The sequence below is a fragment of the Vibrio sp. RW genome (genome assembly GCF_027587105.1).
In the GTDB taxonomy this organism is placed as follows: Bacteria; Pseudomonadota; Gammaproteobacteria; order Enterobacterales; family Vibrionaceae; genus Vibrio; species Vibrio toranzoniae.
In genome coordinates this window covers 57672-112868 of the sequence record NZ_JAPPTM010000014.1, presented here as the reverse complement: position 1 = coordinate 112868, position 55197 = coordinate 57672, and the positions used below count along the sequence as shown (strand labels likewise).

At 44.5% G+C, this 55197-nt stretch carries 50 protein-coding genes and 1 tRNA gene (1 of these 51 cut by a window edge); 34 read left to right on the top strand and 17 right to left on the bottom strand.

Going from position 1 to position 55197, the window contains the following annotated elements; translation table 11 throughout:
* A partial coding sequence (locus OCT63_RS13925) for a hypothetical protein (protein WP_269983903.1) occupies positions 1-443 on the bottom strand: 443 nt, incomplete at its 3' end.
* A 327-nt stretch (positions 444-770) separates the two neighbouring features.
* On the opposite strand from OCT63_RS13925, the gene OCT63_RS13920 reads away from it, so the two are divergent.
* The 6 genes from OCT63_RS13920 (at position 771) to aroC (ending at position 4711) form a co-directional block, all read left to right on the top strand.
* A complete protein-coding gene (locus OCT63_RS13920; RefSeq protein WP_269983902.1) occupies positions 771-1913 on the top strand; it encodes a hypothetical protein in 1143 nt (380 codons plus the stop codon).
* 9 nt (positions 1914-1922) lie between these two features.
* Positions 1923-2126 (top strand): hypothetical protein, encoded by a 204-nt coding sequence (locus OCT63_RS13915; RefSeq protein ID WP_269983901.1) that lies wholly within the window; start codon positions 1923-1925, stop codon positions 2124-2126.
* A 10-nt stretch (positions 2127-2136) separates the two neighbouring features.
* Entirely contained in the window at positions 2137-2511 is a 375-nt protein-coding gene (locus tag OCT63_RS13910) for a hypothetical protein (RefSeq protein WP_269983900.1), read from the top strand.
* Between the two features lie 87 nt (positions 2512-2598).
* Positions 2599-3216: a hypothetical protein gene (locus OCT63_RS13905; RefSeq protein WP_269983899.1), complete on the top strand. Its 618-nt coding sequence runs from the start codon at positions 2599-2601 to the stop codon at positions 3214-3216.
* 39 nt (positions 3217-3255) lie between these two features.
* A tRNA-Arg gene (locus tag OCT63_RS13900) sits at positions 3256-3354 on the top strand.
* A gap of 271 nt (positions 3355-3625) precedes the next feature.
* A complete protein-coding gene (gene aroC, locus OCT63_RS13895) occupies positions 3626-4711 on the top strand; it encodes a chorismate synthase (protein ID WP_269983898.1) in 1086 nt (361 codons plus the stop codon).
* Between the two features lie 150 nt (positions 4712-4861).
* Here aroC and OCT63_RS13890 read toward each other — a convergent pair whose 3' ends face one another.
* Positions 4862-5485, bottom strand: a complete 624-nt coding sequence (locus OCT63_RS13890; protein WP_017056438.1) for a trimeric intracellular cation channel family protein — start codon at positions 5483-5485, stop codon at positions 4862-4864.
* Between the two features lie 301 nt (positions 5486-5786).
* On the opposite strand from OCT63_RS13890, the gene OCT63_RS13885 reads away from it, so the two are divergent.
* The 3 genes from OCT63_RS13885 (at position 5787) to OCT63_RS13875 (ending at position 7287) form a co-directional block, all read left to right on the top strand.
* Positions 5787-6317 (top strand): elongation factor P hydroxylase, encoded by a 531-nt coding sequence (locus OCT63_RS13885; RefSeq protein ID WP_269983897.1) that lies wholly within the window; start codon positions 5787-5789, stop codon positions 6315-6317.
* A gap of 9 nt (positions 6318-6326) precedes the next feature.
* A complete protein-coding gene (locus OCT63_RS13880; RefSeq protein WP_017056440.1) occupies positions 6327-6590 on the top strand; it encodes a YfcL family protein in 264 nt (87 codons plus the stop codon).
* Between the two features lie 175 nt (positions 6591-6765).
* Entirely contained in the window at positions 6766-7287 is a 522-nt protein-coding gene (locus OCT63_RS13875; protein WP_046222661.1) for an NADPH-dependent FMN reductase, read from the top strand.
* 131 nt (positions 7288-7418) lie between these two features.
* Here OCT63_RS13875 and mnmC read toward each other — a convergent pair whose 3' ends face one another.
* Positions 7419-9497, bottom strand: a complete 2079-nt coding sequence (mnmC, locus tag OCT63_RS13870; protein WP_269983896.1) for a bifunctional tRNA (5-methylaminomethyl-2-thiouridine)(34)-methyltransferase MnmD/FAD-dependent 5-carboxymethylaminomethyl-2-thiouridine(34) oxidoreductase MnmC — start codon at positions 9495-9497, stop codon at positions 7419-7421.
* A 128-nt stretch (positions 9498-9625) separates the two neighbouring features.
* Between mnmC and fabB the strand changes: the two genes are divergently transcribed.
* The 10 genes from fabB (at position 9626) to purF (ending at position 24538) form a co-directional block, all read left to right on the top strand.
* Positions 9626-10852, top strand: coding sequence for a beta-ketoacyl-ACP synthase I (fabB, locus tag OCT63_RS13865; protein ID WP_060468233.1), 1227 nt, complete (start codon positions 9626-9628; stop codon positions 10850-10852).
* Positions 10853-11323: 471 nt separating this feature from the next.
* Entirely contained in the window at positions 11324-12457 is a 1134-nt protein-coding gene (locus tag OCT63_RS13860) for a 4-phosphoerythronate dehydrogenase (protein ID WP_136981447.1), read from the top strand.
* Positions 12458-12469: 12 nt separating this feature from the next.
* Complete coding sequence (locus OCT63_RS13855) at positions 12470-13483, top strand: aspartate-semialdehyde dehydrogenase (protein ID WP_017056445.1); 1014 nt, start codon at positions 12470-12472, stop codon at positions 13481-13483.
* Between the two features lie 206 nt (positions 13484-13689).
* Positions 13690-18507 carry a FimV/HubP family polar landmark protein gene (locus OCT63_RS13850; protein WP_269983895.1) on the top strand — a complete coding sequence of 1606 codons (4818 nt, stop codon included), beginning with the start codon at positions 13690-13692 and terminating at the stop codon, positions 18505-18507.
* A 154-nt stretch (positions 18508-18661) separates the two neighbouring features.
* Positions 18662-19456, top strand: coding sequence for a tRNA pseudouridine(38-40) synthase TruA (truA, locus tag OCT63_RS13845; protein ID WP_161672284.1), 795 nt, complete (start codon positions 18662-18664; stop codon positions 19454-19456).
* Positions 19457-19632: 176 nt separating this feature from the next.
* Positions 19633-20559, top strand: coding sequence for an acetyl-CoA carboxylase, carboxyltransferase subunit beta (gene accD, locus OCT63_RS13840; protein ID WP_060467291.1), 927 nt, complete (start codon positions 19633-19635; stop codon positions 20557-20559).
* 42 nt (positions 20560-20601) lie between these two features.
* Positions 20602-21864 (top strand): bifunctional tetrahydrofolate synthase/dihydrofolate synthase, encoded by a 1263-nt coding sequence (folC, locus tag OCT63_RS13835; RefSeq protein ID WP_161687056.1) that lies wholly within the window; start codon positions 20602-20604, stop codon positions 21862-21864.
* Entirely contained in the window at positions 21865-22437 is a 573-nt protein-coding gene (locus tag OCT63_RS13830; protein WP_161687054.1) for an SPOR domain-containing protein, read from the top strand.
* Positions 22438-22498: 61 nt separating this feature from the next.
* Positions 22499-22990: a CvpA family protein gene (locus OCT63_RS13825; protein WP_017056451.1), complete on the top strand. Its 492-nt coding sequence runs from the start codon at positions 22499-22501 to the stop codon at positions 22988-22990.
* Between the two features lie 33 nt (positions 22991-23023).
* Entirely contained in the window at positions 23024-24538 is a 1515-nt protein-coding gene (gene purF / locus OCT63_RS13820; protein ID WP_017056452.1) for an amidophosphoribosyltransferase, read from the top strand.
* A 98-nt stretch (positions 24539-24636) separates the two neighbouring features.
* On the opposite strand, the gene OCT63_RS13815 is transcribed toward purF, so the two are convergent.
* Positions 24637-25512, bottom strand: a complete 876-nt coding sequence (locus tag OCT63_RS13815; protein ID WP_060467294.1) for a LysR family transcriptional regulator — start codon at positions 25510-25512, stop codon at positions 24637-24639.
* 228 nt (positions 25513-25740) lie between these two features.
* On the opposite strand from OCT63_RS13815, the gene OCT63_RS13810 reads away from it, so the two are divergent.
* The 7 genes from OCT63_RS13810 to recR all read left to right on the top strand — a co-directional run bounded on the left by OCT63_RS13810 (position 25741) and on the right by recR (position 31690).
* Complete coding sequence (locus OCT63_RS13810; protein WP_060467295.1) at positions 25741-26844, top strand: response regulator; 1104 nt, start codon at positions 25741-25743, stop codon at positions 26842-26844.
* 155 nt (positions 26845-26999) lie between these two features.
* Complete coding sequence (locus OCT63_RS13805) at positions 27000-27137, top strand: hypothetical protein (RefSeq protein ID WP_004734169.1); 138 nt, start codon at positions 27000-27002, stop codon at positions 27135-27137.
* Between the two features lie 119 nt (positions 27138-27256).
* The gene (locus OCT63_RS13800) at positions 27257-27628 is read left to right on the top strand and encodes a YbaN family protein (RefSeq protein ID WP_077680152.1); all 372 of its coding nucleotides are present in this window, start codon (positions 27257-27259) and stop codon (positions 27626-27628) included.
* A gap of 161 nt (positions 27629-27789) precedes the next feature.
* Positions 27790-28335, top strand: a complete 546-nt coding sequence (gene apt, locus OCT63_RS13795; protein ID WP_269983894.1) for an adenine phosphoribosyltransferase — start codon at positions 27790-27792, stop codon at positions 28333-28335.
* An 18-nt stretch (positions 28336-28353) separates the two neighbouring features.
* Positions 28354-30531, top strand: coding sequence for a DNA polymerase III subunit gamma/tau (dnaX, locus tag OCT63_RS13790; protein WP_269983893.1), 2178 nt, complete (start codon positions 28354-28356; stop codon positions 30529-30531).
* Between the two features lie 151 nt (positions 30532-30682).
* Positions 30683-31012 carry a YbaB/EbfC family nucleoid-associated protein gene (locus tag OCT63_RS13785; RefSeq protein WP_009848672.1) on the top strand — a complete coding sequence of 110 codons (330 nt, stop codon included), beginning with the start codon at positions 30683-30685 and terminating at the stop codon, positions 31010-31012.
* A 78-nt stretch (positions 31013-31090) separates the two neighbouring features.
* A complete protein-coding gene (recR, locus tag OCT63_RS13780) occupies positions 31091-31690 on the top strand; it encodes a recombination mediator RecR (RefSeq protein ID WP_029626987.1) in 600 nt (199 codons plus the stop codon).
* 225 nt (positions 31691-31915) lie between these two features.
* Here the strand turns inward: recR and OCT63_RS13775 are convergent, their stop codons facing one another.
* Complete coding sequence (locus OCT63_RS13775; protein WP_004734153.1) at positions 31916-32164, bottom strand: YkgJ family cysteine cluster protein; 249 nt, start codon at positions 32162-32164, stop codon at positions 31916-31918.
* A gap of 159 nt (positions 32165-32323) precedes the next feature.
* On the opposite strand from OCT63_RS13775, the gene OCT63_RS13770 reads away from it, so the two are divergent.
* Positions 32324-32761, top strand: coding sequence for a YcgN family cysteine cluster protein (locus tag OCT63_RS13770; protein WP_046222668.1), 438 nt, complete (start codon positions 32324-32326; stop codon positions 32759-32761).
* Positions 32762-32882: 121 nt separating this feature from the next.
* Here the strand turns inward: OCT63_RS13770 and OCT63_RS13765 are convergent, their stop codons facing one another.
* The 5 genes from OCT63_RS13765 to rlmA form a co-directional block, all read right to left on the bottom strand.
* Positions 32883-34460: an alkaline phosphatase gene (locus OCT63_RS13765; RefSeq protein ID WP_269983892.1), complete on the bottom strand. Its 1578-nt coding sequence runs from the start codon at positions 34458-34460 to the stop codon at positions 32883-32885.
* Positions 34461-34653: 193 nt separating this feature from the next.
* Positions 34654-36540: a BCCT family transporter gene (locus OCT63_RS13760; RefSeq protein ID WP_161672279.1), complete on the bottom strand. Its 1887-nt coding sequence runs from the start codon at positions 36538-36540 to the stop codon at positions 34654-34656.
* 111 nt (positions 36541-36651) lie between these two features.
* Positions 36652-37005 carry a hypothetical protein gene (locus tag OCT63_RS13755; RefSeq protein WP_269983891.1) on the bottom strand — a complete coding sequence of 118 codons (354 nt, stop codon included), beginning with the start codon at positions 37003-37005 and terminating at the stop codon, positions 36652-36654.
* A 274-nt stretch (positions 37006-37279) separates the two neighbouring features.
* On the bottom strand, positions 37280-38239 hold the full coding sequence (locus tag OCT63_RS13750; protein ID WP_060467300.1) for a ChaN family lipoprotein: 960 nt from the start codon (positions 38237-38239) through the stop codon (positions 37280-37282).
* A 75-nt stretch (positions 38240-38314) separates the two neighbouring features.
* A complete protein-coding gene (gene rlmA, locus OCT63_RS13745; RefSeq protein ID WP_269983890.1) occupies positions 38315-39130 on the bottom strand; it encodes a 23S rRNA (guanine(745)-N(1))-methyltransferase in 816 nt (271 codons plus the stop codon).
* Between the two features lie 205 nt (positions 39131-39335).
* Here rlmA and OCT63_RS13740 point away from each other — a divergent pair, with 205 nt between their 5' ends.
* Entirely contained in the window at positions 39336-40304 is a 969-nt protein-coding gene (locus OCT63_RS13740) for a nucleoside hydrolase (RefSeq protein ID WP_161687042.1), read from the top strand.
* A gap of 101 nt (positions 40305-40405) precedes the next feature.
* Here OCT63_RS13740 and OCT63_RS13735 read toward each other — a convergent pair whose 3' ends face one another.
* Both OCT63_RS13735 and gap read right to left on the bottom strand, forming a co-directional pair.
* Entirely contained in the window at positions 40406-41290 is an 885-nt protein-coding gene (locus tag OCT63_RS13735) for a D-hexose-6-phosphate mutarotase (protein WP_269983889.1), read from the bottom strand.
* Positions 41291-41532: 242 nt separating this feature from the next.
* Positions 41533-42528 carry a type I glyceraldehyde-3-phosphate dehydrogenase gene (gap, locus tag OCT63_RS13730; protein ID WP_017059382.1) on the bottom strand — a complete coding sequence of 332 codons (996 nt, stop codon included), beginning with the start codon at positions 42526-42528 and terminating at the stop codon, positions 41533-41535.
* 319 nt (positions 42529-42847) lie between these two features.
* Between gap and msrB the strand changes: the two genes are divergently transcribed.
* Entirely contained in the window at positions 42848-43285 is a 438-nt protein-coding gene (gene msrB / locus OCT63_RS13725) for a peptide-methionine (R)-S-oxide reductase MsrB (RefSeq protein ID WP_269983907.1), read from the top strand.
* Positions 43286-43432: 147 nt separating this feature from the next.
* Here the strand turns inward: msrB and OCT63_RS13720 are convergent, their stop codons facing one another.
* Positions 43433-44239, bottom strand: a complete 807-nt coding sequence (locus OCT63_RS13720; protein ID WP_269983906.1) for a DUF2989 domain-containing protein — start codon at positions 44237-44239, stop codon at positions 43433-43435.
* Positions 44240-44353: 114 nt separating this feature from the next.
* Here OCT63_RS13720 and OCT63_RS13715 point away from each other — a divergent pair, with 114 nt between their 5' ends.
* Positions 44354-44635 (top strand): YeaC family protein, encoded by a 282-nt coding sequence (locus OCT63_RS13715; RefSeq protein WP_017056471.1) that lies wholly within the window; start codon positions 44354-44356, stop codon positions 44633-44635.
* A 160-nt stretch (positions 44636-44795) separates the two neighbouring features.
* Here the strand turns inward: OCT63_RS13715 and ansA are convergent, their stop codons facing one another.
* Positions 44796-45812 carry an asparaginase gene (gene ansA, locus OCT63_RS13710; RefSeq protein ID WP_269983888.1) on the bottom strand — a complete coding sequence of 339 codons (1017 nt, stop codon included), beginning with the start codon at positions 45810-45812 and terminating at the stop codon, positions 44796-44798.
* A 110-nt stretch (positions 45813-45922) separates the two neighbouring features.
* On the bottom strand, positions 45923-47773 hold the full coding sequence (gene sppA, locus OCT63_RS13705) for a signal peptide peptidase SppA (RefSeq protein WP_269983887.1): 1851 nt from the start codon (positions 47771-47773) through the stop codon (positions 45923-45925).
* 289 nt (positions 47774-48062) lie between these two features.
* Between sppA and OCT63_RS13700 the strand changes: the two genes are divergently transcribed.
* The 3 genes from OCT63_RS13700 to OCT63_RS13690 all read left to right on the top strand — a co-directional run bounded on the left by OCT63_RS13700 (position 48063) and on the right by OCT63_RS13690 (position 52954).
* Positions 48063-50072 (top strand): NADPH-dependent 2,4-dienoyl-CoA reductase, encoded by a 2010-nt coding sequence (locus OCT63_RS13700; protein WP_269983905.1) that lies wholly within the window; start codon positions 48063-48065, stop codon positions 50070-50072.
* Positions 50073-50278: 206 nt separating this feature from the next.
* Positions 50279-50827, top strand: coding sequence for an NAD(P)H nitroreductase (locus OCT63_RS13695; RefSeq protein WP_017056475.1), 549 nt, complete (start codon positions 50279-50281; stop codon positions 50825-50827).
* 114 nt (positions 50828-50941) lie between these two features.
* Complete coding sequence (locus OCT63_RS13690; RefSeq protein WP_269983886.1) at positions 50942-52954, top strand: DNA topoisomerase III; 2013 nt, start codon at positions 50942-50944, stop codon at positions 52952-52954.
* Positions 52955-52972: 18 nt separating this feature from the next.
* Here OCT63_RS13690 and OCT63_RS13685 read toward each other — a convergent pair whose 3' ends face one another.
* Entirely contained in the window at positions 52973-53974 is a 1002-nt protein-coding gene (locus OCT63_RS13685; protein ID WP_269983885.1) for a DUF3080 domain-containing protein, read from the bottom strand.
* Between the two features lie 7 nt (positions 53975-53981).
* Complete coding sequence (locus OCT63_RS13680; RefSeq protein WP_269983884.1) at positions 53982-54668, bottom strand: SDR family oxidoreductase; 687 nt, start codon at positions 54666-54668, stop codon at positions 53982-53984.
* A gap of 261 nt (positions 54669-54929) precedes the next feature.
* On the opposite strand from OCT63_RS13680, the gene OCT63_RS13675 reads away from it, so the two are divergent.
* Positions 54930-55197, top strand: partial view of a histone deacetylase family protein gene (locus OCT63_RS13675; protein WP_269983883.1) — the start only. The gene runs 653 nt beyond the window's last position; 268 of the gene's 921 nt are visible here — the first part of the coding sequence; the start codon lies at positions 54930-54932; its stop codon lies beyond the right edge, outside the window.

The window sequence follows — 55197 nt, the reverse complement described above, 5'->3', positions numbered from 1 at the left end:
TCAATATTATCGCTAATAGGTTCTAGCTTGCTACAATCAGTGGCTTCTAAGAATGCGCCTGAGAGCCTTTCATAAAGGCAAATAATATCTTTGCTTCTATCCACAAGAATATAGTCTAAGCCCTCATAAACGCCTGAAAAAGCAGAGCTACCATCTTCTGTAAAATAAACTGAACGTTCTCTATTATTACCAGCATAACCAGAGTTGATATATGTCTTAGGTAGTGCTGTAGCAAGAGAAACAGAAACTTCTTGTTTTATATCCATTGCTTCCAAAGTTTTAACTAATCCTTGCTTTAACATATCCTCACCAACAGATATTGTTGTTATTTCTCCCGTAGGAGGAAAACTAAATTTTTCGCTTGGTGGTTGAGTGTAAGTAAGCGTACCAGCACAACCACTTAGAGTTGATGCAATAAGAACCGTATATAGTTTGATGTTCAATGTTGATTGCTCTTTACGTCATGTGTTGCATTTAATTATACACCCATGTTCTATGTTAATGCACTACGGGAAGGTAATATATAAAGCGTAAGTGACATTATTTATATGATTCCACCAATCAATCTATGCTCGGCACTTTGTTCGTATAAGTTATCAATCGCAAAGCACCATTTTCTCGTATCAAACCAATCACTCGGACTTTCCCAACAGTCCAAATCAAACCGCAACACTATTAGTAAGACCATTCAGTAAGAACAGCATCGAGTTATCGTTGTTGCGTTCGTTGCTGTGTGGGACTTGCTGATGGTCTTACTAATGGAGATAGCCATGACTAATCAAAAAACCAACCAAGTTCAAACAATCAAAACACTAACCAGCATTGAACAGGGTGCTGTATCAAAGCTAACGTTCGAAAGCGTACCTGCACTACTTAAGGCATATCCAACAGAGACAATCAAAGATCTGCTTTCTAAGCATGAGCCGATACAAGTGGTAGAGATGATTACTAACCAGAACAAAACAAATCATCTCATTGCAGGTGCGCTTCGAGATGAAGCTAGCTTTGAGCTACTAGGTAAACTGGCTCAAGGTGTAGAGCATCACGTAATGCATATCAAAGATTACGGAGTATCAGCAAATGCTATCGAGGACACTCGAACGGCTAAAGCCCCACGCATTGAAGACTATGACAACTTCCTACGATTCCTAATTGATGTACGTAATTTTGTAAAAGTAGAGACACCAGATAGTGACCTCAATTGTCAGTACACTTTCAGTGCCATGCTTCGAGAGAAGTATCCGCTTGAGGTGGCGCTGCTGACCGCTACCAATGAGGGAAAGGAAGTTAACCCTGTTTACTATACCGACCTAGTAAATCAACCTAGATTCTCTGGTGTTCTTGCAAAGACACGATGCACAGAACTTTCTAACACTATTCCTCAAAAGGTAGAAGCACTTAGAGAGCGATACGGTATTAATAAGCAGCAATTCAATCTATACAAATCTATGCATGGTACTGGCGCTGGTGATTTTGTTCTCCGTGACTTTCAGCCATACATCAATGATCTAATTCGAATCTTAGCTATTACATGTATTCAGTCTGACTCTGTACTCACTGACCTAGCAGGTATTACGCACAAGAACGAGCTTGCGGCTGTCATGTCACTAGCTTCTGCTCTAAAGGTTCACCAAGGCTATCACGCTCTAGATTACGCTGTAGTTTCATTGAACTGCTCAAAGGTTCTGTACCAGAAAGCGGAGTTAGAACGCCAAGCCCTAGCTGTACAGATTGCAGAGAAACAACGCCTAGAAGATGAAGCACGTAAGGAGGCTGAACAGGCAGAGCTAGAAGCTAGCTTTGCTGACGAGCTTAAGCGAGAGCAGCGTTTGATTGTACTCACTGCAAAGGTGCAGAAAGGTGATATTTCTATCGCTGAGTTCCACGAATACAAACAACTTAAATCAGCATAAGGAGGTAGCATGTTAGATTTATCAAAAGGTGTACTTGGTCACACTGTTAAAGGGCAAGGCGATCAGCCATTAGCTAAGGGTGAAGTTCGCCCCACTACTATCGACCCTGATGCAGTCTTTGGATCTGCCCCTAGTTATGGTGGTTGGCTTAAACGAGCAAGGGAGCGCATGGAACAATCGCAGAAAGTCCCTAATCAAGACTTTGAAATCTAAGGAGGTGAGCATGAGTATTACTGGTGATGTATCGGTGTACGAAGCGCAGCGATGCCCTAATGCAATTGATGTTCAGCTACCTTGGGTATCTTGGGCTGACCTATGCGGCAGTGTCGAGAATGGTGTAGTTAAGCCAAGTGCTCACCCTATCAATGATAAGGCGAAGTCTGGTAAATGCTACGGTGCAATGGTTAAGGCTATTGATTATGAAGGCTGGTCAAGCACTGACAAGCAGCACTTGTTCCGAGTCTTTAAAGCTCAAGCCACAGGACAGAACTTTGAGGACACTTGGCTTTATGCTGGTACGCTTCCTTCATTGACTGAGGATCAGGCTAAACACGTTTGGACAGAGCAACTAGGCAAAGAGCTAGATGCAGAAACTTAAGGCATAAAGTTGTGCCGTAACATTATCAATATTGATTGCCCTTGAAGCTAGTTGTTCAAGGGCTTTCTTGTTTAAGGAGGTTTACAAATGAGCAATAGAAATATGCTTGTACATGGGGTAGGTATTAATGATTTGAAAGGTGCATCGAACACAACAGCTTATCGTATCTGGCGAAATATGCTTAAGCGTTGCTACTGCCCTAAGTATCATGTAACTCGACCAACTTATAAAGGCTGCACTGTTTGCTGTGATTGGCTCGTATTCAGTAGTTTTAAACGGTGGTTTGATAAGCACTATGTACTGAATTTTGAGTTAGATAAAGATCTGCTAGTTGCTGGCAATAAACAATACGCACCAGAGAATTGTAGGTTTGTTCCTGCTCGTATTAATTCTTTGTTAGGAGATAGTAAAGCCATTAGAGGAAGTTTACCCACAGGTGTTGCACTTCATGGAAAGAGCTATCGAGCTTATTGTACCATTGATGGTATGCAGCACTACTTCGGCACACATGACACTGTACTTGATGCTCTTCGAGCTTACAGCAAAGCCAAGCTTTCAAATGTGAAACGAGTTTGTAACGAGGAGTATATTAACGGTAATATTCAACTTGATTTGCATGACTCTATCATTGAGCAATGCCGTGATTTGTTGGTGGCGAATTTACGAGAGGTAGATGCGTCATATCAACAGCCAGTAGTTCATTAGTCTTGCCAAATGGGCACAGTCTTGTTAGGTTACACGCTCACGACTGTGCTTTGTTAAGCATATTAGCAAGCCCCAGAATCGAACTAGCCGTCCCTTCTAAGGATGTGGTCGAAGGTTCGAATCCTTCAGGGCGTGCCATTATTTAAAGAAACCCGATAGCTCTCAGAGTTGTCGGGTTTTTTGCATTTCACCTAGCATAAAAACATCCGCGTTAAAGTGCCATCCTGTTTCTTTCCTTATTCATTTCATTTGGCTCATATTATCGAAAGTTAAAATTGTTCGTTTTTTGGGGTTTACATCATTTGGTAATAGAGCCACTATGAAATCATGAAAAATAGACAAGTAAAGTAATTAGGCAGTGGGTTTATAAAATCACACCTTCTGATTAATTGCTGATTTAGAGGAAGTAATGGCAGGAAACAGTATCGGACAACATTTCCGCGTGACCACGTTCGGAGAAAGTCACGGTATCGCACTAGGATGTATCGTAGATGGGTGCCCACCAGGATTGGAAATTACTGAAGTAGACCTTCAAAGAGATTTGGATCGTCGTCGCCCCGGTACTTCTCGCTATACAACGGCGCGCCGTGAAGCGGATGAAGTAAAGATTTTATCCGGTGTATTTGACGGCCAAACTACGGGAACTTCTATTGGTCTATTGATTGAAAATACAGACCAACGCTCTAAAGACTATTCCGAAATTAAAGACAAGTTCCGTCCTGGCCACGCCGACTATACGTACCACCAAAAGTACGGTGTGCGTGATTACCGAGGTGGAGGTCGTTCTTCTGCTCGTGAAACCGCAATGCGTGTTGCCGCAGGTGCTATTGCGAAGAAATATCTTAAACAAGCATTTGGTGTTGAAATCCAAGCTTACCTTTCTCAAATGGGTGATATCTCAATTGATAAAGTGGATTGGAACGAGATTGAAAACAACGCTTTCTTTTGTCCAGATGCCGACAAAGTACCGGAATTTGATCAACTGATTCGTGACTTGCTAAAAGAAGGCAACTCGATCGGTGCGAAGATTCAAGTGGTTGCGACTAAAGTGCCGGTGGGTCTTGGTGAGCCAATCTTTGATCGTCTAGATGCCGATATTGCACACGCTCTAATGAGCATCAACGCTGTGAAAGGTGTTGAGATTGGTGATGGCTTCGATGTGGTTAATCAACGCGGTAGTGAACACCGTGATCCATTAACGCCTGAAGGGTTCAGCAGCAACCATGCTGGCGGTATCTTAGGTGGTATCTCTACTGGGCAAGATATTGTGGCAAGCATCGCGCTTAAGCCGACATCAAGCATTACGGTTCCTGGTGACACAATCACTAAAGAGGGTGAAGCAACGCAGCTAATCACCAAAGGTCGTCACGATCCATGTGTTGGTATCCGTGCAGTACCTATTGCAGAAGCAATGTTGGCTATCGTGCTGCTTGACCATTTGCTACGCCATCGCGGTCAGAACTTTGGTGTGACAACAGAGACACCACAAATCTAGTTCTGCTTCTTTTCATTCAGACCAGAAAACGGATGTGCTAGAGACAAAAAAGGGTTGCTTCGTAATGAAGCAACCCTTTTTCACATTCGTAGGATTATTCATCCAGTTAGAGACCATCAATGAGCGTTATCAATACAAGGCTCTAAGCGATTAATGCACTGAACTTTCAGAATCAAGTTGGAACGACGGTAAGCGCCATTTGAATCTCACTGCAGCCATACGCAGCAAGTAACCAACCACAAGTGTGACGATGGTCGCGGTTACGTCGTTGATACCAAACTCAAGTAAACCTAGGTACAAACCTGAAGCGATAAGCGCGATAGAGGCATATAACTCCTCGTGCAGAACCAATGGCGTTTGGCGACAGATAAGGTCGCGTAATAAGCCACCAAATACACCGGTAACCAAGGCTGATACCATGCAAATCATTGGGTGCAGACCCATTGTCATCGCTACCTTAGTACCAATGATGCTGAATACAATTAGGCCTAGTGCATCCAAACGAATGAACAAGCCTTTTAGCTTGATGACCCACTTCGCCAGGCCTGTCGTGACGACGCCAGCGACACAAGTGATAGCCAAAAATTCTGGATTTTCAACCCAACCTAAAGGGTAATGGCCGAGTAGTATGTCTCGCACTGTACCGCCGCCAATTGCCGTTGCACTCGCAACTAGCATTACACCAAACCAATCCATTTTTTGTTTGCCAGCACTGAGAGCGCCGGTCATGGCTTCTGCCGTGATGCCAATGATATACAAAACACTTAGTAGCATTGCTGTAGCTCTATAATTTAGGTCTATAAATTCGAGTCTTATAGGCCTTAGGGATATAAAAATGAAGCGCGAGTGTAGTAGTAAAAATGCTTGTTGACGAATGAATATTTGTACCGTGAATGAGCGTTTCAGATTAGTTCCAGTAATCTGTTGAACCAGCTTGAGGTTACCTACCTTGAAGATAAACAGGCGTGCAATCACGGGGCTTGCTTGAACGGGGAAGGTTACGCTTGATATGGGGTTTACCAAGACGCGAAAACAGAGCAAAATACGGGGGTTTATTTTATTCTAAGCCAGTTTTATGACGCACCAAAACTCAGACCTTATCGATATTTTTAATCAGACCTTTTTTGAAAGCTTTAATACCAAATTAGAGCTAGGTGATGATGAGCCGATCTATTTGCCTGCTGATGACACTATTCCACACCATCGAATTGTCTTTGCACGTGGTTTTTATGCTTCTGCTTTGCACGAAATTGCACACTGGTGTGTTGCTGGCTCTGAACGTCGGTTGCTGGAAGATTTTGGCTATTGGTATGAACCTGATGGTCGAACGGAATCGGTTCAAGCTGAGTTTGAAAAAGTAGAAATTCGCCCACAAGCGTATGAATGGATCATTGCGATGAGCGCAGACTTTCCTTTTAATGTCAGCTGTGACAATCTACACGGCGATTTTGAGCCAGATCGTTTGGCCTTTATGAATAAAGTACACAGCGAAGTCATGGGGATCTTCGAAGTTGGCCTTCCGCCTCGCGTAAAAATGCTCTCTGAAGCATTACGCAGCTTCTACGATGTAGAACCTTTATGTGCTAGCCAATTTATTGTGAAATAAGAGAATATTATGATTATCGAATTTGAAGAAAAACTACTTGAAGTAATTGATGCTCGCATTGAAAACGCATCAGAGGACGAACTGTTTGCCGGTGGTTACTTACGTGGTCATATTTCTCTTTCAGTGGCTTCATGTGAAGAAGAAGGCATTGAAGACGTGGCTGAAGTTAAAGCCCGCATCGAGAAGAGCCTAGATGACGCTCGCTCTGAACTAACGCCTGCAGATCGCACTATTGTTAATGACCTTTGGGTTGAACTGCAAAACCAAGCTTAATCGCTAACTATTTATCATTATCCGCTCAGTCCCTTCCTTTTCATTTTGCTGAGTCGTGAATTATTTGAGACTCATTCGAAATTTTTGAATGAGTCCGTTCAATCCTTGTGATGGTTCCATTTCCCGACTACGTTATTCTAAGCTCACTTAACGGAATTACATAAAAGGTCACATCATGAAAGTTATCGCATTCGGCGCAAGCACAAGCTCTACCTCTATCAACAAAACTCTAGCAACTTACGCAGCTAACTTGATTGAAGGTGCTGAAGTAAAAGTCCTAAACATCAACGACTACAACGTTCCTATGTTCAGTGAAGACACTGAAAAAGAGATTGGCCAAGCGGAAGGTGCTCAAGCATTCTTGCGTGATTTAGCAGAAGCGGATGCGTTTGTTATCTCTTTTGCCGAACATAACGGTCACTACCCAGCGGCATATAAAAACCTATTTGATTGGGCAACACGTATTGAGCGTTCAGTGTTTGGCGAGAAGCCAGCGGTTTACCTAGCAACTTCTCCTGGCCCTGGTGGCGCTCAAACGGTACTTGGCGCGGCAACGGGGTCTGCATCATTCTTTGGCGGCAACGTGAAAGCTTCACTATCAGTGCCAAATTTCTATGATAACTTTGACTTTGAGTCCGGCGCTATCAGCAACGAAGAGATTGCTCAGCAGATCAAAGACGCGGTTGCTAAGCTGTAAATACTGCTCCGTTTAGAACATCTGTTTAGATCAACAAGAACAATAAAAAAGCCCGAGTGACATAATGTCGCTCGGGCTTTTTAGCTTTTAGTTTCAGGTATTTCAGATGTTCAGAATAGTTGAACTAGAAACTATGGGTTTGTTCTAGAGTGTTTGTCTGCAACCCAACCAGCGGTTAATGCCTTACCTTTACGCAGCCTGCGCACCCACATTCTACTTGGGTGAATCGCTTCAAGCACATCAACCGGTAAAGGTAGCGGATCGCCACATATTTGTGATGCTAACACTTCGGCCAGCAATGGAGCAGAGCTTAAGCCGCGCGAACCCAGCCCTATAAAGCAGTACAGGTTAGAGAAACTTGCTACCGTTTGAACACCATCAATCGAGTGGCGCTGTGGGTTAAAGTTGTGCAGATCTTGGTACTGCGCTTTGATTGATTCAAAATCACCAACATTGCCGACAAATGGTAAGTGATCACGGCTTACGCTTCGGATACCTTGGCGCGCTAGGTTGCCACTGGTGTCGATATCTTTTGTCCACGCTTGATCTGGCAGCGATCCGTGCAGGCGCTCGCCATTATGCTGTTGAACTTCAATATCAAACTCTTGGTCGATATTGGTTTTGTCGTAGTTCGCACCAATACAGTGATGACCATTGTTTAGATTTTGCGGTGTTAGGTAGCCATCAAAGCACAACACGGTTTTTAACTTGGTTAAGTTTTCCGTGGTCGGAATATGGCTCACTTGGCCTTTAACTGGTGTCAGAGGTACAGGCTGAGTCTGCTCAAACTGGGTGAACTTGTGGCCGTTCGCAACTACCACTTGGTCATGTTTAGTTTGAATCTCACCTTGTGGTGTCTCAATGGTAAGTTGCCATTGTTGTTCAGTTTCGAGCCACTCAAGTTGAGTCACTTGATGTTGATAGTGAGCGCTAACTTGGTTGGTATGTTCTAACTTTTCGATCAAGCCTTGTGTCAGTTGTATAGGGCTTAACCAACCACCCAATGGAAAGTAAACACTCTCTTTATCAACCGGTAAGCCAATCTTTTCATTCGCTTGTTCTGGCGATAAACGCTGAATGAGATCTGTATGGAAATTACCTTCCAACATACGGTTGAGCTTTTTGGTTGAACCTTCATCCCACATCAGAATGTTCACGCCACACCAGCTGTGGTCAAATTGAATAGATTGCGCCGCCTGATTGACGAACTGGCGAGCAAACAGTAAACCGGGGCCAAACACGCGAGAAACGTTTGAGGTCGCTTCGCTCAATAACGGATAAATTGCACCTTGATTGTTGCCTGAGGCATTGCCCGCTGCTTGTGGGTGCTCGCAATAAAGCGTGATGTCTTTACCGCGGCGGCTCAGTGTTTTAGCCAACGCAGCACTGGCAACGCCACCACCAATGATCGCGATGTCTTGTGATTCGCAGTGTTCTGATAGGCCATACCAAGGTTTGATGTTGGTGTGAGCATGCTTTTCGCCCAGTCGGCCTGCAATCATTTCGCGTTTAGTGCCAAAGCCTTTAACCTTCTTCATCGCAAAGCCAGCTTCGATTAAACCGCGTCGAACAAAACCAGCAGCAGTAAACGTTGCACAACTGCAATTTTGCTTGGCCAGCTTGGCCATGCCGTCGAATAGGTTTTGATTCCACATCTCTGGGTTTTTGCTTGGGGCAAAGCCATCTAAGAACCAAGCATCAACCAAACCTTCACGTGGGGTTGGTACGTTAGGCATACAATCTTTAATATCGCCAAACCACAAATCAAGCGTGATTGTACCGTCGCCTAGCACAATGCGGTGACATTCCGGCAGAGCAATCGGATAATGTTCTTGGAGTTGCGTCGCATACTCGGCTAATTCTGGCCATGATTGGTGCGCTTTGATCAGATCCTCTTTGTTTAAAGGATATTTTTCAAAACTGATGAAATGTAACTCTTTGGTAATCGCTTGTGGGTTATCTTTAAGGAAAGTATCGAACCACTGCCACACAGCAAGAAAGTTTAAACCTGTACCAAAGCCGGTTTCAGCAATCACAAAACGACGTTGTTGATGTTCAACCCAACGCTCTGGAAGGTGGTTTTGCTTTAAAAAGACGTAGCGAGTTTCTTCTAAACCGTTAACATTGGAGAAGTAAACGTCGTCAAATTGGTCTGAAACTGGCGTGCCAGACTCATTCCATTCCAGTTCTGCATTAGTAATTGAAGTCATAAAATCTATCATTTTGTGATTTGAAGCGATATGTTGGTAGGGATTGTACGAATTTCTAGGAAAGCTGACCACTTTTGTTAGGCTTCTTAGTTATCATCTAGCTGAATTTAGAATTATAGGAATGTCACATGAAACGAGTCGTAATCACCGGTATGGGTATTGTTTCAAGTATCGGTAACAACGTCGAAGAAGTTTTAGCATCACTGAAAGAGGGTAAATCTGGTATTACCGCTTCAGAGCAGTTCAAGGAAAATGGCTTGCGCTCTCAAGTTTGGGGTAACCTAAAAATGAACCCAGCTGACCATATCGATCGCAAAAAAATGCGCTTTATGGGTGATGCGGCGGCATTCGCATATCTTTCAATGGAGCAAGCAATTGCTGATTCTGGTTTAACGGAAGATCAAGTATCTAATGACCGCACGGGTATCGTTGCGGGTTCAGGTGGTGCTTCATCTCTAAACCAAGTTAACGCGGTAGACATCATCCGTGAAAAAGGCGTTAAGCGCGTTGGTCCATACATGGTTCCACGTACAATGGCTTCTACGGTTTCTGCTTGTCTAGCAACGCCTTTCAAAATCCGTGGTGTGAACTACTCTATGAGTTCTGCATGTGCAACATCTGCACACTGTATTGGTCACGCGATGGAGCTTATCCAACTTGGTAAGCAAGACGTAGTATTCGCTGGTGGCGGTGAAGAGCTGGATTGGTCTCTGACTATGATGTTCGACGCAATGGGCGCACTTTCTACTAAGTTCAACGATACTCCTGAGCTAGCTTCTCGTACTTACGATGCGGACCGTGACGGTTTTGTTATCTCTGGTGGCGGCGGCATGCTAGTTATCGAAGAACTTGAGCACGCAGTTGCTCGTGGCGCAAAAATTTACGGCGAGATCGTAGGTTACGGCGCAACTTCAGATGGCTACGACATGGTTGCTCCTTCTGGTGAAGGCGCGGTTCGTTGTATGAAGATGGCGATGCAAAACGTTGATGGCGTTGACTACGTGAATACTCACGGTACTTCAACGCCTGTTGGTGACGTTAAAGAACTTGGTGCAATCCAAGAAGTTTTCTCTCAAGATAATGGCGGCGGCAAGAGCCCTGCAATTTCTGCAACTAAAGCGATGACCGGTCACGCTCTAGGTGCAGCTGGTGTACACGAAGCAATTTACTCAACACTAATGCTTGATAACGGCTTTATCGCACCAAGCATTAACGTTGTAAACTTAGACGAAGCAGGTAAAGGCCTAGACATTGTAACGGAAGCTCGTGAACAAGAGCTAACGACGGTTATGTCTAACAGCTTTGGTTTCGGCGGTACTAACGCAACGCTAGTAATCAAAAAGTATCAAGCTTGATTTAAGAGACAAGGTTAATCGTTAAAGGGGGGCGAGTGCAGACTCAACACGCGCAGCTCTTCTAATAATAACGGCTATCAGAAGCTTGTTTAGATATAGGTTTTTAAGCGTGGTTTTTTAAACGTGTTTTTAACATGGTTTTTAAAATCGGGGTTTAGAAATTGAAAGGTTTCCAGAGCTTGATCAGTAGTGACTTAGTTAGTACTGGTTGAACAGACGCAAGACTCTGTCTCCTGGAGAGCGAGATAGGATCCTTTTGTTCTGGATGTTTGCCCGATTGTTTATTCAATCGGGCATTTTTCGTTTTGACCTTGGATATAACTCAATTCCTTTTCTTGTTTGTGAAGGCTAGGGGATTCAGCCCTTTATTCATAATGTATTCCAATTGTTACTCGACACCGTGTGTGTAATTTTGCACAATCATTTCAATTCACATTTAGGTCGATAGACCCCAACAAAAGTACTCGCCAAATGAAAATCTTAATCGACGAAAATATGCCTTACGCTGAAGCGCTGTTTAGCCAGCTAGGTGAAGTGACAATGAAGTCTGGTCGCACACTCACTGCTGACGACCTAGTTGACGTAGACGCATTGATGATTCGCTCTGTTACCAAGGTAAACGAGTCATTAATCAGCAAAGCCAATAAGCTGAAGTTTGTTGGTACTGCGACGGCTGGTATGGATCACGTTGACCAAGAATTGATGAAAGAGCGTGGCATTTTCTTCACTGCAGCGCCTGGCTGTAACAAGGTGGGTGTCGCTGAGTATGCCTTCAGCGCGATGATGGTGCTTGCTCAACAACAGGGTTTTTCTGTTTTCGACAAAACGGTCGGTATTATTGGTTGTGGTCAAGTGGGCAGCTACTTAGCGAAATGCTTAGAAGGTATTGGTATTAAAGTTCTGCTCAACGATCCTCTTAAGCAACTGGAGGGTGACACTCGTGAATTCACCGACCTTGAAACGTTATTAGAACAATCCGACGTGATCACGTTACATACGCCTATCACCAAGACGGGCGAGTTTCCAACGCACCATATGATCAATGAGCAAGTGCTAAACAACTTCCGCGCCGACCAAATCCTGATTAATGCGGCTCGTGGCCCAGTCGTTGATAACCAAGCACTAAAAGCTCGCCTGCAAAAAGCTGACGGCTTTACTGCCGTTCTTGATGTATTTGAGTTTGAACCTGAAGTCGACATGGAATTGCTTCCACTGCTTGCTTTCGCAACGCCTCACGTAGCGGGCTACGGTTTAGAGGGCAAAGCGCGCGGTACGACCATGATCTTTAACAGCTATTGTGAGTTTTTAGGTGCGGAACAACGTGCTTATGCAAGCGATCTTCTACCGACAGCCCCAGTGCCTCAAATGAAATTAGATAGAGCTTGGGATGAAGCAACACTGCACAATTTGACTCAGTTGATCTATGATGTGCGCAAAGACGACGCCTTATTCCGTCGCAATATCTCTACGCCGGGTTCTTTTGACAAGATGCGTAAAGAATATTGGGACCGTCGAGAGTACAGTGCTGTCGAGTTAACGGGCGACGAATCTTGTAATTTAACGCCGTTATCTAAACTCGGTTTTATGGTAAAACCAACTTTATAAAAGAGAGAAACAATGAGCCAAGAATTTAATATTGCTATTTTAGGTGCGACTGGTGCGGTTGGTGAAACCATTCTTGAAGTACTTAAAGAGCGTAAATTCCCTGTCGGTGAAATGCACTTACTAGCAAGTGAACGTAGTGAAGGCAAAACTTCCCGTTTTAACGGCAAAACAATACAAGTACAAAACGTAGAAGACTTTGATTGGTCTCAAGTACATATTGCGTTTTTCTCTGCAGGTAGCGAACTTTCAGAGCGTTGGGCTCCAATCGCTGCGGATGAAGGTGTGGTTGTTATCGATAACACATCACGTTTCCGCTACGAATACGATGTTCCTCTGGTGGTACCAGAAGTGAACCCTGAAGCGATTGCTGAGTTCCGAAACCGTAACATAATTGCAAACCCTAACTGTTCTACTATCCAAATGGTTGTAGCACTTAAACCAATTCACGATGAAGTGGGCCTTGAGCGTATTAACGTTTCAACTTACCAATCTGTATCTGGTGCGGGGAAGCCGGGGATCGATGAGCTAGCGGGTCAAACGGCTAAGCTTCTTAACGGCATGCCAGCGGACAAGTCAGCGTTCTCACAGCAGATCGCCTTCAACTGTATTCCTCAAATCGATGAATTTACAGAGAACGGCTACACGCGTGAAGAGATGAAGATGGTTTGGGAAACTCAAAAAATCTTTGCTGACTCTTCAATCACGGTGAACCCTACGTGTGTTCGCGTACCTGTATTCTACGGTCACGCTGAATCTCTACATATTGAAACTCGCGCTCCAATCGCTGCAGAGCAAGTGGTTCAGCTTCTTGAGAACACAGAAGGCGTTGAAGTATTTCAAGCGTTAGACTTCCCAACTCAAGTTCGTGATGCGGGTGGTAAAGATCACGTAATGGTTGGCCGTATTCGCAACGACATCAGCCATCACAGCGGCGTAAACATGTGGGTGGTTGCTGATAACGTTCGTAAAGGCGCAGCGACAAATGCAGTGCAAATCGCTGAAGTTCTGATTCGCGATTACTTCTAAGTTTCATTGCTTTGATAAATAAGCCTCACTCTTTAGTGGGGCTTTTTTAATCAATTGAAAATATTGTTAGGAAAATTGTGTGAAATTGCTGCGAATATTGTTGTCGTAACACATTTTTTGTCTTCGTCTCTATAGTTTTATGTCATTTATCCGATATATTTAATAGTCATCCTTTATCCGAATTTAAGCACCTAGCTGAGCACTTTATGTTTCAAATTTTTAAGCCTTGGTTAATGCCTTTGGCCGTTATCATTGCGACTCAGATTCCCGTTGTTCGTGCAGATTCCATTCGAGTTGTAGGGCCTAATGGCCAGATACAATCAGCGCCTACTTTTTCCGAACCTCTGCAAAGAGCGCAGCCGCTTAGCGCCTCCAATGGTACTAGTGAGCCCTCACGTTTCTATGGTCCAACTCGTGGTTCAGAGACGCTGTGGTCTATCGCCTCAAAATTACGTCCGGATAACTCCGTGTCAGTCCAACAAACCCTGTTGGCGATTTATCGCTTAAACCCTCAAGCGTTTGAAAACCAGAATATTCATAGCCTGTTGCCTGCGAGCAACTTACGTGTGCCTTCTTTAGAACAAGCTCGTGCCAGCTCAACGCAGCAAGCTGTCAACATCATGACTTCGCACCTTGCCAAGCTTGATGCTCCAGTGGCGAAGCCTGTCGCGCCAAAAACAAAACCAGTGCCAACTCGACCTGATGCAAGTGATAAAAGTGCGGCTTCAGCAAAGCAAGTAAGTACAGCTAAAGCGTCTACAAATCCATCTTCTCCAACTGATTCAACGTCTCCAACCAAGGATATGAACGAATTAGAAAAGACATTAAAACTTTCAGAAACAGAGTTACTGTCATTGGAAGAGAAAAATCATCAGCTTCGTTTAATGCTGTCGAACGTGCAGTCTGAAGTGGATGTACTTAAAACGGAACTAAGCGACGAAGACCGTATCCGCAGCGAAGTTGAGAAGCTGCTTGCTGAAGAGCGTAAAAAGAACGCCGAAATCGAAAAAATGGCACCGACTGCTACAGAACAGTTGTTATCTAATGGCTGGCTAGTGGCAGCACTTGCGAGTATTCCAGGCCTTTTACTTGGCCTTATTATTGTGATGCTGTTGGGGCGCCGATCTAAAAACGATGAACAGCAGCAAACGACGCAAGATCAACCTATTCAACCTGAACCAAGCAGTGTGACTCCTATCTCTTTAGGCGAAGAGATGAGCGATCTTGATAATGAGCTGTCTTTGGATGATGAACTTTTTGATACTGAAGACGACGCTACCAAGCTATTTGACGATCAAGCACTGGCTGAAGAAGACGATGTATTTGCAGGCTTAGATGAATCCGATCTTGATTTTAATCTTGATGGTGAAGACGATGACCCGTTTGCAAGTATCGGTGAAAACGGTGATTTAGACACCAACTTCGACGATCTGGACTTAGACAGTAACACCGGCATCAGTGTTAATGGTGAAGAAAAGGCGCTTGGTCTGGAAGAAATGGAACGCGCTCTGGATAAAACAGCGGAAAGTTCTCTTGATTCTGATGACGAGGACTTCGACCTTGCGGATGATAACGCGATGTCTGCTGATGAGGTTGAATCCCTACTATCTCAAGAGTCTGAGACTGAAGACTTAGGATCGAATGAGCTAGATCAGTCTCTATTAGATGATCTGTTCGCGCTTGATGACGAAGACGATGGTAGTTTCGATATCGATGCTTTGATTTCGGAAGAGCAAAGTGATTCGCCTTCTAATAACAGCACCCCAGCAACCGATGATTTTGACATTGATGCGCTTATTTCAGAGCAACAGAGCGATGCCAAGCCAGCTGACTTGAGCAATGACGAGTTCGATATCGATACTTTGATTTCCGAACAGCAAACCGCTGAACCTTCGGCTTCTAGTGTCGAAGAGGATATTGATGATATTTTTGCTCAGGTTGCAGCTCAGAAAGGTGAAACGAATGCTCCCTTTAACCTTGATAATGACGATGAGATTGCCGCTAACCTAAACAGTGGTTTGGCGTCTGATGATGATATCGAAAACATCCTGTCTCAGTTTGATAAGCCAACTGAAGATGAAGAAGCTCAAGACAGCGTTGATCTGCTCGATGAGCAATTGGCAGGGGATGACGTAGACCTAAGTAATTCGACCGATCTTCTTGATGAAATGTTGGAAGGTGAATCGGATGATGAGTCTGAAAACGAACCTTTAGGGTTTGACGCTTTGTCTGAACTTGAAGAGCTTTCTGGCATATCGGCGGACGATGACCTAAACATTGCGGAAGATAGCACGGAAACCTTAGATGAGCTGATCGGTGATTCTGACGGTGATGACTTCGAACTCGATGCAGATAGCACTGATTTGCTTGATGATTTTCTTGATAGCGAATTGCTAGCCGATGATGCATCAACAGATGAAGCGGGCGAGAAGGAGACTGAATCTTTAGATCCGTTTGATGATCTACTAACAAGCGGTATTGAAGGTGAATTAGAATCGGAAGAGCAAGCGTTTGATAAAGAACTAGAGGCGGCCTTTGACAAAGCCAATGAGGAGCCTATCAAAGAGTCAAGCGTTGAGACGACTCAGTCAACATCGGAGCCTTCTGAATTTGAGCCAGCGCAAGCTGCTGAGGTGAGTGAAACATCACAACCTGAACCAGTTAGTGATGAGCCGTTAGATTCGGAACCGACGCAAGCCAGCTCAGAACTTGAGCCAGAAAGCGATGATGTTATGCCACAAAACGATGAAGCCTTTAATCGTGATGACTTCATCGATGATCTATTTGGTGTAGCGCCAGCAACAGATGCTCTGCTTGATGATTCATTAGAAACCACAGACGAAGCGTTGATTGATGAGTTAATGACGCCTGATGACAGTGGCGTGTTGGAAGCGAATGAAGCGCAAGTTGAAGATCCAATCGAACAGGTTTCTGAACCAGATCAAACTCCAAATTCGGATATTCAAGAAGCACTTCCGGAAGAAACCGCATCGCCTGTTGAAGAAAATGACGAACTGGATATTGAGTCGCTGTTATCTGAAAATTCTGATGTTGAAGAACCCGCTTTCGCTGAATTAGAACAAGGAGCGCTTGAGCCGAAAGCAACAGATACACAAGACAGTCACGAAGAAATCGTGCCTAGCTCTGAAAACCAAACTTCACCATCGTCACTGAGTGATGTCTCAGAAAACGAAGAAGAGACGGTTGAAGATTGGTTAGCAGAATCGATCGACGATGTTGAGTCGCCATCGAACATCGACTCTGATTTTGACTTTGAACCGAAAATTCAAGGTAGCGATGAATTTGAGGATGTTGTTGAATCCTTGCCAGAGCCAGAGCCAGAGCCAGAGCCAGAGCCAGAGCCAGAGCCAGAGCCAGAGCCAGAGCCAGAGCCAGAGCCAGTTCGTGCAGCAAATATGCCAGAGATCATTCCAAATGAATTCGGCGTACCAGAAGATGACGATTGGCTGATTGAAGATGAGACGCCTGCACCAGAGGCAGAAACAACACCAGAACCAGCTGTTGAACCTCAATTAGACGCTGAACCGCAACCAACAGCTGAGCCGCAAGCTGAAGCGACACCACAAACCGAAGCTATACCACAAGTTGAGGTTGCACCACAAACTGAAGTGGCGGAGCAAGCCAGTGAAGAAGAATTTTCATTTGATGATTTCGACCTGCCAGAGTTTGGTGAAGAAGAGGCACTAGCGGAAGCTGATGTTGAAACAACACCAGAACCAGTTGCGCCCGCTGTTGAACCTCAACTAGACGCTGAGACGGAACCAACAGCTGAGCCGCAAGCTGAAGCGACACAGCAAGCCGAAGTTACACCACAAGTTGAGGTTGCACCACAAACTGAAGTGGCTGAGCAAGCAAGTGAAGAAGAATTTTCATTTGATGATTTCGAACTGCCAGAGTTTGGTGAAGAAGACGCATTAGCAGAAGTGGCTAGCGAACCGGATGAAGCACAGTTAGAGCAAGATCTCTCTGATGGTAACGAAAAGTTTGAGTTTGATGACCTTGAGCTGCCTGAATACGATGAAGAGAGCGCAAAAGCCGATTCTGTTTTAGACGATATTGAACAAAGCAGCGCCGAGCCTGTAGCGGAAGAGACAGGTATAGAGTTCGATGAATTGGATTTACCAGAATATGGTGAAGATGAAGCAATCTCTGATGCGTTTGCTGAGAAACCAACACCGCTAACTTCTTTCAGCCCACAAGGCGAAGAGCAAGATGCGTTGCATGATTTGTTCTCAAACCCACAAAGCTTTGCTCATGCTGATGCTCTCTCGGATGTTGAAAGCTCAGAGGCTGATTTTACACAACCAGATGAATCACTGGACGCGCCTTCAGAGCCAGGCTCAACGTCAAAAGCGGTTCAAGATGAACCACTAGAAGATTTTGATGAGACTGCTCTGGCTGAGTTACTTTCAGAAGATGTTCAAAACACTGTCGATAATATGTTTGACAAACCACTGGATGCAACGTCGATTGATAGCGCAGGTCTTGATATTGATGCGATGCTTGAAGTGGGCGGCGAAGATTGGAAGGGGTTTAACTTAGCGCCAGAGCAACAGTCGAGTATGCACAAGGATGTCCCTGATGATCAACAAGAGATTTGGGCGTCGGCAGAGCAACAAGCTGAACCTAAAATTAAAGAAGAGAATTGGGGACAACAAGACAACTTAACCGAATCAGGCAGAAGTCGTGATAAGCCATACATGACGATTGATGAATTGATGGCTCAAGTAGAGCAAGAAGGTGAAGAGGTCACTAATCCAGACGATGAAGAATTGAAGCTGGATGTTGGTTTAAATGAGTTCCCTGATGTTATCGGTGATATAGGCAATTTTGATGTTGATAGCAATGCAGAAGCTGCAGGTAAACTCGATTTAGCTAAAATCTACATCGAGATGAGCGACTCGCAAGGTGCGATTAAGCTTCTAGAGGAAGCTATTGTTGACGGAAGCGATGATATTCGTCGCGAAGCCAAGAATATCATCGATAAGTTAAACGGTCGGTAAGCTCAACGAAATAGAAAGGGTAGCATTGGCTACCCTTTATTTTAGGGTGAGGCTAAGAGCCTTTGTTTTATTATTACAGTTTTAGCCCCATCCTGTTTGGGATAGCACCGATTTCCGTATATACTTCTCGCCCATTTTCAAAGAGAACAAGAACATGAAAATTGCTTTAGGTATTGAATATAACGGTACCCACTACTTTGGTTGGCAGCGCCAACGAGACGTGAAAAGTGTCCAAGAAGAATTGGAAAAGGCTCTTTCAGTTGTCGCGAATCACCCTGTTGAAGTTATGTGCGCAGGTCGCACAGATGCCGGTGTTCACGGTACGGGACAAGTCGTTCACTTTGAAACTAATGTCGATCGTAAAATGGTGGCATGGACAATGGGCGCTAATGCCAACATGCCAAAAGATATTGCGGTTCGTTGGGCGGTAGAAGTGAATGAAGATTTCCATGCTCGTTTCTCTGCTACTGCACGCCGTTACCGCTACATTATCTTTAACCATGCACTACGCCCTGGTATTTTGAATTCAGGTGTTAGCCATTATCATGGCCATCTTGATGAAAAAAAAATGCATGAAGCGGGTCAGTACTTACTTGGTGAGAATGACTTTACTTCGTTCAGGGCAACACATTGTCAATCTCGTAGCCCGTGGAGAAATTTGATTCACTTAAATGTGACTCGTCATGGGCACTACATCGTGATCGACATTAAAGCGAATGCGTTTGTTCACCATATGGTGAGGAATATTACTGGTAGCCTTATTGCAGTAGGTAAAGGTGAGCAGAAACCAGAGTGGATCCAGTGGCTTTTAGAGGCCAAAGATCGAAAAGTTGCCGGCGCGACTGCAAAAGCGGAAGGCTTGTATCTGGTGGATGTTGATTATCCTGAACATTTTGAGCTACCACGAGAGCCGGTTGGCCCTCTTTTCTTACCAGATAATTTGAACTAAATGTGAGACTTAGGTTCAAAAAACATGGTGATTTCGTGTGTAAGATGGTGACAGAAAATAGGTACAACCAGTTTTTTATCTACAGTCGCTGTTTTATGTGCTTTAATTCCCACGCATAATTCCCAAATTTATTTCTTTCGCAATCAAGCGCAAGAATCGAAACAAAAAGGTCTTCCATGAGTTGGCTTGAAAAGATTTTAGAAAAAAGCAACATCGTAACATCTCGTAAAGCGTCTATCCCTGAGGGTGTTTGGACTAAATGTACTTCTTGTGAGCAAGTGCTTTACCATGCTGAACTAGAGCGTAACCTAGAAGTATGTCCAAAATGTGATCATCACATGCGCATGAAAGCACGTCGCCGTCTGGATACATTCCTAGATAAAGGTGAACGTGTTGAACTCGGTGCTGAGCTTGAACCACAAGACAAACTGAAGTTTAAAGACTCTAAGCGTTACAAAGAACGTATCTCTGTTGCTCAGAAGAACAGTGGAGAGACAGATGCATTAGTAGCAATGAAAGGCGAATTGCTTGGTTTACCTATCGTAGCGTGTGCTTTTGAATTCTCATTTATGGGCGGCTCTATGGGTTCCGTTGTTGGTGCTCGTTTTGTGAAAGCGGTCGATGCTGCTATTGAAAACAATTGTGGTTTAGTTTGTTTCTCTGCAAGTGGTGGTGCGCGTATGCAAGAGGCGCTTATGTCTCTAATGCAAATGGCGAAAACCAGTGCAGCGCTAGAGCGTTTATCGGCGAAAGGCTTGCCGTTTGTTTCCGTAATGACTGACCCAACAATGGGTGGTGTTTCTGCGAGTCTAGCAATGCTAGGTGACATCAATATCGGTGAGCCAAAAGCATTGATCGGTTTCGCTGGACGTCGTGTAATCGAACAAACGGTACGTGAAGATCTTCCTGAAGGTTTTCAACGTAGTGAGTTTCTACTAGACCACGGTGCTATCGATATGATCGTTGACCGTCGTGAGATGCGCCAGCGCGTAGCTAGCTTAGTTGGAAAAATGACCAACCAGCCTTCACCATTGGTAGTTTCTGTGAACGATTCACCGAATGAAGCCACTTATGAAGTACCAGAAGCGCCAGAAAAAGGGTAAAGTACCTTCTAACAAACCTACTTAATTATGGTTATGAGTTAGATGAGTCAACAACCTATTCCTCAAGCCACATCCTCTTTGGAGATGTGGCTTGATTATTTATCAAACATCCACACAAGCGCTATTGATCTTGGGTTAGACCGAGTTCAGGCCGTCGCTTCTAAGGTAAACCTCACCAAACCTGCTCAACACGTGATTACCGTTGCTGGAACTAATGGCAAAGGCTCAACGTGTGCCCTGATGGAAGCAATTCTGTTAGATGCTGGTTACTCCGTTGGTGTCTACAGTTCCCCTCACTTAATCCGCTATAACGAACGTGTTCGTATCAACGGCCAAGATCTATCCGATAAAAAGATCGTGCAGTCATTCGATTTTATTGAAAAAGAGCGTGGCGAAATCAGCCTTAGTTTTTTCGAGTACGGCACCTTAGCCGCGTTACGCGCATTTCAAACGGAAGCGGTAGATGTCGTGTTATTGGAAGTGGGATTAGGCGGTCGTTTAGATGCAACGAATATCGTTGATCATGATGTGTCTGTGATTACCAGTTTGGCTGTCGATCATGTTGATTGGCTTGGTGACGACATCAATGTGATTGGCTTTGAGAAAGCGGGTATCTATCGTAGTGGTAAGCCTGCTATCTGTGGACAGCCTAAGCCACCAGCAACAGTTGCTGCACATGCAGACGATATAAAAGCTGAATTTTACCAAGTGGGTATTCAATACACCTATGATGTTGACGGTGATATTTGGAACTGGCGCAGTGGTGCATTCCAATTAGAAGCTTTACCAATTCCTAGTTTACCGTTACCTAATGCGGCAACCGCATTGATGGCGTTGGGAACTTCAAAACTGAGTATTAGCGATATAAATATCACTAATGGTCTAAAGAGCGCACAGCTTCCCGGACGTATGCAGAAAGTCAGCGATCAACCTGTGATTGTGCTTGATGTAGCGCATAATCCACATTCGGCTGAGTATTTTGCACAACAAGTTATTCAAAAGTATGCTGGAAAAAATTTACACGTTGTAGTCGCCATGCTTCATGACAAAGATATTCCCGCAACATTGGAAGTATTAACACCAGTTGCAACACATTGGTATCCAGCTTCACTACAAGGCCCTCGTGCGGCAACCGCTGCCGAATTGTGTGAAAGCCTACCAAAGGGCGTAGAGCAGTATTCAACCCCTGTAGCGGCGTTTGAAGCGGCTTTAGATTCTGTCCAAGGTGACGATGTTGTGTTGGTGGTCGGTTCTTTCCATACTGTAGGTGAAGTGCTGGAGCATTGGCAGAAAAAAGGAAACTAAATGGCAAGTAAATTCCAAAGCCGATTAGTCGGCACTATCATTTTAGTGGCCATAGGCGTGATTGTATTGCCAGATGTGCTTGATGGTAAGAAGCTTCATTACAAAGAAGAGTTTGCAAGCATTCCAATTAAGCCTGAGCTTGATAGTAATGTTGAAGTATTTGAAGTACTCGATCCTGTTGAAGATCAGATTGCGCTGCCGGACTCTCCGGTTGAGCAGGTGGTTGAAAGTGGTGGCGACAGTTCAAAGACCCAAACAGCGTTAACGTCTGATGATACAGAATCCGACAAAGTGGCTGTTGTGGTTAAGCCTGTACCTGAAAAAAATGAATACCAAGATAGCGCGTGGCTCATTCAATTGATGGCTTTAAAAAATGCTGACAACGCCAAAAATGTTGTTAAGGATTTACAAAAGCGTGGTTACCAGGCTCACACCAAGCAAGAAAATAGTTTTACGCGAGTAATTATTGGCCCGGATGTCTCTAAATCCAAACTTGAGCGACAAATTAAGGAATTAGAGAAAATTACGGGTTCAAAAGGTCAGTTGCTCAAATTTAAACCGTTAAATCCATAAGAAAACGTTTGCGTCAGCATTTTTTCTGTTAAAATGCGCGCCAACTTAAGATGAAGAATTCATGAATTGGTTAGATTTTGTCATTTTAGGCGTGATCGGCTTCTCTGCCGTGATCAGTTTAGTTCGTGGTTTCGCTAAAGAAGCGTTGTCATTGGTTATTTGGTTTGGAGCATTTTTTATTGCTAGTCAGTACTACGCTAAATTAGCCATGTACTTTACCAATATCGAAGATGAGATGTTTCGAAACGGAACTGCGATAGCAGCATTGTTTGTTGCAACGTTAGTTGTCGGTGCCTTAGTTAACTATGTCATCGGTCAGCTAGTTCAGAAAACAGGCCTGTCAGGTACAGACAGAATCCTCGGTGTCGTCTTTGGCGGTTTACGTGGTGTTTTGATTGTCTCTGCAGTGTTGTTTTTCATGGATGCGTTTACTGCATTCCCAAGTTCTGAGTGGTGGAAGAGTTCGCAATTGGTTCCAGAATTTAGTCGAATCATTGCGCCGTTCTTCGAGCATTTACAAGCAACATCTAGTTTCTTATCTGGCGCGCTTTAGCGCCAGTTAATATCGAAAATCGAGGGTTAGGACATGTGTGGTATTGTTGGAATCGTGGGTTCAACACCTGTAAACCAGTCAATTTATGACGCTTTAACGGTATTGCAGCATCGTGGCCAAGATGCCGCTGGTATTTGTACCATAGAAAGCAATCGTTTCCGTCTGCGTAAGGCGAACGGTTTAGTCAAAGATGTTTTTGAAGCAAAACACATGCAGCGCTTACAAGGTGAAGTTGGTATTGGTCATGTTCGTTACCCTACTGCGGGTAGTTCAAGTGCATCTGAAGCTCAACCTTTCTACGTAAACTCTCCTTTTGGCATCACGTTGGCTCACAACGGCAACCTGACAAACGCAAACGAAGTGCGTGAAAAGTTGTTCGAGAAAGACCGTCGTCATTTAAATACAACTTCTGACTCTGAAGTTCTATTGAACGTTTTGGCTCATGAGATCGATACCGTTAAAGGTAACGTGACTTCTGATGATGTTTTCCGCGCTGTCTCTAATGTGCACCGTACGATTCGCGGCGCTTACGCAGTGACGGCAATGATTATCGGCCACGGTATGATTGCATTTCGTGACCCACATGGTATCCGTCCTCTGTGTCTTGGTAAGCGTGAAGTTGATGGTAAAACAGAGTACATGGTTGCGTCTGAGTCAGTCGCGTTAGACGCTGTTGGTTTTGATTTTATGCGCGATGTTGCTCCTGGTGAAGCTATCTACGCCACATTCGATGGTGATCTTTTTACTAAGCAATGCGCAGACAACCCACAACTAAACCCATGCATCTTTGAATTTGTATACTTTGCTCGCCCAGATTCATTCATCGACAAAATCTCGGTTTACAGCGCACGCGTTGAGATGGGTGAGATGCTAGGTAAACGTATTAAAGAAGAGTACGCCGACTTAGATATTGATGTGGTTATCCCAATTCCTGAAACTTCGAACGATATTGCGCTACGCATCGCTCAAGCGATCAACAAGCCATACCGTCAGGGTTTCGTGAAGAACCGTTATGTTGGCCGCACGTTTATCATGCCTGGTCAGCAACAGCGTAAAAAATCAGTTCGCCGTAAGCTGAACGCAATCCGTTCAGAGTTTAAAGGTAAGAATGTTCTATTGGTTGACGACTCTATCGTTCGCGGTACAACGTCAGAGCAGATCATTGAGATGGCTCGTGATTCAGGAGCAAGTAAAGTCTTCATGGTTTCAGCAGCTCCAGAGGTGCGCTTTCCGAACGTTTACGGCATCGATATGCCGAGCGCGATAGAGCTGATTGCTCATGGTCGTGACAACGAAACAATTTGTAAGCAGATTGGCGCAGATGCTTTGATTTTCCAAACGCTACCAGATCTAATCTCTGCGGTAGGTATGGGCAACCAAGACATTTCTCGCTTCGATACTTCGGTATTTAACGGTGAGTATGTAACAGGTGATATCGACCAAGCGTACTTAGATTTCCTAGATTCTTTGCGTAATGACGACTCAAAGGTTCAGCGTGAAATCCAACAAGACCTAGCGAACCTAGAGTTACATAACGAAGGCGCTTAGTCTTTCCGTTAGGAATCGCGCTTTTTTGCTAGCGATTCAGAATTTAAAAAACCAGAGTATTCGCTCTGGTTTTTTTATTTTCGAAAAGAGAATTGGTTTTAATGAATGTGGTATGCGATCACAAAATCAATAAACAATCTTACCTTCTCTGGCAGGTGGTCTTTGTGATTATAAAGCATGTAAATATCACGAGGGTTAGCGCTCCAGTCTTCTAGGACCTGCACTAAGCTGCCATCTTCAATATATTCACGAATCATCACATCAGGCATTAGGGTGATACCTAGGCCTCCAGAACATGCTTGTCTCACTACATTGAGTGCATTGGCGTTGAAACGACCTTTCTCGCTGTTAACCACCGTCTCATCATTAGAGTTACTCAGTTGCCACTTAATTAGCGGGTAGCCTTTTAGAAGAGAGTGGTTAGCCAGTTCTTCCGCGTGGCTTGGTGCCGGGTTCTTCGCTAAATAATCAGGGCTCGCGATAAGAATATCTTTTACTTCACTGATTTTTCTTGCGATTAGACTTGAGTCACGTTGTGGGCCAACGCGGAAAATTACGTCCCACTCGGTTGGATCAAGCTGATCGGCTTGGTTGTTCATCATCAATTCAATATTGATATCAGGGTATTGAATCATGAAGTCGCTGAACATTGGCATCATCATGCGTTTGGTCAGGTTGGATGGGGCCGTAATACGAATCTTACCGGAAGCTCCTTTGCACACGTCCGTGAGCTCTTCTGCAGTAGAAGACAGACGTTGCAATAGCGGAGAGCATTCATTGAAAAAACGTTCGCCAGCCTCTGTTAAAGAGAGTTTACGCGCGTGTCTATTGAGAAGCCTCAGGTTCAGAGAGTCTTCTAAGGCTTGAATACGTCGTGTAATGGTCGCAACCGGAATCATAGTCTTGCGCGATGTTGCGGTGTAGCTCCCATTTTCAACGACGAGTCGAAAGAGGTTTAAATCATCTAATTTCATAAATCCAGACACATTTGTTTACAATCTCATCTAATTTATACGTAACAGTGAGATCAATGTTTGCGTTACGTCAACTCGTTGCACTATTTACAAGTATTCCAACCCTCGTCACGAATTACCAGTAAAGAGTGAACATTTGTGTATTTAGCATTTTGTTACTAAGTTTTATATTAGTTCTTAGAACAGATAACAATAATAATTCGACTTAGTTTTGTGAGGTTATAGATTATGTACAAAACTCACAGTCAGCCAGTAATGACCTCGGCTCAGGAAGTAATCAACCAGAAATGCGTAATGTTGGTTGATGATGATCCTATTTTTCGCCGTATAACCAGCGCGTACTTAGACACGATTGGTTATAAAGTGGTTGAGGCTGAAAATGGACTGGACGCTCTGCAAAAGCTCAGAGACTCGGCGCCAGATTTAATTGTGTGTGACTTGTCAATGCCGATCCTGGACGGCATTGAGCTTGTGGAAGAGCTCAGTTTAGAGTATCCATCATTGCCTATGATCGTTGTCTCAGGGACAGACGATATGTCGGATGTGGCGAAAGCATTACGATTTGGCATCAAAGACTTCTTAGCCAAACCTTTAGAGGATCACGGTCACTTAGGCAGTGCGATTGCGAATACGTTAAAAGATTCATTCGACAACATTTCGGATCAACGAGATTTTTCAAGCCAATGGTTTTGTGTGGATGACGGAGGAGAGATCCCCGAAGATCAAGAGCTGCATTGGCACCTGAATTATTTACAAGAAAACCCAAGTGCAGCAAAAGACTTACTGCATGCGCTGCTGCCTGAAAAAGATACAAGACAAGGCTCATGGTGTTGTAGTTATCGATTATTGCAATCAACAGAGATGATGCCGCTTGTGTTTGACTACGCATGGATGATGAATGGGCAGTTTGCTTTTTACCTCGTCGATTCGTCCTCTTCTGATAATGCCAGCTCAGCGTCTACATTGTTGGTGCGAGCGCTATTTCACGATTACATAAGAAATAGAAAAGATTTTAATGTTGATCTCAAAGATATTGCTGAGATTTTAGAGAAGGGGATTGAGTGCTCCAAATGTGCCACGCCCGTTAATGCATTGTTTGGTGTCGCCAACCTTGCCGAGGGTACCATCTCTGTTTTGCCTGCGGGTCTAGATGGACGCTGGTCGAATGGTGAGATGAATCAAAACATTGCCGCTGGTGAGCGTTTAGGCGAAAACTGTAAGAAGAATTTTATTACGAGAGACTTGCCGATTGAACAAGGCTGCCAACTCTCATTGAGCTTGCTTGGAGCGGCGAGCTTTAGTTTAGACATACACCAAGGGTCTACCGATTAACCCTATATTTCCTCGGTTTTTGTGAATAATTGATTAAGGTATAGTTGCGCAAATGGTGTGGCTATGCCTTTTTTGTTAAATGTCGATTTAGCAAAGCGGGTTTGGTTCGCCAGATAACAGATACTTACCTTTACTAACAAAAACAAGAAGCAATCATGGCAGATAACAAAGACTTTCAAGACCCGTTTAATGTATTCTATTTTTTAGGATTTTTAGCCGCATTTTTAGCGATTCCATTGTTACCAGCAACATTAACGTTGATCCGTGTATTCAATGGTTACGCAACATTTTAGTTAACCGATTTCCGTTTGCTGAATCGTAGTTGACTGATTCAGAGTTGACTGATTGAAAGTTAACGGGTCGTGATTAATTTAAGGAGGCCACAATTAGCGTTCGAGTTTTAAGTCTCAATATTGCTGGTGGCCTTTGCATATTTCTCGCAGTGCTAGGGATAGTTTTACCTGTTCTGCCAACCACGCCTTTTCTCCTTCTTGCTAGCGCATGCTTTATGCGAAGCAATCCTAAAGTTCATAAATGGATGCATGAACACAAAACGCTGGGTCCTTTACTGAACAATTGGTATCAACATGGTGCCGTCACCAAACAAGTTAAAACGCGCGGTGTGTTCTTTATCTTGTTGAGTTTTGCGTTATCCATCTGCTTTTCCCCGATCATTTGGGTTAAGGTTTTCCTAATTTGCGTACTTGTTATTCTTCTCACATGGTTTATGCGACTTCCAACCCATGAGTTGGTTGCTGACAGCAAAGAAAATCACTACCATTAAGCCAATGTGCCTGCTTGTAAAGCGGGCGTTTATTATTTCAGCAATCAGGGCTATGACTCTCGTTGCAATGAATACCAATCGTACCTTTCCTTAATTCCAAGCGTTGATGTTTGATTCGTTAACGAGGGTTTGGAAAGCGGCCTAATGAAGTGCATAAGATTATGAACACAGAAAAAATCTCTCTGATCAAAGCAAGCATCAAAAGCATCCCTGATTACCCTAAAGCAGGTATTTTGTTCCGTGACGTAACAAGCTTGATGGAAGACCCTGCGGCTTACAAAGCGACTATTGACCTGCTAGCGGAAACATTCAAGGACATGGGCTTTACTAAAATCATTGGTACGGAAGCTCGTGGTTTCTTATTTGGTGCGCCTTTGGCTCTTGAGCTAGGTGTTGGCTTCATTCCTGTTCGTAAACCTGGCAAGCTGCCTCGTGAAACTGTGGCTCAATCTTATGAACTTGAGTACGGTACAGATACACTAGAAATCCATACCGACGCTATCGTTGAAGGCGATAAAGTGCTGATGGTTGATGATTTGTTAGCAACAGGCGGTACGATTGAAGCAACAACAAAGCTGATTCGTAGGCTCGGTGGTGTGGCAGAGCACGCTGCATTTGTTATTAACCTTCCAGAAATCGGTGGTGACAAGCGCTTAAAAGGCTTAGGTCTAGAAGTGTTTAGCATCTGCGAATTCGACGGTCACTAATCCTTTTCGGAATTATTCATGAGCTATCTTGCGTTAGCGCGAAAATGGCGACCAACCAAATTCAAAGAAGTGGTTGGTCAAGCCCATGTTTTAACAGCATTAGAGAATGCCCTTAGCCAAAATAGGTTGCATCACGCATACCTGTTCAGCGGCACACGAGGTGTCGGTAAAACGACCATCGGCCGTTTATTTGCTAAGGGTCTCAACTGTGAAACAGGCATTACCTCAACCCCTTGTGGTGAGTGTGCAACCTGTAAAGAGATTGATGAAGGTCGTTTTGTTGATCTTCTTGAAATCGATGCTGCCTCTCGAACTAAGGTAGAAGATACCCGCGAGCTTCTGGACAATGTTCAGTACAAGCCAGCACGTGGTCGCTTCAAGGTTTACCTTATCGATGAAGTACACATGCTTTCTAGGCACAGTTTTAACGCGCTTCTAAAGACCTTAGAAGAGCCGCCTGAGTATGTGAAATTTTTGCTCGCAACGACCGATCCACAGAAGCTTCCAGTGACGATTCTATCGCGTTGTCTGCAGTTCCACCTTAAGCCGATCAGTGTTGATAATATTCACGAGCAGCTTGACCACATTCTTGAACAAGAAAGTGTGGCGTCTGAGTCTCGTGCGCTTGGGATGATTGCTCATGCGGCTGACGGCAGTATGCGTGATGCTCTGAGCTTAGCGGATCAAGCTATCGCATTAGGCAACGGCAATGTTGTGACAGACACTGTGGCTCATATGCTCGGTACGCTAGACACCGACCAAGCCATTCACTTGCTAGAAGCGATCAGCAGTAAGCAGCCGCAAGTAGCAATGGCTTGCATCGAAGGTCTTGCCGAGAATGGTGTGGAATGGGATGGTTTATTGAGTCAACTTGCGACCCAGTTACATCGCCTTGCAATGTTTCAAGCATTGCCATCAACCTTAGATAAAGCACAGCCTGATGCTGAACGGATAGAACTGCTTAGCAACGCATTGAGCCCACAAGATATCCAACTGTACTATCAGATTGTGTTGAAAGGACGTCAAGACCTACCGTTATCACCCACTGCGCGTGTTGGTATTGAGATGGTGGCTTTACGTATGTTGGCGTTTAGACCTGCAGAACAAGCAATGGCAACGGCAATATCGACTCAGTCGACGAGCACTGCGCCAGTGGCAGCTCCGAGAGAGCCTCAGAGGCAACAACAGGCGCCTCAACAGCAAGCTATGCAGCCGCCACCTGTACAACAGGCTCAGCAGCAGAATTCAGCACAGTATTCCGATTCGCAAGGTTACGCTGGCCATTCAGGCAGCCAAGGTTATCCTGAGCAGGATTACTCGCACAGTCAGTATGATGCGCCACCGGCTTATGACGAACGTCCTAGCTACGGTGCAGAACCGTCTCAACAAGCGAATTATCATAATCAAGCTCCGGCTCAGCCACAAAACGCTGCTTCACCTGTTTCTTCTGCTCCGCAAGGACAATCAGAACGTCCTGCTTCGCCTGTAAGTGGTTTACGCCATCAACTGCGTTCTCAACGCAGGGGCAGCGCAGCACCAGAGAGCAAAGGTTCAGCGCCAAAAAAGGATAAAGCGACACCGGCTAAAACTTCAGTTCTTGACCGAGTTGCTCAGCAACACGGTGGCTCTGAGCGGGTGTCGCCAGCTTCTTTATCTACCTCTTCGACAGAAAAGGTAACCAATGATAATGAACCTTATCGCTGGAAACCGTCTAAACCTGTAGTGAAAGAGGTGAGCAAAGAGCTTACACCTACTCAGATCAAGCGTGCGTTAGAGCATATTAAGACACCAGAAATGGTCGAAAAATTGCTTCAAGAGTCTATTTCTCAAGATCAATGGTCCGCCACGATTCAAAAGCTAGAGACAGCCAAGCTTGTTGAACAGTTAGCATTAAACTCAGTGTTTTCTAAAAATGGAACATCAATTACTCTAACGTTAAGAGCGAGTCAGGCTCACTTGAATACGGACCGTGCGCAGAGCGAACTATTACAGTCTCTCAATGCTGTACTCGGAGAAGAGTGTCATTTGAGCGTTGAAATCGGTGAGGGTGGAGAAACGCCTCTAGAACTACGAGAAAGATTGTATCAAGGCAAGTTGAAAGACGCGTTTACCAGTTTGGAAAACGATGCCAACGTACAGTTTATCGAAAAGCGTTTTGCTGCGGAGCTCGACAGAGACAGCGTTCGTCCTATCTAGAACACTACTCGTTTAGTGACCGGCATATCATCCCAGATAAGCAAATCTGAGAACTGAACATCGAGGGGTTGAATCGCATTGTTTTAACCCCCATTTAGGCACGTATAGCTTAATTAATTTTAATAAACCAATTAGACCAGAGAGTATTAACATGTTTGGTAAAGGCGGTATGGGCAACATGATGAAGCAAGCCCAGCAAATGCAAGAGCGCATGCAAAAGCTTCAAGAAGAAATCGCAAATATGGAAGTTACAGGTGAGTCCGGTGCTGGCCTTGTAAAGGTAACGATCACTGGTAGTCACAGCGTTCGCCGTGTTGATATCGATGAAAGTTTAATGGAAGACGATAAAGAGATGCTTGAAGATCTTATCGCTGCTGCTTTCAACGATGCGGCTCGTCGTGTGGAAGAAACTCAAAAAGAGAAAATGGCTGGCGTAACTGGTGGAATGCAACTTCCACCAGGTATGAAGATGCCTTTCTAAGTAACTTATTCTTAAAGATTAATTCAAGTAATGGTTTGTTGTGAACGAACGGTTACCTGAAAATCAGAACGGTTAAATATGCGTACCAGTCACATGCTGGAGCATCTGATGGAGGCCTTACGTTGTCTACCTGGGGTTGGTCCCAAGTCGGCGCAGCGTATGGCCTTTCATTTGTTACAGCGCGATAGAAAAGGCGGCCTACAGTTGGCTGAAGCTCTTAGCCAAGCAATGACTGAAATTGGTCATTGTAATGAGTGCCGTACTTTTACCGAAGAAGATACTTGCCATATTTGTACTAATCCTAAACGTCAGGATAACGGTCAGATATGTGTAGTAGAAAGCCCTGCAGATATTGCAGCAATTGAAGCTACTGGCCAATATTCAGGTCGTTACTTTGTGTTGATGGGGCATCTTTCACCATTAGATGGTATTGGTCCAAGTGATATCGGTCTCGATGTTTTGGACTACCGCTTACGCCGTGGTGATATCTCTGAAGTAATCCTAGCGACAAACCCGACAGTTGAAGGGGAAGCAACAGCGCATTACATCGCAGAGCTGTGTAGTGCCCATGAAGTGAACGCAAGCCGTATTGCTCATGGTGTTCCCGTTGGTGGTGAACTAGAGCTGGTGGATGGCACCACGCTTTCTCACTCCTTACTCGGTCGTCATAAGATCTAAAAAAGCCGCTTGGTGAATTATCACTAAGCGGCTTTTTCTTTTACCTGAATAGGTAGAAGCGACGATTAAGACGGCGCTACGACCTAACACCACCCCCAAATGTTCCGACCATTTCTAACGTATACCTATTCATAACCATTCTTATTAATCTGGAATAGTCTCAACAAGACGTTGAGGTTTCGCAAGTTTGTGAAATCTTGGGCATATATAAGAAGAAAAGTATTGTTAGGTTATTGCTTCGAGCTCAATCAGGTTATCAAGCGCTTCTTGGTCTGTTTTACCACAGATGATAGGGCAGGCTTTGAACTGGTGACATACCTTCGGGCGTGAAGGTTGACCAAATAATTTGCATAGATCTTGCTCATTTAATTGAATGCAGCGTACGCCAGCAGGCTTACCATTAGGCATTCCAGGAATAGCAGATGTAATACTTGGAGCGATACAACAAGCTCCACAACCTAGGCGACATTCCATCAAATTAAACTCACTAAATAACAGGGGGCGCGATAGTAGCAAAAAATGATGAGAGTGACAGCTGTTGATTGAATCAAAGAATGAACAATTATTATCCTTGAACTTTTTATGGGCTAGCGGTATAACACGCACCCCAGTAAACAAGTATGAAGTAATCCTATGACGAACCCATTTTGGCAAGAAAAAACACTAGAGCAGATGACAGAGAATGAGTGGGAATCACTGTGTGACGGTTGTGGTAAGTGTTGCCTACATAAACTAATGGATGAAGATAGTGATGAAGTCTACTACACCAACGTGGCGTGTAGCTGGTTAAACGATAAAACATGTTCGTGTAAAGATTACCCGAACCGCTTCACGTCAGGTGAAGAGTGTTTGAAGCTGACTCGTGACAAGATCGATGAATTTCATTGGCTACCAGACACCTGTGCTTACCGTCTTCTATCAGAATCTAAGCCGATTCCCAAATGGCACCCATTGATCACGGGTTCTAAATCAGAGATGCATGCAGCAGGTGAAAGCGTTCGTAATCAAGTGGTATACGAAATTGATGTAGTTGATTGGGAAGACCACATCTTGAATCACCCGAATCGCTAGTTATTCTAAAAACAGCCGCTCTTGAGCGGCTGTTTTGCATTCGGTAGTAGCAAAAAAAAACAACAACTAGAATCAAAAAACGCCCCGAAGGACGCTTGCTTAAACGAGTAAAAAGTTCAGGCTAGTTTACTTGTTGTTTAATGTACTCACCCAGTTCTGAGTGGTGCATGATTTTCGAAACTGGCAGTATTTTCTCTGCTGGGCCCCAAGCAAAAACGTTCACTGGTGTGTGAGTGTGTGTGCCTGTACCCCAAACGATGTTTTGACCTGTTGCTTGTTCACGAGCAAGTAAATTGCCACGGTCGTTATAAGGGAAGAACGCATCAAAATCGTTGATAGCAGGCACTTCTTCTGCAGACAAGTATTTGTGCTGAGCCAATCGGTATGGGTTCGGCTTACTGGCTAATACGTTTTTCGCCTGTTCCGCTGTGATAGGAAACTCACTATTCTGGTTGACGATCTCAGCCAGCTTTTCAGGTGTTTGCTGCGCTTTATCCAGCTTCTGATATTCGCTGATCATGCCATAGTAGCTTTGTTTCTGATTATATAAACCATCTAGAATGTCGAATGCACCAAAGTTAAAGTTGGGTGCATAGTCGCGATCAGCGAAAGCTTCGCCAGAACGTTTCTGTGGTTTTGGTAGGTTGTCAGAAGAGTAGCTAAACCCGAAAGAACCCGTTTCGTGGTCTGCGGTCACTATCACGATCGTGTCTTCACGATCTTTTGCCCATTCATACACCGTTTGGATCGCTTCATCAAACTTGAGCAGTTCATGCAGCATAGTGCCGGCATCGTTACTATGGCCCGCCCAGTCGATTTGACCGCCTTCAACCATTAGGAAAAAGCCGTCTTCATCTTTGGATAAGACGTTGAGTGCTTTTTGTGTCATCTCTTTCAAGCTTGGCTGAGTACGGTCGCCACTTTTTTTCTTGTTGCTGTAAGCGATGCCGTCATCCATGCCTGAGTAGGCGAACAGGCCAAGTAGCTTATCGCCTTTAGCTTCTTCTAACATGCTACGGTTAAACGCCAGTTGGTAGCCGTTCTTTTCTGCTTCAGTTAGAAGGTTACGGTCGTCTTTACGTTTTGATTTTAGGTAAACATCGCCCTGAGTCAATTTCTCAAGTTGCTTGTAGGTTTCGCCTTTGTCATTGGTCGATTTTGGAATCCAGTGACGTAGCCCGCCTGAAAGCATTACATCAACGCCCGTTTCTAGCATGTCGTTAGCAATTTGGTTTTCGAGTGAACGGTGAGGTTGGTGAGCCGCAAAAGAAGCGGGTGTCGCGTGAGTTAAACGCGTGTCGGACACTAGGCCAGTTGCTTTGCCTGCTTTTTTGGCTTTCTCAAGTACCGTCTCGACATGATTGCCTTGCGAGTCAATGCCAATCACTTCTGAACCACTATAGATACCCGTTGCAAGCATGGTTGCAGAACAAGCGGAATCTACCACAATCGCATCTTCTGGGTGAGTCAGGGATGAACCAATGACCCCTTCTTGAGCTAATTGGTAAAGGGCGGTTTTATTCCCTTTATAAATGGAATTTGGCGCCTGGTTTGCGTAGGTTTCCAATAAGCCAACTTGCTGAGGTCCCATACCATCACCAATCATCAGAATGACGTTTTTGATTTCTGCTGAAAGTACGTTGAATGAGAGTGTTGAGGTTGCCACTGCGGCAATGATTGGTTTAATAATGTGCTTCATTAGTTGTCCCTTTTCATATAAGCCGGATGATTAGAACATCAAAACATGTCAAAGTCGTTTCACATTTGTTTCATAATTATAAATTTGAGTAATAACTCAAAGTTCTGAGAGAACATAAAAAAAGACTCACGTTTCGGTGAGCCTTTTGCTTACTTAGGAGTGTCCAAGTAAATGGACGACGTTATGGCTAATGTTAAGCAAGTGGTAGTTGCGTAACCACTTGATTGAATGCAATTCGAGCATTCTGAGCTTGCTCAGATAACTCGATCTTCTTAGCTTGTGCGGTACTTAGATTACTCTCGGCCTGCTCAAGTGCTTGTTGCAGATTCTCTGGTAATTCGTGAGTTTCCATTTGTGAACCTTGTTCTAACACATAAGCGCGAATTTCTTTCTTCACTGTAGCAAGTTCTTTGTATGCAATACGCTCCAGTTCAGCGGCATCTTGTGCTGCATCTCTTTCTTTCTCAAACTGAGCGAGTGCCATACCTTCTGCAGACCATGGATCCATGTCTGGCAACTCTTCGATGTTAATCGTTGGTTCGATGTACGCATCTTGGTGGCGCAGGTCGAGGTGAGTCGCACGAACTGCTGAGATCATCAGCATCACAGAAATAACAAGCAACGGTAAACCACCGACAATTGCCGCGGTTTGTAGTGTACTTAAACCACCTAAGAACATCAGAATCGTTGGTAAGAACGACAGAGTGAATGCCCAGAACATACGGTTCCAACGCATTGGTTCTTCAGTCACATTGTTTTGAACCACAGACGCAAGGATGTATGAGATAGAGTCAAACGTCGTTGCTGTAAAGATGATACAAAGCAGAGTGAATACCGCGATAACTAGAGTGCTCATCGGCAGTTGCGCTAGCATCGAGAAAATGGCCTTAGTTGCGCCTTCGGCATTCAGGATAGCAACCACATCGAGTTCACCGGAAAGTTGTAGTGATAATCCGTAGTTACCTAGGATCATGAAGAACAAGAAACACCCTAGTGAACCGAAGAAGATAGAACCTGACACCATTTGTTTGATGGTTCTGCCGCGAGAGATACGCGCAACAAACAGACCCATACTCGGTGCAAATACTAACCACCATGCCCAGTAAAAAATGGTCCAGTCTTGTGGGAAGTGGGTGTTTTCAAAGGTACCGTAACCTCCAAATGGTTCTGCCCATGTCGCCATCACGAAGAAGTTAGACAGTAGGCGACCAATTGAATCTAAACCAGTTTCAAGCATGAAGATGGTTGGACCCGCAATCAACACGAAAACCAGTAGACCCATCGCACCCCAGAAATTGATATTACTTAGAATCTTGATGCCTTTTTCTAATCCTGCATAAGATGAGTAAGCAAAAATCGCAGTACACACTAAAAGCACCATCACTTGCGTTAGGTTATTTTTAGGTAGACCAAATAGGTGGTTCAGACCTTCAGTAATAAGAGGGGCTGCTAAACCTAATGTTGTCGCCGCACCGCCAAGTAGGCCGAAAATGAATAGGATATCGACGATTTTTCCAGGTACGCCTTTACTGCGGTGCTCACCAAGAACAGGCATCAGCGCACTAGAGATCTTTAGAACGGGCTGTTTACGAACATAGAAAAAGTAAGCAATAGGAATTGCAGGGATTAGATAGATAGACCAAGCAATAGGTCCCCAGTGGAACAAACCGTAAGTTGCTGCCCAGCGAACCGCCTCTTCGCTGCCCGGCTCTAGTTGGAAAGGAGGTGATTGGTAGTAGTAAGCCCACTCAATACAGCCCCAGTACAGGATACTTGCACCGATACCACCACAAAATAGCATTGCAGCCCATGATGCTGTTTTGAATTCAGGCTCTTCATCAGCTTCTCCTAGTTTGATTTGTCCCATATCACTGAAGACAACGTAAACCATAAATGCGCAGGCAGCGAGACCTAAAGCAAGATAGAGAAATCCAAGCTGATCTGTCATGAATGTTTTTGCAACCGCAATCCAGTCTGCGCCCTGAGTCGGGAACAAAATGAGCGGGAAAACTATCGTGAGTAGGAGTGCAATTGCACCAAAGAAGGTTGGCTTATCAATAAGCTCAAAAGCGTTTTTCACGAGCATAATTCCATTAAAATGAGAGAGGAATTATGGAGTGAACTCATTTTTTAGGGCAAATCGAATCTATTGTCGTAACAACAAATAGATTTAATTCATGAGGGGAGGGCGTTAAACCAGAGCGAGAAGGATCCCACCAACGGTTGCCGCTGCGGACAGGTATTGCCCTGCAGAATAAGAACCATCGTCCTCTTCTTCAATCTTATCTGGGTGATCCATACCTAAAGCGCCATGAGCAAATGACTCAACCTTATCGGTAACGGTCGCGTTTTCAGCTTCGACCTTTTTGGCTTCTTTATCGATCTCTTTAAGGACAGATAATAGGGCTTTGCCTTCATCAGAAAGCTTCACGGTATTTTGCTCAACCTTAAGAGGTGCAGGCTTTTCAGCTTCATTGCTTTTAGCTTGTGCGCTCATTTGCGAAGGTGAATACAGCTGAGTGTTACTCGTTCCTACTGGCGTCATATCGCTCTCCTTACCTATCCTTAAATATAGTATCGGCAGAGGTGTGAAAAACTTGTGCAATTAATCATCGATAGTGATGCTTTTTATTCGCACATTACATTTTCTTCTGCTTAATCAAAACCGCTTGGTAATTAAGCAATTCCTATGCCGATATTAATATTTAACTTAGAGCGCTATTGAACAAACTTTTAGCGTGCCAGACTTCTAGGTTACCAGGTTTCTCGCTTATCAGACTTCAACTTAAATAAAGCTTAAGGCTGGATTGCGAATGTATTTAGTCGCACTTGAGATCAGAACCGCGTTTAGATAGGTGCTTGTATGCCTTCATTCGGTTCTCTTTTTGAACAAAGCGAGCGGGAGGCGAAAGTACTTTTAGTTGGTAGTCGCTCGTATCCGCTGATAACTCTTCAATAGGGCTGATAACGACCACTTTCAAATCAGGGTTACGACGTAGAATCGATACTGCCGTCCCTAAACCACCCTCGGTGTGGAACTTGCCAGCCACATGAATTACTTGTTTATTCGGATTCGACGCTAGGTAATCCACAATCGACTCTGCCATGGTTTCGTCCCACGTTACCTGAGCGGCAAACTGCTTTTCTGTTTGCTCTGGGGTGCCGTGATGCATCGAAGCCATGAACTTTTCTTTGTAAGGGCTATCACCAGTATCCACTTCGGCAGCAATCCATTGGCGTTGCTCGGTCGATAACTGGTCTAGGTAAGACAATCCTTTACGGCCAATACACTGAACAAATGGCTTTGGTGCATTTGCCGCAATAACATCGACGTCGTTGGCTTTTGCGAACTCAACTAACGCGCGGTAATCACTTTCGTAATTTGGCCAAGCTGCCGCTTGAGACATGAGAGTTTGTTCACCAATTTTACCGCTTAAGTATTGGTCGAGTGTGGTTTGGTGTTCTCGAGTGAACTGTTCCATTGAAAGCGCAATGTTTGATGTGGCGTTGCGGCGCGCTTTTAAGAAGTCGGTTTGAAAGCGATGGATTGCCGAGTGAGTGTGCCATTCACCAATAAGAACCACATCAGCGTCAATCAACTGCTCAGGTAAAGCATTGAGAGAAAGCGTTTCACCTTGTGGAGAAGCAAGCTGGTAATCATAGAATGTGGAAATGGTTTCCGTTTGCGTGTTAGCCACTTTTTGAGAAGTGCTGTTTGAAGGTTGATTAGCACAAGCCGTGAGCAGGGTAGCTAATCCGATAAGAATAATACGTTGCATGAAATGCCTCCTTGAAGAACACGCATACTAAAGGAGGCAAGATGAGATTTCAATGCAAACGATAATCAATATCAATTAAATGTGTTTGCGATACACTCTTAGCATAAAGTCTGCTTCACAGTTGAATTGCTCAGCTTCGGTGAGTTGTTGTTTAAATTCCTCAGTCGCTTTCCAAGCAAACGGCGTCATCTGTAGCAGGTCGAATGCATCTGATCCCGATAGTTCCATTACATAGTTTAGTTGCTCTTGGTGCTCAAGCGTAAAACCTTCGATCACTTCTGGATCTTCGTCATGCAAGCGAACACCATCATAAATCGCATCACGCAGTTGGTATAAGTGTCGACTGGCTGGTGTCACAGTGATCACGACGCCATTATCTTTGATGGTACGTTGCAGCTCTTCAGCCTTACATGGCGCGTAAATGCGCAGAATGCCATCTAAGCTGTTTTCAGCAAAGGGGAGACGATGACTAGAAGCAACAGAAAAGTCGACAGCAGGGTAGCGCTTAGCGGCGTATTTGATAGCAATCTTTGAAATATCTAGGCCAAAAATAGCGCTGTTTTTATTTTGAAGATTCAACGCGATTTCGTTGGTGTAATACCCTTCGCCACAGCCAATATCCAACAGGCTAGGATCAGAGTCTGGCAGGTAGCTTGAGCATAAGCCGATTACCGCTTGGCGCATTGGGTGGTAATGGTTGCCTTCCAGGAAGCGACGACGTGCCTGCATCATCTCTTTATTGTCACCTGGATCTTTTGAGCGTTTGTGGTGTGCTGGCATCAAATTGACATAGCCTTCTTTCGCTAGGTCGAACTGATGGTTCTTTTCACACTTAAACGTACAATCGTGTTGAGACAAAGGTTGGTGACACAAAGGGCATTGGTAAGTCATGACGCTCTCAGGGGCATAGAGTTGGGCGCAAATTCTACCAAAAAGGTCTGCATCAGGCTAAATAAAAAGACGAAAACATTCGCTCTTAGAGTGATGAGTTTAAGTACTATTTCAATCAAAATCATAGCATTAGGTTTAGATCACGTTTATCTGATTTTTTTATGGGTATCGTTCCCTCCTTCCTACTGTTTAATTAGAAGCTGATATGACAAAGAAAATCATCTTAGACACAGATCCGGGCATCGATGATGCAATGGCAATCCTATTTGCAGAAGCGCACCCGGATATTGACCTGATGGGCATCACCACGGTTTATGGTAATGCGACGATAGACAACGGTACTCGGAATGCTCTCTATTTGAAGCAGAGATTTGGTATGAACGCGCTCGTGGCTAAGGGGACGGATAAACCCTTAATCAGAGATCCCGTTGGAGCCACGGTTGTTGTGCATGGCGAGGAAGGTTTTGGTGATGTAAAAGCGCCAAGTTCGTTAGATGTCACAGCGATTGATAAGCCAGCTTATCAGTTCATTGTCGACAGTGTTAGAGCTGAACCGGGAGAGGTTACTCTTGTGGCGGTTGGCCCTCTTACTAACCTCGCACTCGCTCTGGAAGCCGACCCAGAAATTGTCGATTTGGTAAAAGAAGTGGTCGTTATGGGAGGCGCGTTCGGTGAAAATGACCATAGAGGTAATGTGACTCCATTTGCTGAAGCGAATATCCATGATGACCCTCATGCAGCCGACAAGGTATTTACTGCCTCATGGCCTGTTGTGATTATCGGTCTTGATGTTACTGAGGAGAGCTTTTTTACTCGCCAATACCTAGATGATTTGCGAGACGAAGCTGGGGAGGTTGGACAGTTCATCTGGGATGTCAGCCGTTACTACTTAAAGTTCTATTCCGAAAAAGTAGGCATGGAAGGGTGTCATGTTCATGACCCTTCAGCGATTGCTTATGTTATACAACCATCTCTGTTTACCTGTCGTAGTGGCTCGGTCAGAGTCGTGACTGATGGCCCAGCTGAAGGGATGACAATTCAGAAAGGTGACCAACGTAAATATATGAATGATGAGTGGAGCCCGTTCCCTGCTCAAAAAGTCGGCGTTAAAGTGGACGACAATGCGTTACTGTCACTCTATCGAGAAACTTTAGTTCACTATTCACAGCAGTAAAGCTAATTGATAGCCATCATAGTATTGTCAATAAGTCGCTTAAAAAAGTAGCTGTAAAAAAGGCCGGATGAGCCGGCCTTTAAATATTCTTATTGAGTCGCTTACTGAGCGGCAATCACCGTAATCAGTTGGTGATTTTCGCCAGGCTGTAGCGTTTTTCCTGCTTCTAGGCTTGGTGCATGCAGTGTTGATTCTACGCACAGCATGGTTAGGTAACCGTCGTCTTGCATGTCGCCCATACTTGCAGCGCCTTCAGCCCAAGGGTTCCATAGTACGGCAGAGTTATGACCGTGGTTTTCAACTGTTAGCGTGCGATCCTGCTTCTTGTCAGCAATATAGATTTGCGCTTCTGGTTGTGTGTAAACACGGTCAATCGTGTCGGTCAGTACCAGTTCAGATCCACCTTGGCAGATCTTGTCACCTTGCAAGCTATCAATGTACTCAGCGCCCATACCAGTGGTCGTTGTGCTGTGGATATCGCCAACATTTAGGTAAGTGTGCAGCGCGCCAGAGAAAGTCCATGGCTGCGAATCAGTGTTCTTCACATCCAAAGTTACTTTCAGCTCATCGCTAATCTCAACATTTAGACGTGCATCAAACTGATGGGGCCATACTGCCAGCGTCTCTTCGTTTGGCTTTAGACCTAAGCTTACTATCACACCCGCTTCGCTTTCACGATGCTCAACCAATTGCCACTCACTTGAACGAGCAAAGCCATGAGCAGGTGCTGCAATGCGACCAAACCAAGGCCAACATACCGGAATACCGCCACGTAGAGCCGTTTTTCCGTCGAATTTAGCTTGTTGGCTCATCCAAACCAGGTCTTCTTGACCTTGTGGCTGGAATGACACGACATGACCGCCAAACAACGAAATCGCAGCGTTTGCTTTATCGTGGATAACGCGAACCAGTTTTACACCTTCGTGTTCAACGATAGTGACGTTATCAGAAAGTACCGCTAGTGCAGGTAGAGTAGATAAATCCATTACATGATCCTTCTAAGGAAATTGAATTCAAATGCTGACTAGAGTGATGCTTGATTTTTCATGAGTAACAAGCAGAGTAAGTATTAGAATTGAATTTTGCGTTTGGGCTATCTTGATGAGTTTAGATAGATGCGGTTTAAAAGATAGCAGGTATTAAAAAGGCAACACTAAGGTCGCCTTTTTCAAAGTCTGCTCAAAACAGTCTTCGCTAATGCTTATCTAAAGCGATTTCTAAAAAGAAATTACTTAGAGATGTGAGCGATTAGGTCTAGAACTTTGTTTGAGTAACCGATTTCGTTGTCGTACCAAGATACAACTTTAACGAATTTGTCAGTTAGAGCAACACCAGCTTTAGCATCGAATACTGAAGTTTGAACTTCACCGATGAAATCTTGTGATACTACTTGGTCTTCAGTGTAACCTAGAACGCCAGCCATTTCGCCTTCAGAAGCTTCTTTCATTGCAGCACAAATTTCTTCGTAAGATGCAGCTTCTTTTAGGTTAACAGTTAGGTCAACTACAGATACGTTAGCAGTTGGTACACGGAAAGCCATACCAGTTAGAAGGCCGTTTAGTTCAGGAAGAACAACGCCTACAGCTTTAGCAGCACCAGTTGAAGATGGGATGATGTTTTGAGAAGCACCACGGCCACCGCGCCAGTCTTTAGCAGAAGGGCCATCTACAGTTTTTTGAGTTGCTGTAGTAGCGTGAACTGTAGTCATAAGACCAGACTCAATGCCCCACTTATCGTTAAGTACTTTAGCGATAGGTGCAAGACAGTTAGTCGTACAAGAAGCGTTAGAAACGATGTCTTGACCTGCGTAAGATGCTTGGTTAACGCCCATTACGAACATTGGAGTTGCATCTTTAGAAGGACCAGTAAGAACAACTTTCTTAGCACCAGCAGTGATGTGCTTACGTGCAGTCTCGTCAGTTAGGAAAAGACCAGTTGCTTCAGCAACTACGTCTACGTCGATAGCATCCCACTTAAGATCTTCTGGGTTACGTTCAGCTGTAACACGTACAGTTTTACCGTTAACGATTAGGTTACCGCCTTCAACTTCAACAGTACCGTTGAAACGGCCGTGAGTTGAGTCGTACTTAAGCATGTATGCCATGTACTCTACGTCGATTAGATCGTTAATACCTACTACTTCGATGTCTGCACGCTCTTGAGCTGCGCGGAATACGAAACGGCCGATACGGCCAAAACCGTTAATACCTACTTTGATAGTCATTGTAGTTGCTCCACAACTTAATTTCTGATTAAAGATAACTGGTAGTAAAATTACAGAATCCAGTATACATCTGCAATAGATAATCCGACTTAACTTGTTTAAAGTCAAAAAAAAGCGCCGCTTTTCTTAACAATTGGGTGTAAGTGGTTGAAAATTGACCATTGCGAATGGCTCTGTACCCTTCCAGTTGGGTAAAATACCCCTAAATGATGATTCATTTATGAGTGTATATGTACAATGTTTTCTAGTGAGAAAGTATGTGCTACAAAATGACTTACATGCAAGCCTTTATAGAAAAAAGTAAATATAATAAATGAGAATGTGGAGATATATTAACGTGATTCAAAAGGAAGAAAATATGATAAAGCCTGATGAATACTGGCGTGAGCGCCTATCAGACGACGAGTTTGCAGTGTGTCGTCAACGTGGTACTGAAGCACCATATAGCGGTAAGTTACTACACAACCAAGAGATGGGGATCTATAGTTGTACATGCTGCGAAAGCCCTTTGTTTCTGTCGGATAACAAATACGACTCTGGGTGCGGTTGGCCTAGTTTTGATGCCCCTGTGACGGATGAAGCCGTACGCTATATAGAAGATCTAAGTCACGGAATGAAACGTGTAGAGATCCGTTGTACTGCTTGTGATAGCCATTTAGGTCACGTTTTCCCTGATGGTCCGAAGACAACCGGTGAGCGATTTTGTGTTAATTCGGTGTCGTTAATTTTCAACAAAAATGACAAAAATACGAAATAACTTGTCACTATTGTTTAATCCTTACAGATCGCATTTGTCGATTAAGGAACCTTGAACGACTCATATTACAGAGTTAACTCTAGTACAAATAAAAACAGCTACCATCATGGTAGCTGTTTTTATTTTTAATATGTGGGAACGGCAAGCTCAATAATTTGGGATTACGGAAGAGCTGTAAACTCCATCTTCAATGGCTTCGACAATTTTATCAGCGTCTTTGTTTAACTGTTTGTATTTTGGCTTGGCGAAACGATAAAGAACAGCCAACTCCGCTTCAGATGCTATCGGTACATTAAATTCTTTAGCTACCATTGCCCACACGTACGCTTTTTCCATGTGACCTAGACTGTGGTTGATGCTGGCCATAGACTTGAAGATTTCAGTATTAACGATTGAACCATTAGATAATGTCAGGGCATTATTGAGCAATTTTAACGTTTTAGCATGATCTCTCGTGGTATAGAAAGTCGCTAAGGCATATTGCATTTCTGCGGTATTTAAGGCTTCTTTTCCTTCTAACTGTAAGAAACTGCGCCTTGCACTGATGTCGCCAGTTTGTGACCACAAAAAGTAGAGTGTTTCAGGCGTGTTTGATTGAGCGAGTTCTTCAACAATGCGTTCAGACTCTTCAATGCTGTGCATTAAAGAAGTAAAGCGGCGTTCTTGAAGTTTGGATTGGTCAATCGTCTCGATCTGTGCGGCAAGCTCTAGGCATTTCTTATAGGCAGTGACCAGTTTAAATTCTTTAATCTTATTGGTTTCGGTTGGTTGTTTTTGGACTTCAAATCGATGCCATATAAGGTCGGTACGCGCAACGCGACATTGACCGTCATTCATGTTCAATTGCTCACACTGTAACGCCGGGTTGCTTTGGCACAACTGATCGGTGTTTTTGTTCCCTTCAAGACACCCAACTAAAGTGAGAGGCAATATGCCAACCGCCAACCATTTCATAATTTTCATATTCCTTCACTTGTGATCAAATACACTTATTTTCGGTCAGGTTCTTGACTCAATTCTGTTACGGGTTATTTTCTGGTGAAAATTGTTAAAACTAAGGCCTTTACCATGGATGCAGAACAACTTCTTAGCGCAATGACTCCCGAAGTCTACGAACGTTTAACTTACGCTGTTGAAACGGGTAAATGGCCAGAAGGTACGGTGCTCTCAAAAGAACAGCGCGATTCGTGTATGCAAGCGGTTATGTTATACCAATCTAAACATAACTCTGAAGCTCAACATATGACAATTGCAGCTGGCGGTGAGATGAGTTTTAAATCTAAGTCTGAACTAAAGAAACAGTTTAAATCAGACCAAGAAGATATTGTTAGGGTTAACCCAAATCATTAATCTTAAATTACAACAAAGGGGTGGCACTGTGCCATCCCTTTTATTGTTAAGTTGTTTATTTGTAAGCAATAAAACGACTTAGTTCACGTTAAAATCTTTTGATTATCGTGAAGAGACAGGATTCACATCAAGGTCTTGGATCAACGAACAGTTAACAATCTTATAAGTTCATCTCACCACGTAACACTTGTTGCATCTGAGTCTTCACTTCTTCGTAGCTCAAGTTTTGGCTTAGTAGATAGTGTAACTTCGCTAGTGCCGCTTCTGGGGTCATATCGTAACCACTGATTACACCTGCTTCCGCTAAGGCACAGCCTGTTGCGTAACCCCCCATGTTGACTTTACCCGCCAAGCATTGAGTTAAGTTCACCACAATGACACCTCGCTCTGAGGCCTCTTTTAGGTGCTGAAGCAGTTCGGGGTTTTGTGGGGCGTTGCCTACACCAAAAGTAAGCAGAATCATTGCGTTAACAGGCTGTAGTAACGTGTTACGGATCACTTCGTGTGAGATGCCTGGGTACATAGTGATGACGCCGATAGGTTGCGGAGTAATGTTATGAACCTTGAAAGCACCTTCCGGTTGTTCGTTTACCTTTACGTTATTGCTAAGTTGGATGTTGATACCCGCTTCTAGCAATGGGGTCAGGTTTGGGGAGGTAAACGCATTGAAGCCATCAGCGTGTGATTTGGTGCTGCGGTTGCCACGCATCAATTTGTTGTTGAAGAACAGTGTCACTTCGTTGATAGGGTAGTTCGCCGCGATGTGCAGTGCGTTCAGTAGGTTTGCTTGTCCGTCTGAACGTAGTTCTGCGAGTGGAATCTGAGATCCCGTTACAATCACAGGCTTGCCTAGGTTTTCTAACATGAACGACAGCGCAGATGCGGTGTAAGCCATAGTGTCTGTGCCATGCAGGATAACGAAACCATCGTATTTATCGTAGTTCGCCCGGATATCATCAGCGATAGTCTGCCAATCAAGCGGCGTCATATCTGAAGAGTCCATTAACGGAGAGTATTCATGAATGGTGTACTCAGGCATCTCTGGGCGATGGAATTCAGGCATGCCTGCTAGCTGCTTGTCCATGAAACCTGCGACTGGGACATAACCGTGATCAACAGACTTCTGCATGCCAATTGTGCCGCCAGTGTACGCGATATAGATGTGTTTTCTTTCCATAGCGATTAATACTTAGTGTGATGTAGGGAACAGGGGGGCGATTATAGCGAATTATCATGCAATAAAAAGAGGCACCTAACACAGAGGCGCCTCTTGGTTATTGGTTTAGCTTATTGAACTTGGCAGTTTAAGCAAAAAGCATAACGGCCTTGTGGGTCGTTAAAGCTGCCTAACAGTTGGCTATCTTGAGCTAACTGCTGAGTAACTGGTTGTAAACTGCTTGGTATCATGGATTGAATATCAAGACCAATCGACATCTGAACTTGATTCATGAATTCTTGAATAAATTGTTCAGTTGCTGAAAGAGGCTCTTCTACCCAGTAAATGTTGTAGGTCTCTAACTCGGCAAGTGAAGCTGCCGCTGCAATCGCATCATCAAAATCACCAATTTCATCGACTAGGCCTCTCTGCATCGCATCTTGACCTGTCCATACTCGACCTTGAGCGATCTCGTCGACGGAACCAATGTCCATGCCGCGATTTTCTCCAACCAAGCTGATGAAACGGCGGTAACCATTTTCAATGCCCATTTGGAAAGCGTCTTTAGCACCATCACTTAGTCCTGTCGTAATACCCAGATTGGAGAAGGGTGATGTACCAACGCCATCAGTGTAAACACCAATGTCATTTAGTCCTTTTTCGAAGGTCGTGATAACGCTGAAGATGCCAATCGAGCCCGTTAGTGTGGTTGGTTGAGCTAAGATTTTGTCCGCGCTCATAGAGATCCAATAACCACCAGAAGCGGCAAGACTAGACATAGACACGACAACAGGTTTGCCTGCTTGTTTGATTGCTTCTATTTCATTACGTATTACTTCTGAAGCAAATGCGCTGCCACCGGGGCTGTCTACTCGAAGTACGACGGCTTTCACTTTGTCGTCGTTACGAGCTTGGCGAAGTAGTGCGGCAGTCGTGTCCCCACCAACCGTACCACGTGGTTGCTTACCATCCATAATGGCACCACTGGCAACAATTACAGCAACATCATGCGATTCACTTGTTAGGTCTGGAAGCATCGTTGCACGGTATTCGTAGTAGCCAAGCGCGTTGTAGCTGTCTTGACCGTCGCTGCCAAACACGTCTGCAAGTTTGAGTCGTACTTGCTGGCGAGTCGCTAGCTCATCAATTAAGCCAAGCTTTTCTGCTAGTTTTGCGATATCACCGTCTACTGACTCAAGGTCTTCCAAGAATGATTCCATGCTTGGGTTTAGAGTTTTAACATCTATTTGGCGATTGTTGGTCACGTCATCGACGTACGCACCCCATAGTTGGCCTAACCAACGTGACGCTGACTCTTTGGAAGCATCTGACATGTCGTCACGAATAAAAGGTTCGATTGCAGACTTGTAAGTGCCTACTCGGAACACATGGGTGTTCACGTCTAGCTTTTCTAATAAGGTTTTGTAATAAAGTGAGTAAGCGCTGTAGCCTTTAAGAAGGACACCACCATCTGGCGACAAGAATACTTTAGTCGCGTAGCTCGCTAGGTAGTATTGGCTCTGGTTGTAAAAGTCACCTACCGCATAAATCGGCTTACCAGCTGCTTTGAACTCGTTCAGTGCCTTAGCAATGTAACGAAGCTTGGTTAGATTGGTTTCTGGTAGCTCTTTAAGCGCTAATACAATGCCCGTTACGTTTTCATCGTCTTTGGCGTAGCGAATCGTTTCAACAATATCAAACAGTACGTTTTCTTTCGGAAAGTCTTTACCAAGCAATGACCCTGTTACGGAGTCCATCGGGTTGATATAACGGCTTTGTTCTACAATTGGACCCGATAGGTTAAGTACTAAAGCCGATTGTTGTGGAACGACCGGCTTAGTCGTAGTCGAGTGGAAGTATACAAAGTAAATGATGGCGATACTGAGTAAAAAGATGATGTTAACAAGCGCAAGACGTACAAACGTAATGAGCTTCCAAATCCCTTTAAAAATCATACCGATAAATTTGAATATTTTTTTCATTCTTTCTCCACGGTGAGATAACGTTGCCTGAACAAGCCGTAAACCATTAATCTCATAATATTAAGCTGCTTAGTATCCTACGATAATTCCCAAGCTCAAACTACACCAAGAATAGTTTATCGATATATATTCTCATTAAGTATAGGGTCTATTGACCTTTAGAGTTGGCTTTTGAAGCATGAAAATTCAAAGCACTATGATCGGTGTTACAAAAATGTAAACGGTTGTTTGAACTTTTGATGATTGAACTATAGTGTGGTCAGACCACAAGGATAAAATAATAGAAGTGATGTCTGCCATGTACCCACATTTACTTGAACCACTCGATCTTGGATTTACTCAGTTACGTAACCGTGTATTGATGGGATCAATGCACACAGGTTTAGAAGAAAATAAAGAAGGCCTACACAAACTCGCCGCGTTTTATGAAGAGCGAGCAAAAGGGGGCGTTGGTCTTATTGTTACCGGTGGTTTCTCTCCTAATTTACGTGGCAGATTGACCCCATTTAGTGCTGAATTCAGCAAGGTTAAACACGCAAAAGCGCATCAAGTTGTTACCGAAGCCGTACACAAACATGGTGGTAAAATTGCGCTTCAGTTATTACATGCTGGTCGCTATGCCATGCATCCATTCGCGCAAAGTGCTTCGGGCATCAAAGCGCCAATCGCTAAGTTCGCTCCAAGTGAGATGAGCCCTCGTCAAATTAGGAAAACTATTGATGCCTTTGCGAACAGTGCTGAGCTCGCTCAAGTCGCTGGTTACGACGGCATTGAAATTATGGGCTCTGAAGGTTACTTAATTAACCAATTCATCTGTAAACGTACCAACATGCGTTACGACGAATGGGGCGGTTCTTATGAGAAGCGTATGCGTTTCCCACTGGAGATCGTTAAATCGATTCGCGAAGCCGTGGGTGATGACTTTATTATTATTTTCCGACTGTCGATGCTGGATTTGGTTGAGCAAGGCAGCACCTTTGAAGATGTTGTTCTACTGGCTCAAAAGCTAGAAGAAGCTGGCGTTACCATTATCAACACGGGTATCGGTTGGCATGAAGCTCGTATTCCTACGATTGCGACTCAGGTACCGCGTGGTGCTTTCTCTTGGGTGACGGAAAAGGTTAAGCCTTATGTGTCTATCCCTGTCGTGACATGTAACCGAATTAATACACCAGAAGAAGCAGAACGTATTCTTAGATCAGGGCAGGCTGATATGGTGTCTATGGCTCGTCCGTTCTTGGCTGACCCTGATTTCGTCAACAAAGCAGCTCAAGACCAAGCTCAGTTCATCAATACCTGTATCGGATGTAACCAAGCTTGTTTAGATAACGTGTTTAAAGGCAAACGCGCGAGCTGTTTGGTTAACCCACGCGCGTGTTATGAAACCGAAATGGTTGTTCAACCAGCGCAAGCGACTAAGACCATTGCGGTAGTCGGCGCAGGCCCTGCAGGTTTAGCTTGTGCGACAACGTTAGCGCAGCGTGGACACAAGGTTGACTTGATTGAGAAAAATGACCGCATTGGCGGCCAGTTTAGATTGGCAATGCAGATCCCAGGTAAAGAAGAGTTCAGAGAAACCATTCGTTACTTTGCCAACCAAATCGATGCGTCAGGCGTCAATTTAAAACTGGATACCGAAGCGACGTTCGAGATGTTGTTGAAGTACGATGAAGTTGTTATGGCGGCAGGTGTCGAACCAAGAAAGCTCGATATTGAAGGCATTGATCAAGAAAACGTGGTTGATTACCAAACCTTGATTCGTGATAAGACACCAGTAGGAAAAAAGGTCGCAATTGTTGGTGCTGGTGGTATCGGTATTGATGTGGCAACTATGCTGACAGAGCCGACTTCACATAGCTTGGATGACTGGCTGCATGAGTGGGGCATCGATAAGAACATGGAACACCCTGGTGGGCTTTATCCTTACCCTGATTCGTTCAGCGATAAAACGGTGTGGGTAATGCAGCGTAAAGAAGGTCGTGTTGGTAAAGGCCCGGGTAAAACGACGGGCTGGATTCACAAACGTACGCTAGAAAAACGAGGTGTGAACCTACTTGGCGGCGTGAGCTACAATAAAATTGATGACCAAGGTCTGCATATCAGCGTTGGTAAAAAAGACCAAGTGTTGGATGCCGATTCCGTTGTTGTGTGTGCAGGCCAAGTGTCGGTTCGACCATTTGAAGGTATGTGGCAAGAGTTTGGTGACAAACTGCACGTGATAGGCGGTGCCGATTATGCCGGAGAGCTGGATGCCGTACGCGCGATTCGTCAAGGTGTTGAGCTAGCTATTAAGTTATAGAATCAGCTATCAAACGGTAATTTTATCGGTAGATATTGTTACTTAATTTACTGAGCTAGATTTTGAACAAGGCTCCTAAGTCATAGATTTAGGAGCCTTTATTGTTTCTAATCTAGGTTAAAGAGACAGTCGTTGAGATTTATTATCGTTTGTATTCTGTGCTAAAGTTCAACTATACAAACAATAAAAATTAGTAAGGACTTCAAATGGATGCTTTGGATCTATTGCTCAACAGACGCTCAATCGCAAAACTCTCTGATCCGGCACCTGAAGGTGTCGCGTTAGAAAACATCATCAAAGCAGGGCTGCGTGCTCCAGACCACGGTGCACTAACACCTTGGCGCTTTGTTATCGCGCAAGGTTCAGGGCTACAGAAGCTTTCTGATATCTTGGTTCGTGCTGCTGAAGCGGATGAAAGCGAAGAAGCGGTGATCGAGAAAGTTAAGAAAGCGCCGTTCCGAGCTCCAATGGTGATCACCGTGATTGCTAAAGTGACTGAGCACGAGAAAGTGCCCGCGATCGAACAACACCTGTCTGCTGGCTGTGCTGCGCAAGCCATGCAAATGGCCGCAGTCGCACAAGGTTTTCAAGGTTTTTGGCGCTCAGGGAAATGGATGTTCCATCCAGAAGTTCGCCAAGCATTTGGCCTAGAAGGCGATGACGAAATTGTTGGTTTCTTATATTTGGGTACTCCGGGTTGTACGCCAATGAAAGTGCCAGAGCGTGAATTCTCAAAGTTCGTCGAGTTCTTATAAAGAACATTGAAGCTGAATAGTGGAATGCTAACTGTATAAACAACCAGTTTTCCTTGATTTCTAGGGGCCACATTAGATAATGTGGCCCTAATTGTTTGTAGTATCTGGAAAAACATGTCTCGCCTTATTATTGCTGAAAAACCAAGCCTAGGCCGCGCGATCGCCGCCGCTCTACCGAATCCACAGAAGAAAGACCAAGGTTTTATCAAATGTGGTAATGGGGATGTGGTGACTTGGTGTATTGGACACTTATTGGAGCAGGTTGAGCCGGATGCTTATGACGACCGCTATAAAAAATGGAACTTGGCCGATCTTCCTATCGTGCCAGAGCAGTGGCAATTAAGACCGCGTAAGACTTCAAGCAAACAGCTTACGGTGATCCGAAAGCTATTGAAGGACGCGACACAAATTGTTCACGCTGGCGACCCGGATAGAGAAGGGCAGCTGCTGGTTGATGAAGTGATTGACTACTGCAAGGTGTCCAAGGCCAAGAAAGAGTCGATGGACAGGCTGCTGATTAGTGACTTGAACTTGCCAGCGGTAAAGCGAGCGCTCTCTCAAATGCGCAGCAACCGTGATTTTATTCCACTGTCTATTTCGGCTTTAGCACGCTCTAGAGCTGATTGGTTGTATGGAATGAACATGACTCGCGCCTATACCTTACTTGGCCAAAAGGCCGGTTACCAAGGGGTCTTGTCGGTGGGTCGAGTACAGACTCCAGTACTTGGCTTAGTGGTGAGACGTGATGAAGAGATCGAAAACTTCATTCCTAAAGATTATGTCACTCTGCATGCCTTGATTCCTTATCAAAACAACGGCCAGAGCTTTGATATTCGAGCGCGTTGGAAACCAAGCGAAGCATGTAAGCCGTGGCAAGACGAAGAAGGCCGAGTGCTCAATCGAAAGTTGGTTGAAAATGTCGCTCAGCGAATTGCGAATCAACCTGCAACCGTGACGGAATCAGAGCAGAAGCAAAGCAAACAAGCTGCGCCGCTTCCTTATTCGTTGTCTGCGTTGCAGATTGATGCGTCTAAACGTTTTGGCATGAGTGCTCAGCAGGTATTAGACACTTGTCAGTCTTTGTACGAAAAACACAAGCTCATCACTTACCCGCGTTCTGATAGCCGCTATCTCCCTAAAGAACACTATTCTCAGCGAGAGTCGATCGTGGATGCTATCGCTAACAATGCAAAAGAGCTGCAAAGTGGGGCTCAAGGCGCGGACCTTTCTCTTAAATCCAAAGCATGGAACGACAGCAAGGTCGATGCTCACCACGCGATAATCCCAACTCCGAAGAAATCATCGGTGAATGGCTTGTCTGCTAATGAGATGAAAATCTATCAGCAAATCGCTCGTCAGTATCTGATGCAGTTTTATCCACCGGCCATTTTTGCCGATGCCAAGTTAGTCTTTGATATTGCTGGTGGTGTGTTTATCGCAAAAGGGCGTCAGCTTATCAATCCCGGTTGGAAAGTGTTGATGGGTAAAACCGACACCGAAGAGAAAGGTGATGGCACTGATACGGTTCCACCGCTCGATAAAGGGACTGTGTTGACCTGTCGTGAAGGTGTGATTGGCGATAAGAAAACCGAGCCACCAAAACACTTTACAGAAGCGACATTGCTTCAAGCGATGACAGGTATCGCGCGTTTTGTCGCGAACAAAGACCTGAAAGCCATATTGAAAGAGACAGACGGTCTTGGAACAGAGGCGACTCGTGCGGGTATTCTCGATACTCTCTTTAAAAGGCAGCTGCTCACGCGTCAAGGAAAGAGTATTCATAGTAGTCCTGCAGGCAGAGGCTTGATTCATGCCTTACCTGAGGATTCGACCTTCCCAGACATGACGGCACACTGGGAGCACCAGTTGCAAGGCATGGCAGAACGAAATCAAGCGTATCAACCTTTTATGCAAGCGCTAGAAAGCAAGATTGATGGTCTTATGGGTAAAGTGAAAACGGGAGAGGTTCCTGAATCACTCCGCCACCTTCCTAAAGTCGAGAGACCAGCGTTTAAACGTCGTAAAGGTGGTGGTGCGAAGAAGTCTTATGCCAAGAACGGTTCGTATGCTAAGAATGGCTCGTATACTAAGAAAGGCACTTCCGCTAAAAAGGGCACTAAAAGCTGATAGTTGTCGGTATCGGGATTAACGTCCAACCTTGCGTCCGCAGCGCTTAAACAACCGCTGCCAGTAATCCACATGGCGGCGAGTGGATAATCGAAAGGCTTGGTGCGTATCTTGGATGGGAAAGTAGTAGCTGTGAAGTTCTGGCTGAGCATCAAACATAACAAGCTGCGATGCTAATTGCTGATAGTAGCTATCCAGTTGCGCCATGTAAGGCTGAACCTTGCCAATATACTGCTGTTCGAACACATTGTTGAGATAACGAAACTTAGTAGTGTCTCGTTGTTTCCCGCAGATGATATTGGCATCAAAAGTTGTGAGTTGTTTGGTGATGGTATCGAGCTCAACTGAAGCACGAGCGAGTGAGTAGTACAAATCTCCAAGCGTAGAACTCTTCTCCAGAACTTCTTGCACCTCAATGGTTTTGCCCGAAACGAGCGACGTGTTTAACGCCTGATTGATATGTTTTAGGGCGTCACTTGTCTGTCTCACTTGATCGCCAATATCAGCACGTAACCACTGACTCCCCCGCATTTGCGACTGCATAGCATCACTGGCATAGATGAGATTCCATTGATGTAGTGGAAACTGTGCCAGTTTCTGTTGCTCAATTTCTTTTAGTAATTCTACGATCTCTGGGTCTAACTCGTTATTAGCTAAACATTGACCGACACCTTCTAGTAGGGCGACTTGATAATCATAATTTCGGAACTCGTCCACGACTTTTCCGAGCACTGAATTCTTCTCAGCAATCAGGTTGAACAATCCACATTGGCGAAGCTGGTAGCTGTCGATGAGCCCGATAGAGAGCGAAGGTACATCCAATAACAGCTCTCGCTTTCTCGGTAGGCTTGCAAACTCCCAGCTCTCTTTGATCTCATCAGCGTCTTGTACTCTGGCTATTTTAGTTTGATAGTCGTCAAATAAGTCTCCAGGGCCTTCCTCAAAACACCCACCGAGCACCACGGTTAACAGAACCAGTGGTGAACGCCGCAGTAAATTTGAAAGAAGGCGAGGATTCATGGGGAGCCTACCAATCTATATCGGTGCCATCGAAATTGAAGAAGTGACCACTTACTTCGGTATTGGCAGATTCGATGACTTTGATAAGGCCAGATGTCGAAGTGTCTGTATCGATTAGAGCATTTGGCCCACCCATTTCGGTCTGTACCCAACCTGGATGCAGTGCTAACACTGTAAAGCCGTTATCGGTTAGGTCGTTGCTTAAACTCTTCACAACGGAGTTAAGAGCCGCTTTAGAGGAACGATAGATGTAGCCGCCGCCGGAGGTGTTCTCTGTCATGCTGCCCACTCGAGAAGACAAGCAAGCGACCTTTTTCACGTCACTGTTTTCTAAAACAGGTAATAGGGTTTCGACAAGCTTCAATGGTGCAATCGTGTTGACTTCAAAAACACGTCGCCACTCTTCAACATCGGTATTACCCAGTCCGTAACCCTTTGGCCCATAGTAGCCAGCATTGTTAATCAAGATATCAATCGACGGAATTTGAGAAGGAAGCTGGCTCACCGCTTGGTAATCGGTTATTTCTGACTGAATGCAGGTTAGGTTACTGTTGTGGTCTGAGAGTGAGAGCAGTTCTTTTGCTGAAGAGGCGTCACGGTAAGTTGCGTACACCTTGTGATTACCTTTCAAGTATTGTTGAGTCAAACTTAAGCCAATGCCGCGATTCGCTCCAGTAATAAAAATAACGCTCATGGTGATTCCTTTTCAGTTCAATTAGTTAAGTTTGATGGCTTAACACGAGAAAATCAACGGTCCACCAACTGGCCATTAGCATTCCTACAAAAATCATTACTGCAGCCATCGAGCCGCAGATCACCCCAAGGATGAGTATTACGTTTTTCATTGTTGCCTCTGAAATGCATTGTAGATAATGATAATTGTTATCATTAATTAAGGTTGTCGCCAAGTCTGAGGCTGTTATGATTTTAAGAAAGATACTCAATTAACTTGATTATGATTCCTTTAATTTACCACCCAATCTATTCGCAATTACCTTTACCAGAAGGGCATCGTTATCCAATCCATAAATACCAACTGTTGCACAGTGCGGTGAAGCACCACATGGACAGCGATCCAAAATGGGGTAATGCATTCGAAATGTTTCAGCCAATGCCTGTTTCGGTAGAACAAGTAAAGCAGGTGCACGATGGTGAATATGTCGATTTGCTGGTTTCTGGAAATTTGCCTGCAGCAAAAATGAGACGTATCGGCTTTCCGTGGA

Coding starts and splice junctions, on each gene's coding strand:
- OCT63_RS13920 (WP_269983902.1), top strand. CDS start 771: ATGACTAATCAAAAAACCAACCAAGTTCAAACAATCAAAACACTAACC.
- OCT63_RS13915 (WP_269983901.1), top strand. CDS start 1,923: ATGTTAGATTTATCAAAAGGTGTACTTGGTCACACTGTTAAAGGGCAA.
- OCT63_RS13910 (WP_269983900.1), top strand. CDS start 2,137: ATGAGTATTACTGGTGATGTATCGGTGTACGAAGCGCAGCGATGCCCT.
- OCT63_RS13905 (WP_269983899.1), top strand. CDS start 2,599: ATGAGCAATAGAAATATGCTTGTACATGGGGTAGGTATTAATGATTTG.
- aroC (WP_269983898.1), top strand. CDS start 3,626: ATGGCAGGAAACAGTATCGGACAACATTTCCGCGTGACCACGTTCGGA.
- OCT63_RS13890 (WP_017056438.1), bottom strand. CDS start 5,485: ATGCTACTAAGTGTTTTGTATATCATTGGCATCACGGCAGAAGCCATG.
- OCT63_RS13885 (WP_269983897.1), top strand. CDS start 5,787: ATGACGCACCAAAACTCAGACCTTATCGATATTTTTAATCAGACCTTT.
- OCT63_RS13880 (WP_017056440.1), top strand. CDS start 6,327: ATGATTATCGAATTTGAAGAAAAACTACTTGAAGTAATTGATGCTCGC.
- OCT63_RS13875 (WP_046222661.1), top strand. CDS start 6,766: ATGAAAGTTATCGCATTCGGCGCAAGCACAAGCTCTACCTCTATCAAC.
- mnmC (WP_269983896.1), bottom strand. CDS start 9,497: ATGACTTCAATTACTAATGCAGAACTGGAATGGAATGAGTCTGGCACG.
- fabB (WP_060468233.1), top strand. CDS start 9,626: ATGAAACGAGTCGTAATCACCGGTATGGGTATTGTTTCAAGTATCGGT.
- OCT63_RS13860 (WP_136981447.1), top strand. CDS start 11,324: ATGAAAATCTTAATCGACGAAAATATGCCTTACGCTGAAGCGCTGTTT.
- OCT63_RS13855 (WP_017056445.1), top strand. CDS start 12,470: ATGAGCCAAGAATTTAATATTGCTATTTTAGGTGCGACTGGTGCGGTT.
- OCT63_RS13850 (WP_269983895.1), top strand. CDS start 13,690: ATGTTTCAAATTTTTAAGCCTTGGTTAATGCCTTTGGCCGTTATCATT.
- truA (WP_161672284.1), top strand. CDS start 18,662: ATGAAAATTGCTTTAGGTATTGAATATAACGGTACCCACTACTTTGGT.
- accD (WP_060467291.1), top strand. CDS start 19,633: ATGAGTTGGCTTGAAAAGATTTTAGAAAAAAGCAACATCGTAACATCT.
- folC (WP_161687056.1), top strand. CDS start 20,602: ATGAGTCAACAACCTATTCCTCAAGCCACATCCTCTTTGGAGATGTGG.
- OCT63_RS13830 (WP_161687054.1), top strand. CDS start 21,865: ATGGCAAGTAAATTCCAAAGCCGATTAGTCGGCACTATCATTTTAGTG.
- OCT63_RS13825 (WP_017056451.1), top strand. CDS start 22,499: ATGAATTGGTTAGATTTTGTCATTTTAGGCGTGATCGGCTTCTCTGCC.
- purF (WP_017056452.1), top strand. CDS start 23,024: ATGTGTGGTATTGTTGGAATCGTGGGTTCAACACCTGTAAACCAGTCA.
- OCT63_RS13815 (WP_060467294.1), bottom strand. CDS start 25,512: ATGAAATTAGATGATTTAAACCTCTTTCGACTCGTCGTTGAAAATGGG.
- OCT63_RS13810 (WP_060467295.1), top strand. CDS start 25,741: ATGTACAAAACTCACAGTCAGCCAGTAATGACCTCGGCTCAGGAAGTA.
- OCT63_RS13805 (WP_004734169.1), top strand. CDS start 27,000: ATGGCAGATAACAAAGACTTTCAAGACCCGTTTAATGTATTCTATTTT.
- apt (WP_269983894.1), top strand. CDS start 27,790: ATGAACACAGAAAAAATCTCTCTGATCAAAGCAAGCATCAAAAGCATC.
- dnaX (WP_269983893.1), top strand. CDS start 28,354: ATGAGCTATCTTGCGTTAGCGCGAAAATGGCGACCAACCAAATTCAAA.
- OCT63_RS13785 (WP_009848672.1), top strand. CDS start 30,683: ATGTTTGGTAAAGGCGGTATGGGCAACATGATGAAGCAAGCCCAGCAA.
- recR (WP_029626987.1), top strand. CDS start 31,091: ATGCGTACCAGTCACATGCTGGAGCATCTGATGGAGGCCTTACGTTGT.
- OCT63_RS13775 (WP_004734153.1), bottom strand. CDS start 32,164: ATGGAATGTCGCCTAGGTTGTGGAGCTTGTTGTATCGCTCCAAGTATT.
- OCT63_RS13770 (WP_046222668.1), top strand. CDS start 32,324: ATGACGAACCCATTTTGGCAAGAAAAAACACTAGAGCAGATGACAGAG.
- OCT63_RS13765 (WP_269983892.1), bottom strand. CDS start 34,460: ATGAAGCACATTATTAAACCAATCATTGCCGCAGTGGCAACCTCAACA.
- OCT63_RS13755 (WP_269983891.1), bottom strand. CDS start 37,005: ATGACGCCAGTAGGAACGAGTAACACTCAGCTGTATTCACCTTCGCAA.
- OCT63_RS13750 (WP_060467300.1), bottom strand. CDS start 38,239: ATGCAACGTATTATTCTTATCGGATTAGCTACCCTGCTCACGGCTTGT.
- rlmA (WP_269983890.1), bottom strand. CDS start 39,130: ATGACTTACCAATGCCCTTTGTGTCACCAACCTTTGTCTCAACACGAT.
- OCT63_RS13740 (WP_161687042.1), top strand. CDS start 39,336: ATGACAAAGAAAATCATCTTAGACACAGATCCGGGCATCGATGATGCA.
- OCT63_RS13735 (WP_269983889.1), bottom strand. CDS start 41,290: ATGGATTTATCTACTCTACCTGCACTAGCGGTACTTTCTGATAACGTC.
- gap (WP_017059382.1), bottom strand. CDS start 42,528: ATGACTATCAAAGTAGGTATTAACGGTTTTGGCCGTATCGGCCGTTTC.
- msrB (WP_269983907.1), top strand. CDS start 42,848: ATGTGGAGATATATTAACGTGATTCAAAAGGAAGAAAATATGATAAAG.
- OCT63_RS13720 (WP_269983906.1), bottom strand. CDS start 44,239: ATGAAATGGTTGGCGGTTGGCATATTGCCTCTCACTTTAGTTGGGTGT.
- OCT63_RS13715 (WP_017056471.1), top strand. CDS start 44,354: ATGGATGCAGAACAACTTCTTAGCGCAATGACTCCCGAAGTCTACGAA.
- ansA (WP_269983888.1), bottom strand. CDS start 45,812: ATGGAAAGAAAACACATCTATATCGCGTACACTGGCGGCACAATTGGC.
- sppA (WP_269983887.1), bottom strand. CDS start 47,773: ATGAAAAAAATATTCAAATTTATCGGTATGATTTTTAAAGGGATTTGG.
- OCT63_RS13700 (WP_269983905.1), top strand. CDS start 48,063: ATGTCTGCCATGTACCCACATTTACTTGAACCACTCGATCTTGGATTT.
- OCT63_RS13695 (WP_017056475.1), top strand. CDS start 50,279: ATGGATGCTTTGGATCTATTGCTCAACAGACGCTCAATCGCAAAACTC.
- OCT63_RS13690 (WP_269983886.1), top strand. CDS start 50,942: ATGTCTCGCCTTATTATTGCTGAAAAACCAAGCCTAGGCCGCGCGATC.
- OCT63_RS13685 (WP_269983885.1), bottom strand. CDS start 53,974: ATGAATCCTCGCCTTCTTTCAAATTTACTGCGGCGTTCACCACTGGTT.
- OCT63_RS13680 (WP_269983884.1), bottom strand. CDS start 54,668: ATGAGCGTTATTTTTATTACTGGAGCGAATCGCGGCATTGGCTTAAGT.